Origin of the sequence: Streptomyces alboflavus (genome assembly GCF_000716675.1) — a bacterium.
GTDB classification, from domain to species: Bacteria; Actinomycetota; Actinomycetes; order Streptomycetales; family Streptomycetaceae; genus Streptomyces; species Streptomyces alboflavus.
Map to the genome: position 1 here is coordinate 1 of NZ_JNXT01000072.1, position 44,363 is coordinate 44,363.

Here is a 44,363-nt window from a genome sequence, read left to right on the forward strand (position 1 = left end):
GGGCGGGGGGTGTGGGGGACGCGGCGGGGGTGGTCGGCGCGGTCGGCGTGCGCCTCGGCTGGGTTGCGGGCATGGCGTGAGCCTATCCGAGAATCGTTGGACTTCCCCATGAGTTTGTGATTACCGTTGGCGCTCCCAACGATCCCCGGCGCTTCCCAGGGATCTCCGACCAGCGCGTGGAGGTACGGATGCGTCGCGTCCGGTACGAGCGGCAAGGCGGCCCCGAGGCCCTGTTCACCGAGGAGGCGCCGGTCCCCGAGCCCGGCCCCGGCGAGCTCCTCGTCAAGGTCGAGGCCGTCGGCGTGACCCTGCCCGTCGTCCGCAAGGTGCGCGAGTCCGCCGAGCCCGTCCCCCTCGGCGGCGAGGTCGCGGGCGAGGTGGTCCGCACGGGCGACGGCGCGACCGGCTTCGCGCACGGCGACCGGGTCACGGGCCTGGTCTTCGGCCACGGCTACGCGGACTACGCCCTGCTGCACACCGCGATGGCCTCCCCCGTGCCCGACGGCGCGAGCGCGGTCGACGCCGTGGCCCTGGTCCGCAGCGGACTCGTCGCCCGCGGCGCGCTGGAGGCCGCCCGCCCCGCCGCGGGCGAGACCGCGCTGATCACGGCGGCGGCGAGCGGCGTCGGCCACCTGGCGGTGCGGCTGGCGAAGCTGCGCGGCGCCGCGCGCGTCGTCGGCGCCGTCTCGGACCCCGCGAAGGCCGACTTCGTGCGCGGCCTCGGCGCCGACGAGGTCGTCCGCTACGACGCCCCGGACTGGGGCGAGCCCGCCGACTACTGCCTGGACGGCGTGGGCGGGGAGCTGCTCGGCCCGGCCGTGGCCGCGCTCGCGCCGCACGGCAGGCTGGTGGCGTACAGCTCGGGCGGTGGCACCCTGTCGGCCTACGATCTCCTCGTCGGAGCCAAGTCGGTGACGGGCTTTCAGATGGGCCTGATCGCGCGCGGGCGGCCGGAGCTGTACGAGGAGTGGCGCCTGGACCTGTGGCGGCTCTTCCACTCGGGTGAGCTGCGGCCCGCCGTGCACGCCCGGTTCGACCTGACGGACGCGGCCGCGGCACACGCGGCAATCGAGTCGCGCGTCAACACCGGAAAAGTCGTACTTACCCCGTAATCTTGCGACATCCGCGCCCGGCGCCCCGCCGGGATTCCGTTACGCGCACGCTTCTTGTGTTGCTCCAAGGCCCCCAAGTAGCTTCAGTGACGCGCACGTTGGACGTGGGATGTCCGAATGTCCGGTCGACATGAAGGGCCCGCACCATGCCGTCGAGACTCCGTGTACGCCTCAGACCTTCCTGGTCCCCCCGGTTGCCCCAGCTCCTGTTGTCCCCCAGGCGGCGTACCGTCGCCGCGCTGACCGCCACCGCGCTCGCCGCCCTCGCGCTGCCGCCCGCGCTCGGCGGCGCGGCCAGTGCGGCGGGTGCGACGAAGGCTCCGTTCGAGCAGCAGATCCTGTTCAAGGCTTCCCAGGATCCCGGTTACTCGTGCTTCCGGATACCAGCGATCGTGAAGACGACGAAGGGAACGCTGCTCGCCTTCGCCGAGGGACGCGTCAACGACTGCAGCGACGCCGGTGACATCGACCTGGTCCTCAAGCGCAGCCACGACGGCGGCCGGACCTGGGGACCGATGCGGGTCATCAACGAGGGCGGCGGGGACACGCACGGCAACCCCGCGCCCGTCGTCGACCGCGAGACGGGCCGTATCGTGCTCGCCGAGACGTACAACCCGGGCCGCACGGACGGCAAGAACTGCGAGGTGCCGTGCGAGCGCACGCCCCATCTGCAGTACAGCGACGACGACGGCGAGACCTGGTCGAAGCCGCGCGACCTGAGCGACGAGATCCTGCCCGAATCCTGGAACTCCTGGTACGCCACCGGTCCCGTGCACGGCATCCAGCTCAGCCGCGGCCGGCACAAGGGCCGCCTGGTCCTGACCGTCAACGCCGAGTCGTGGAACGGCAGCCGCGTCACCGAGAACCACGCCTCGCTGGTCGTCAGCGACGACGGCGGCGACAGCTGGCGGATCGGCGCGACGGACTCGTACCCGATCTCCGCGAGCGACGGAACCTTCCGGCAGAAGCCGTCGGAGATGACCCTCGCGGAGCGCGCGGACGGCACGATCTACGTGTCCGGGCGCGAGCAGGACGGCACCGACCTCGGGCACCGCGACCACGTCGTCAGCCGCGACGGCGGCGAGAGCTTCTCCGGCTCCTTCGAGGCGAGCCCCGACCTGTACACCCCGCAGGTGCAGGGCTCCACGCTGCGGTTCGGCGGCCGGCTCCTTCTCGCCGCCCCCGGCGACCCGGACCGGCGCCGCACCATGACGATCCGCTCCTCCTACGACGGCGGCCGCACCTGGGACAGCTTCGACCGCTCCACCGTCGTCACCACCGACTGGTCCGGCTACTCGGACATGGTGGCCGTCGACGACGAGCGGGTGGGCCTGATGTACGAGGGCGGCGCGGTCGACGCCCGCGACGAGATCCGCTTCGTCCGCTTCACCGAGGAGTGGCTGAAGCCGCGCCGCGGCCCCGATCCGCGCACCAGCGACTGGGCGCCGGGCGCGCCGGACGCGACCGTGCTCGGCGGCGCCCGTCCCACGGAGGGCGTGTTCGGCGGCCAGGCGCTCGCCTTCGACGGCGTCGACGACGCCGTGCGGCTGCCCTACAGCCCCCGGCTCCCGCTGCACAGCCGGGACTTCACGGCCACGCTGTGGTTCCGCTACTCGGCGACGAGCGGTGAGCAGCCGCTGCTCTGGATGGGCGGGGTCGGCACCGGCCAGCCGCAGGTGTGGCTGCGCGGGGAGCCCGCGAACAACCGCGTCACGGGCCTCATCACCACCCGCGACGGCGGCAGCCCGCCCCGCTCGGTGTCCCTGAGCACCGAGGGCGCGTACAACGACGGCCGGTGGCACCACATCGCGCTGCGCCGCGGGGACGGGGAGCTGTCCCTGTTCCTCGACGGCAACCGGCTCTCCCGGCCCGACGTCCCGGGCAGCGTCAGCCGCAACTCGCCGTTCGGCGTGCACATCGGCCAGCGCATGGACAGCCGGGCCCACTTCACCGGCGCCATCGACCAAGTGGGCGTGTTCGAGCGGGCGCTGAGCGACGAGGAGGTGACGCGGCTCGGCTCGGACCGGGCCCCGTCCTCCACTGTGAAGTGGAACACCGTGACCTGGCTGCCCATGGACCGGGTGCGTCCAGGGAACTAGCGTCCCCGGGGTGTCCGCAGCCACAGAGCCGTACGCGGCGCCGCCCACCACGGGCGGGCCGCCGCCGGGCCGGGGCGCGCGCAGGACCTGGATCGTCCTGCTGCTCGCCCTGGCCTGCGCCGCCGTGCTCCTGACCGCCCTCCCGGACGGCAAGGACGACCGGGAGGGCGGTCCGGCGTGCGCGGCCACCACCGTCGCCTCGGCCGCGCCCGAGCGGACCCTCACCCGCGCGTTCGCCTCGTACGGCGACGACGGCGCCCGCACCGACGACTGGACGGGCGGCGACGGCACGCACTCGGTGAAGCTGCCGGACGGTCGGGTGCTCTGGCTGTTCTCCGACACCTTCCTCGGGCAGGTGCACGCGCCGCCGAACCCGCAGGGGCAGCCGCACGTGTGGCGCGACACGAGCGCCCCGATGGTGCGCAACTCCGGTGTGGTGACGGACCGTTCGGGCGCCCTGGAGCGCACGCTCGGCACCCCGATGTTCGCCGATCCGGCGCCGGGGCAGTGGCGTTGGCCGGTCGCCGCGAAGGTCGAGCCGCGCTCACCGGGTGCCGACGAGGACGTCCTGCGGGTGCTCCTGTGGACCCGCGCGACGGGCACGGGCCCGTGGATCTACGGGGTGCCCGCCGCCACGGAGGTCGCCACGCTGTCCCTGCCGGACCTGCGGGTCGAGAACATCACGCAGATCTCCGACCAGCGGGGCGTCGCCGACCCCGAGAAGCGGGTCCTCTACGGCACGACGACCGTCGACGACGGCGAGTGGACGTATGTCTTCGGCGGCACCGACGCACAGGCAGCCGCCCGCCCCACCTCGCACGCCTACGTCGCCCGCGTCCCCCGCGGCGGCCTCGCCGACCCCACGGCCTGGGAGTACTGGGACGGCCGGGACTGGACCCGCACGGGCAAGCCTCGCCCGGTACTCGGCAACGGCGACCACAAGGGCGTGGGCAGCGCCTTCACCGTGGTCCGCACCCGGGGGACGTACGTCCTGCTCACCATGGCCGCGGGCACCGAGGGCCTCAGGCACGTCACGTCGTACTGGTCGTGCTCCCCCGCCGGACCCTGGCACGGACCCGCCAAGGCGTTCGCGCCGCCGCTGCCGAAGGACAGCGCGGGCGCCGGGGGCAGCGGAAGCGGCGCGGGCGCCCCTGACACGGCGGGCGCGGCGGCCGCCGCGCCCTACAACCCACAGGCCCACCCGGCCGTCAGCGGCGACGGGCGGCTCGTGCTGAGCTACGACGTCAACTGGCTGGACCCGGCCGCGGCGAACGCGCAGGCGCACATCAACCGGAACGTGGAGCTGTACCGGCCGCGGTTCGTGACGCTGCGCTTCCAGCGCGAGAGCTGACACCTTCGGTCCCGGGGTCCACCGCGCGCGCCTCGGCCGCCTCCGGGTCCCGCGAGCGGCGCTTGGCGATCACCGCGCAGACCATGAGCTGCATCTGGTGGAACAGCATCAGCGGCAGGACCGCGAGCGAGGCCTCGGCGCCGAACAGGACGCTCGCCATGGGCAGCCCGGCGGCCAGGGACTTCTTCGACCCGGCGAACTGGATCGCGACCCGGTCGGCCCGCCCGAACCCGAGCTTCTTCGCGCCGTACCAGGTCAGCGAGAGCATCACGGCGAGCAGCACCGCCTCGACGCCGAGCAGCGCGCCGAGCCGGGCCGGGGTGACCTGGTTCCAGACGCCCGCCACCATGCCCTGGCTGAACGCGGTGTAGACGACGAGCAGGATCGAGCCCCGGTCGACGAGGCCGAGCACCCTCTTGTTGCGGCTGAGGAAGCCGCCGACCCAACGCCGCAGGAACTGTCCCGCGAGGAACGGCACGAGCAGTTGCAGCACGATCTTCAGGAGCGAGTCCGCGGAGAACCCGCCCGCGCTGTGCCCGAGCAGGAAGGCCGCGAGCAGCGGGGTGAGCACGATGCCCGCGAGCGAGGAGAACGAGCCCGCGCAGATCGCCGCGGGGACGTTGCCGCGCGCCATCGACGTGAAGGCGATGGACGACTGGATCGTCGAGGGCACGAGCGTCAGGAACAGCAGGCCGCTGTAGAGCGCGGGCGTCAGGACGTACGGCACGAGCCCCTTGGCGGCGAGTCCGAGCAGCGGGAAGACCGCGAAGGTGCAGAGCAGCACAGTGAGGTGGAGCCGCCAGTGGCGCAGTCCGTCCATCGCCTCACGGGTGGACAGACGGGCGCCGTACAGGAAAAACAGCAGCGCTACGGCCGCCGTGGAGGCGCCGGACGCCACGTCGGCGGGCGTGCCGCGGGCGGGCAGGAGCGCCGCGAGTCCCACGGTGCCGAGCAGAGCCGCGATGTACGGGTCGATCGGCATCCAGGACGGCCAGGACGGGCGTTTCACAGTGCTCCATGGTGCAGAGGCGGTACGTGCCCTCTCCATGCTCCCCTGTTCGGCCGCGATCGGGAATCCCGTACACCGCTCTGACTGTCATCACGTTCCGCGATAACGTGGGGAGCGTGTACGACCCCGCTCAGCTCCGTACGTTCCTCGCGGTGGCCCAGACCTTGAGCTTCACGCAGGCCGCGCGCCGCCTCGGCCTGCGCCAGTCGACGGTGAGCCAGCACGTGCGGCGCCTGGAGGAGGCGACCGGGCGGGCGCTGTTCACGCGCGACACCCACAGCGTGGAGCTGACGGAGGCCGGTGAGGCGATGCTCGGCTTCGCCCGCCGCATCCTGGAGGTGCACGAGCAGGCCGCCGCGTACTTCACCGGGGCGCGCCCCGGCGGGCGGCTGCGCTTCGGTGCGTCGGAGGACTTCGTCCTGACCCGGCTCACCGACATCCTGGAGTCCTTCCGGCGCGGCCACCCGGAGGTCGACCTGGAGCTGACCGTCGAGCTGTCCGGCACGCTGCACGAGCGCCTCGACGCGGGCAAGCTCGACCTGGTCCTCGCCAAGCGCAGGCCCGAGGACCCGCGCGGCGAACTGGTCTGGCACGACGACCTGGTGTGGATCGGCGCGCCCCGCCTCCGCCTCGACCCGGACCTGCCGGTGCCCCTCATCGTGTACCCGCCGCCGGGCATCACCCGCGCCCTCGCCATGGAGGCCCTGGAGCAGAGCGGCCGCCCCTGGCGCGTGGCCTGCACCAGCGGCAGCCTCAACGGCCTGGTGGCCGCGGCCCGCGCGGGCCTCGGCGTGATGGCGCACTCGCGCGGCCTGATCCCCCCGGGCCTGGCCAGACTCCCGGACCGGGCGGGCCTGCCGGAGCTGGGTTCGGTGGACTTCGTGCTGCGGCACGGGGAGCGCGGGGCCGCGCGCGGTGACCGGCGCGGGCAGGGCGCCGCCAGCGCGGCGGGCGCGCTGGCGGCGGCGATTCTGGCCGGTGGGGACCGGCTGCAGCGCGGACCGGGGTGAGCGGCTGCGGGCGGCTGCGGGTGCGTCGTGGCCGGTCGCGCGGTTCCCCGCGCCTCTACGGGGCACCCCCGGACCGTATGCGTCGAGTCAACGCCCCGGGCGGTACGTCAACTGCTTGACCCGGCGCAGGAACGGCGCCGTCTCCACGTGCTGGACCCCGTCCAACTGCCCCAGCCTGCCGCTGATGTAGCCGTAGAGCCCGGCCGTGTCGCGGGCGACCGCCGTCGCGACGAGATTCGAGGGCCCCGCCGTCGCCGAGGCGAAGGCGATCTCGAAGTGACCGGCGAGCGCCTCCCCCACGGAGTGCAGTGCGCCCGGCGCGGCGGTGATCCACAGGATCGCGGCCGTGTGGAAGCCGAGCATCTCCGGGCTGTACTCGATGTCGACGAAGACACCTCCCGAGTCCAGGAGCGCCGCGAGCCGCCGCTTCACGACGGACTCGGACAGGCCGGTGGCGCGCCGGAGTTGGGGATAGGTGGCGCGCCCGTCCGCTTCGAGGGCCTTCACCAGGGCCTCGTCCTCGGGCGCGATCCGGGCCGGACCCCCACCGGCCCGCGGGTGGTCCGGGGTGAGCGCGGCGCGCTGCTCGTCGGTGAGCGGCGCGAGCTTGCCGAGCCAGCCGCGCGGGCCCCCGAAGAAGCTGTGCAGGAGCTGGTGCGCGCGGATCTCGACGATGCTCGGGGTGCGCGGCAGCTTGCCGAGCAGCAGGTCCTCGCGGTCGCCGGGGGTACGCGGCCGGGTCAGGCAGACCACCTCGGTGCCGCCGGAGGTGAGGCCCACCCAGAAGGTGTCGGGGCGCCGGGCCAGCGCGCCCGCGATGGTGGTGGCGCCGTCGGGGGCGCAGCGCAGCCGCAGGATCCAGTGGTCGCGGCCCAGGCGTTCGGCGTTGCGCATGCCGACCACGCGCAGGCCGCCGTCGGCGGTGAGCCGTCGGTAGCGGCGGGCGACGGTCTGGTCGGAGACGCCGAGGACCTTCGCGATCTTGCTGAAGGACGCCCGGCCGTCGGTCTCCAGGGCCTGGAGCAGCTTCATGTCCAGCTCGTCCGCGCCGTCCGGGGTGTGGCTTTCCATCGGCTGGGGCCTCCCTGATGTCGGATTCGGACGCCATCCGGCCGACGGCCACCGCGATCGTCCGGCTCTGACGGATCGTACGACGTCGAACGAAGCACCTCACAACATCGCTGGGAGAACGAAGATGCGCACATGGGGGCCGCTGACCGCGGTGTGCCTGGGCACATTCATGCTGTTGCTGGACGTGACGATCGTGGTGGTGGCGCTGCCCGACATGGCGCGGGCGCTGGACGCGTCGCTGAGCGATCTGCAGTGGGTGATCGACGGCTACGCGCTCGCCCTCGCCGCGCTGCTGCTCGGGGTCGGCGCCGCCGCCGACGTCCTGGGGCGGCGGCGGATACAGGTCGCGGGCACCGTCGTGTTCGCGCTCGCGTCGCTGGGCTGCGGGCTCGCGTCGAACGCGGAGATCCTGGTGGCGGCCCGCGCGGTGCAGGGGCTCGGCGCGGCGGCGATGTTCGCGACGACGCTGCCGCTGCTCGGGGCCGCCTACCAGGGCAAGCGGCGCTCGGTGGCGCTCGGCGTGTGGGGCGCGGTCAGCGGGGGTGCCGCCGCGCTCGGGCCGATCGTCGGCGGGCTGCTCACGGAGGGGCCCGGCTGGCGGTGGATCTTCTTCGTGAACCTGCCGGTGAGCGTGGCCGCGGTGTGGCTGACCCTGCGCTGGGTGCCCGAGCCGGCGCAGGGGGGACAGGCAGGACAGGCGGGGCAGGCGACGGGGGCCGCGGCGCGGCGCGTGGACTGGGCGGGCACGGTCACCTTCGCGCTGTTCGCGGGGGCGCTGACGTACGGGGCGGTGCGGGCGTCGGCCGAGGGCTGGACGTCGGCGCGCACCGGCGTGACCTTCGCCGTCGCGGCGCTCGCGCTGATCGCGTTCGTGGCCGTCGAACGCCGCGTCACGCACCCGCTGATCGACCTGCGGCTGCTGCGCAAGCCCGCGTTCACCGGCGTCCTGATCGGGGCGGTCGGCTACAACGCGGCCGCGTTCGGTGTCATCCCCTACCTGTCGATCTGGCTGCAGACGGTGCTCGGCATGAGCCCGGTGCGCGGCAGCCTCGTCCTGCTCCCGCTCGCGGCGACGTCGTTCGTGGTGGCCGCGATCGGCGGCCGGCTGCTGCACGGAGCGCCCGCGCGGTACGTCATCGGCGTCGGGCTGCTCCTGATCGGCGCGGGCGGCCTGGCGATGGCGGTGCTCGACGCCCGTTCGTCGTGGAGCGCCCTGGTGCCGGGGCTGACGCTGGCGGGCATCGGGACGGGCCTGGTCGCGCCGGGGCTCGCGGGGGCGGCGCTCGCCTCGGTGCCGCCGAAGGACGCGGGCATGGCGGGCGGTGCGGTCAACACGTTCCGGCAGCTCGGGTACGCCCTCGGCGTCGCGGTGTTCGGCACGGTCCTCACCTCCCGGATGCAGGACTCGATCGGGCAGGACGCGGCGCACACGGCCGCCGGGGGCGGGGCGTCCGCGCTCGCCGGGCAGGTGTCCGCGCACGACGTGCGGGAGGCCTTCGCCGCCGGGCTCAACGGGGCGTCCCTGACGGCCGGTGCGGTGGGGGTCGTGGCGGGTCTCGCGGTGCTCCTGATGGTCCGGACCAAACCCGGGTCCGGTGCAGGTCAGGCCCCGTCGACGACCCCGGAGCCGGCGCCCGTGAAGCAGCTTCAGGGGTAATCGCCCGGTACAGATTCGGTGGAGATTACGCCACCGAAACTTACTCAGCCGTAAGTAATCTGTCCCGCCCTTACCCTTGTGGCCGCATTTCACCGGCTGACCTGTGACGATCGTGCGCCTATGGGTGCTTCCCACCCCCCTCCCGCAAGGGATCGGGGTGGGGTACCGTCACCGGCGCTGTGCGGAGCGCCACAAGGAGCACCATTGCGCGAGTTCACGAACCCTCCCATGGCGTCGGCGCCACGGGTGGGCGGTCTTGCCGACGCCGTGTTCGACCATGCCCTTGAGGATCCGGTCCGCGTCGTCCTCGGCCGCAAGCTCGACGGGGTGTGGCAGGACGTGACGTCCGCGGAGTTCCGGGACGAGGTCCTCGCGCTCGCCAAGGGGCTGCTCGCGCAGGGCGTGCGGTTCGGCGACCGGGTCGCCATCATGTGCCGCACCCGCTACGAGTGGACGCTGTTCGACTTCGCCCTGTGGACCGTGGGCGCGCAGGTCGTGCCCGTGTATCCGACGTCGTCGGCCGAGCAGGTCTTCTGGATGCTGCACGACGCGCAGGTGTCGGCGGCGATGGTCGAGCACGAGGACCACGCCATGACCATCGGCTCGGTCGTCGACCGGCTGCCCCAGCTGCGCCGGCTGTGGCAGCTCGACGGCGACGCGGTACGGGAACTCTCCGAGGCCGGGCGGGACCTGGACGACGAGGTGGTGCACCGCCACCGCCGCGCGGTCACACCGGACTCCGTGGCCACCGTGATCTACACCTCCGGCACCACGGGCCGCCCCAAGGGCTGCGTCCTGACCCACGCGAACTTCATGTTCGAGGTGGACACGCTCGTCGAACGCTGGGAGCCGGTGTTCCGCGGCAGGCGCGGCGACGAGCCGTCCACCTTGCTGTTCCTGCCGCTCGCGCACGTCTTCGGCCGCATGGTGCAGGTCGCAGCGGTGCGCGCCCGCGTCAAGTTCGGCCACCAGCCGAGCCTGAACGCCGCCGCCCTGATCCCCGACTTCGCCGCGTTCCGGCCGACGTTCATCCTGGCCGTGCCGTACATCTTCGAGAAGGTCTTCAACGCCGCGCGCCGCAAGGCCGACCGGGAGGGCAAGGCGGGAGCGTTCGACAAGGCGGTGGAGGCGGCGGTGCGGTACGCCGACGCGACGGAGGCCAAGGCCTTCGGCACCGGGCCCGGCCCCTCGACGGCGCTCCGCATGCAGCACCAGGTCTTCGACAAGCTCGTCTACGCCAAGGTCCGTGACGCCATGGGCGGCCGGGTGCGGCACGCGATGTCCGGCGGCTCCGCGATGGACCGGCGTCTCGGCCTGTTCTTCGCGGGCGCGGGCGTGCAGGTCTTCGAGGGGTACGGCCTCACCGAGTCGACGGCCGCCGCGACCGCCAACCCGCCCGAGCGCACCCGCTACGGCACGGTCGGCCAGGCCATCCCCGGCACCACCGTGCACATCGCCGAGGACGGCGAGGTGTGGCTGCGCGGCGGCCATGTCTTCCAGGGCTACCTCAACGACCCCAAAGCCACCGACGCGACCCTGCACGACGGCTGGCTCGCCACCGGCGACCTGGGATCCCTAGACGACGACGGCTACCTCACCATCACCGGCCGCAAGAAGGAGATCCTGGTGACCTCCGGCGGCAAGAGCGTGTCGCCCGCGCAGCTGGAGGAACGCGTCCGCGACCACCCCCTGGTCGCCCAGTGCATCGTCGTCGGCAACGACCGCCCCTACATCGCCGCCCTCGTCACCCTCGACGCGGAAGCCGTCGAGCACTGGCTCTCCATGCGCAACAAACCCCCGATGCCCCCCGGTGACCTGGTCCGCGACCCCGACCTGGAGACCGAGGTGCGGCGCGCCGTGGTGGCCGCCAACACCCTGGTCTCCCAGGCCGAGTCGATCCGCACCTTCCGGATCCTCGCCCACCAGTTCACCGAGGAGCACGGCCTGCTGACGCCCTCGCTGAAGCTCAAGCGCAAGGCCATCGAGCAAGTATACGCGGACGAGGTCGAGGCGCTCTACCACACCTGACCCGTGCCGCACGGGGCGCGGGACGTCAGCCGCAGTCCTCGCTCGACCCGCTCTGGCTGATCCGCAGGGCGCCGCCGCCGGTGTCGGCGCTGTCGCGGACGCAGTAGCCCTGGGTCCGCTGGAAGACGAGGTCGGCGGGGCTCGACGAGCCGCGCTGTGCGGTGAAGGCGGTGAAGCGGATGCCTGTGCTCTCGTTGGCGATGACGGCGGGCCGTCCGTCGTTCGACGCGAAGCGGACCTCGCTGTCGACGAACGTGACGCGGTCGGCGCGGCGGATGTACCAGCCGTAGGCGGGCCGGGTGCCGATGCTCTTCGGGTTGTAGTCGGTGGACTTGTTGCTGGGGACGCCGGTGGACATGGTGCCGTTGCCGCCGGGCACGGTGAGGTCGACGTCGGTGAAGGTGACGTCCTTGATGCGGCTCTGCCCGGACTCGCCCCACAGGGTCGGCGAGAAGGACGGGCTCGCGCCGGTCGCCTTGATGTCGGTGTACGTGACGTCGCTGATCGAGCCGACGCCCGGGTTGTTGCCGCAGCGTCTGCGGTCGCCGATCTTCTGCATGATCGGTGAGCGCACGCCGGTCATGGTGATGTCCTTGTAGTGGACGTCGGAGATCTTCGAGCCGTCCATGGACACCATGCCGAGTCCGGACTTCTCCGAGCCCTCGATCCTGATCCGCTCGAAGCGGTAGTCGGTGAAATCTCCGCAGGTCTCCGAGCCGAACATGAGGGCGTTGCAGCACCCGGCGGAGAGGGAGGAGTCGCTCACGCGCACCCGGCCGTTGGACAGCTTCGCGCCGAGGGCGTAGTCGCTCTTGAAGGCGAGCGCGTCGTCGTTGGCGTCCAGGTGGGCGTTGGTGATGGTCACGTCGGTGGTGTTGATGACGTTCCAGCCGTCGCGGTCCATCGCGGTGTCGATGGTGAGCCGGTCGGAGACCACGTCGTCGCAGCCGTTGACGAGCGCCGCGAAGTGGCCGCCCTCGCGCAGCGTGAGGCCGTCGCCGAGGCGCAGGCCCTTGCACCGCGTCAGCGAGATGATCTTGTCGGCCTCGCCGGACTTCGGGTCGCCGGTGATCAGGGCTCCGTCGCCGTCGATGACGCCCTCGCCGACGAACGCAATGTTGCTGAGCCGGTCGCCGTGGATCATGGCGTTGTGGAAGTGGCTGTGGCCGTAGTCCTGGTAGTCGTCCCACTCGTTGGGCTCGGGCGGGTCGTAGTCGTCGGCGCCGTTGCCGGAGAGCGTGGCGCCCTTGTCGATCTGGAGGGTCACCTCGCTCTTCATGTGCAGGGTGTTCTTGGACTCGTACGTCGCCCTGCCGTCCCCGGGCAGGCGCACGGTGCCGCCGCCCGCGGCGGCGGCCGCGTCCACGGCCTTCTGCAGGGCGGGGGTGTCGTTGCTCGATCCGTCGCCCTTGGCACCGTAGTCACGGACGTTGAACTCGGCTGCGGGCGACGGCTGTTGCGGTACGGACGACCGGACCGTGCCGGTCGCTCCGTCGTGGAACCGCGTGGCCCCGGCGGGCTGCCCGTCGAAGACCGCGAGCACCGCGAGCGCGGCGAGGCCCGCCGCCAGGGCTCCGGTGCGTGTGCGTGATCTGCTCGTCGATCTGCTCATGTCCCGTCCCCTCGCTGTGCGTCGGCGGCCCGCGCCCGTGCGGCGCCGGGCCGTTCTCGCCCCGGCCGGGCCGACGGTGACCGCCCGCCCCCCACGGCGCGCGGCCACCGCCCGCCCGGCCGGTGGTCGTGCGGCTGGCCGGGGTCGCTCCGGCTAGCCGATGGTCACGCGGAAGATCTTGTCCGCGCCGTCCGGCTGCCCGCCGTTGCCGTCCGCGTTGGTCGTGGACAGCCACAGCGCCTTCGCGCCCGGCACGGTGGTCACCGAGCGCAGGCGGCCGTACTGGCCGACGTAGAAGGCCTTGGCCGTGCCGACGTTCTCGTTGTCGGCGTTGATCGGGATGCGCCACATGCGCTGGCCCTTGAGGGCCGCCATGTAGACCGCGCCGTCGACGATCGCCACCCCGCTCGGGGATGCCTCGGCGACCCCCCACGTCTTCTTCGGGTTGGTCATCCCGGAGACGTTGCAGTTGCCCTCGCAGGTGGGCCAGCCGTAGTTCTTGCCGGGCTTGATGAGGTTCAGCTCGTCCCTGGTGGCGTCGCCCAGCTCGGCCTCCCACAGGCGGCCCTGCGGGTCGAAGGCGATGCCTTGCGGGTTGCGGTGGCCGAGGCTGTAGACGTAGTTGTCGAAGGGGTTGCCGGGGGCGGGCTTGCCGTGCCGGGTCATCCGCAGGATCTTGCCGTTCAGCGAGTTCTTGTCCTGCGCGAGCGGCTTGGACTGGGCGTCGCCGGTGGTGGCGTACAGATAGCCGTCGGGGCCGAAGGCGAGGCGGCCGCCGTTGTGGTACCTGGCCTTCTTGATGCCCTTGAGCAGCACGGTGTAGCCGCTGAGGGTGGAGCCGTCGTACGTCATGCGCGCGACGCGGTTGCCCTCGGACGAGGTGTGCATGAAGTACACGTAGTGGTTCGTCGCCCACTGGGGGTCCACGGCGACGCCCATGAGGCCGCCCTCGCCGCCCGTCGTCTGGGACTCGGGCACCGTGCCGACCTGCTTCTTCGTCGCGCCGTCGGCCGAGATCGACCAGACCCGGAAGTCGTCGCGCTCGGTGACGAGCGCGGACTTGCCGTCGGGGAGCCAGGACGTGCCCCAGGGTATGGTCCAGCCGCTGGAGACGGTCTTGATGTCGGTGGGCTCGCCCGCGGGCGCGGCCGGGGCGGCCGACACCGACGGGACGTACACCACGAGTCCCGCCGCCAGTGCGGCCGTCGCGGCGAGCGCCGTCTTCCGGACGAGACGGCGCCTGCTCCTGATACTGCTCCTGCTGTCGTGCACGGGAACCTCCATGTGGGGATGTGGGCGTGGGGGTAAGAGCGTGGCGGTCAGGCTTGAGCCGACGAGACGAGTTGGTAGCCGCGCATGCCCGTCAGGAGCATGTACGTGTTCTGCAGCGAGCCCGAACTGTCGCCGAGGGAGCGGTAGATGCCCCACTTGGGCCGCACCCGGTCGGCGAGGTAGGTGTCGACGCCGGACCTCGACTTGTCGACGACGGTCGTGCCGCCGCTCTTGAGGATCCAGCGCACGGACCCCGACGAGCCGTCACCGATCTTGATCTGGAAGTCGACGTCGGTCCACTTGTCGTGCAGCGGCGCCAGGTCGGTGCGGCCGACGAGGATGTCCTGCTCGAAGATCTTCAGCTCGATGGTCTGCTTGCCGTCGACCCGGCGCAGCGACTGCACGACGATCGGCGCGCTGCCCGCGCCGGGCTGCTTCATCTGCATGATGTGCGTGAAGCTCGTCGTCGCCTTCAGCGTGCCGGGTAGGAACATGCGGTACGTGACCCGCCAGGTCTGGCCCTTCTGCCACTTCAGGAACGAGTCGCCGTTGCGCAGCCCCGTGACCTCGTGGCGCTGGCGGTCGGTGCTGGTGTCGCGGTCGACGGTGTGCATCTGGAAGCGGAAGTTGTCGCCCTCGGCGAAGATGTGCGGCTTCGCGGCGGGGTGGGAGTTCGCGCGGTCGTCCTCCAGGGTCTCGAAGGCGCGCAGGCCGACGTCGCGGGCGGACGGCGACCAGCGCAGCTGCCAGTCCGCGGCGGGCGCGGCGGCGGCCGGCGTGAGTCCCGCCGCGGCGGCGGCCGCGCCCGCGCCGGTGCCGATCGCCGCGGCAAGCAGGGCTCTGCGGGAGGGGGTCATGAGGGGCTCACCTCTTCTTCCTGAGTTGCTCGTTCATGATCAGAAAGGCCCCGAGACCGTGGAAGTCGTTGGTCTGCCGGGGCCGGGCGATGTAGAAGGCGTAGTCGCCGACGTTGGTGCCGATGGAGATGTCCGTGAGGTCGGTCAGACCGTCGGAGCCGAGCGAGATCTTCTTCAGGACGCCCGCGTGGCCGCGGCGCGCGACGCTCTCGTACGACGGCGACACGTAGCCCTTCTCGGCGGCGCGCGACAGGGCGAAGGTGAACATGCTGGAGCACGACGTCTCGGTCCAGTTGCCGCTCTCCGTCCCCTTGTTGACGACCTGGAACCAGCGGCCGGTCGCCGGGTCCTGGGCCCGCGCGATCCCCGCCGCCAACTTCCGTACGTGGCCCAGCAGTTCAGGTCGCCCGGGGTCGCTGCGCGGGGTGGCGTCCAGGACGTTCACCGCGGCCATGGAGTACCAGCCGATCGCCCGGCACCACTGCTCCGGCGCCCGCCCGGTGTCCTTGTCGGCCCAGGTCGCGGTGCGCGACTCGTCGTAGGCGTGCTGGAACAGGCCGTTGTCCGCCTGGAGGTGGCGCGCGTACACGTTCAGCTGCTCGACGGCCTCGCGGTCGGTGTACGTCTCGTCGTCGAACTCCTCGCCGTACTCCACCAGGAACGGCGTGACCATGTAGACGCCGTCCGACCAGAGTTGGTGCGCGCGACTCGCGGTGTCGGCGTGCCAGAAGCCGCCGTCCTCGGTGCGCGGGTAGGTCTTCAGGCGGTCGCGGATCTTGCGGGCGGCGACGCGGTAGCGGTCGTCGCCGGTCTCGCGGTGCAGGATCACCAGGAGCCGCCCGGCCTGGATGCTGTCGAGGTTGTTGAACTTCTGCCCGATGTTCCCCTCGCTGTCGACGAAGCGGTCGACGTAGCTCTTGATGTACGTCAAGTGGCGCTCGTCGTGGGTGCGTCGGTACGTCTGGTACTGGCCGAAGAGGTAGAGGCCGACGGGGTAGGACCAGCCGCCGATGGTGGCGGGCGTGAACCGGGTCGTCGTCGACTCGACCATCGCGACGGACCAGTCCGTGCCCTGGGGACCAGCGGTGGACGCCCGGTCGGCGGCGGGCGTGCCGTCGGCCGACGCGGGGGCCGTCTGCGCGGTCAGGGCGGCGCACCCGGCGAGCAGCGCGGCGAGGACGGCCCGGGCCGTCCTGCGGTGCGGCCTCGCGGGTGGTGTGCCGGGGCCGGGCGGAGCGGACGCGGCGGGCTCCGGTCGGGCCGGTATCGGTGAGGTGGGTGAGCCGGGGCGGCGCATCAGGTTCCTCCCTCGCGGTAGGCGTAGCCGGGGTGGTCCGGTGCGGGCCCGCGCGCCGCGTCGACCAGGGCGCGCACCACGCCGTGGTCGGGTGAGCGGTGGCAGGCGGGGTCGGTGCGGGCGGCGTCGCCGGTCAGGGCGTGGGCCTGGCAGCGGCAGCCGCCGAAGTCGACGGTGCGCAGCTCGCAGGAGCGGCAGGGCTCACGCATCCAGTCCTCGCCGCGATAGCGGGTGAACGCGGGCGAGGACCGCCAGATCCAGTCCAGCGTCCGATCCCGTACGTTCGGGGCGTCCGCGCCGAGCAGGTCCGCCGCGGCCGGGCAGGGCAGCACCGTGCCGTCCGGCGCGACGGTCAGGGACACCGCGCCCCAGCCGCCCATGCACGGCTTCGCGGTGGCGTCCACGTAGTCGGGCGCGACCCACACCAGCTCCATCCGGTTGCCGAGCCGGACCCGCCAGCGCTCCAGGGTCACCCGGGCGCGGGCCACCTGCTCCGGATCCGGAAGGAGCGCATCGCGGTTTCGCAGCGCCCAGCCGTAGAACTGGGTGTTCGCCAGCTCGATCCGGTCGGCGCCCCAGGCCAGGCCCAGCTCCACGAGGGCGTCCAGCGCGTCGAGGTTGGCGCGGTGCAGGACGGCGTTCAGGCCGAGCGGAAGGCCGGCCTCGCGGACGAGGCGGGCGGCGCGCTCCTTGGCGTTGGTGGCGCGGGCCCCGGCGATGAGGTCGGCGCGGGCGGGGTCGGCGTGCTGCACGGACAGCTGGACGCTGCGCAGGCCCGCGTCGACGAGCCCGGCGAGGCGCGCCTCGTGCAGGCCGACCCCGCTGGTCACGAGCTGGGTGTGGATGCCCGCCGCGTCCGCCGCTGCCACGATGTCGCGCAGATCGCGGCGCAGCAGCGGCTCGCCGCCCGACAGGTGTGTCTGGACGACGCCCAGGTCAGCGGCCTGCCGCAGCACGTCGGCCCACTCGCCGCCGGACAGTTCAGCTGACCGACTGTTCAGTTTGACCGGGTTGGAGCAATACGCGCAGCGGAGCGGGCAGCCGTGGGTCAGCTCGGCGAGGAGGGCCCAGGGCGGTTCGGGCGCGGGGCTCATCGCAACCACCTCTGCGCACGCAACCGGCCGAGGAACACCGGGACCTCGGCGCCGACCGGCGCGCCCGGGTGGCGCCGCTCGAGCTCCGCGACGATCCCGGCCACGTCCCGCTCCCCGTCGCACAGCGCCACGATGCTCGCGGCCGCGCCCCGCAGCACCACGACGCGCTCGGGCAGCAGGAGCAGGTCGGCGCCGCGCACCCGGTCGCGGCGCAGGACGACGGAGCGGGCGAGGACGGGCCGCCAGTCTGGGGGCACGGGCTCGGTCGCGACGCCGCCGGGGCCGTGGGCGACGGTCGGACCGCCCGCGCCCGAGCTGCCCGCATCCGAGCCGTGGTTGCCCGAGCCACCGGCACCCGAGCCACCGGCACCCGAGCTACCCGCACCCGGGCCGTCGGCGCCCCAGCCGTCAACGCCAGGCCCGTCACCCTCGCCCAGGCCGTCGGCGACCCACGCATCACCGTCCACGGAGACCTCACGCATCCCCGCCCCCCTCCTCCACACCCGCACCCGCACCCTCACCGAAAGCCCCGCAGGACGACCCCGCAGGCGCCCCGCCAGACACCGCGTCGAGCAGCGACCACAGCACATCGCACTTGAAGGCGAGCGCCGCCACGGCCCGCTCCTGCTCCTCGCGGGTGCGGGCCCAGGCGCGCACCAGGCCGAGGGCCTCCTGTCCGTCCCTGCCGCCCTGGCCGACCCGGCCCCGGAAGTAGGTGAGGCCCTCGGTGTCGATCCACGGGTAGTGGCGCTCGAACGCGGCGATGCGGGTGCGCATGAGGTCGGGCGCGGACAGCTCGGTGAGCGAGGCGGCGACGGCGTCGAGTGCGGGCCGCAGCCGGCAGAAGTTGACGTATCCGTCGACGGCGAGGCGCACCCCGGGCAGCACCCGGGAGGTGTCCCACAGCTCCGCGCGAGGGATCCCCGCGGCCTCGCCGAGCCGCAGCCACCGCTCGATGCCGCCCTCGCCGGGGCGCTCCCCGTCGTGGTCCCTGATCCGCCGCGACCAGCCGCGGCGCAGCGCGGGGTCGTCGAACTTGGCGAGGATCAGGGCGTCCTTGACGGGGATGTGCCGCTGGTAGTGGAAGCGGTTGGCGATCCAGCGGCGCAACTCGGCCCGGGTCAGGGTGCCTTCGTGCATGCGGACGTTGAAGGGGTGGCGGTCGTGGTAGCGGGCGGCGGAGACGGCGCGCAGCCGCTCGGTGAGTTCGTCGGGGGTCCAGGGCGCCCGTTCGGCCCCCGTCCCGGACTCCGCGTCGGTCTTGACGGTCGTGGTCACAGCTCGATCACCATCCGGTCCTGCGCGACTTCGAGCCCCCAGTCGGCGAGTTGCTTGTGCTGTTCGGCGCTCGGGTCGCCGAGCGGGTTGGTGTTGTTGAGGTGCGTGTACAGGCACCGTCCGGGCAGCCCGGCGAGCCGGTGGGCGGTGCCGCCGGGTCCGGCGACGGGCAGATGGCCCATGCCGGTGGCCGTGCGGTCGCTGAATCCGGCCCGTCGGGGTTCCTCCTCGTCCCAGAAGGTGCCGTCGACGAGGACGACGTCCGCCTCACGGGCGGCCTCCTCGAAGGCGTCGGTCCAGGCGGCGAGCGCCGGGGCGTACAGGACGGTGCGGCCCGTCCCGGTGTCGTGCAGGCGCAGGGCGACGGACCAGGCGGCGTCGTCCGGGCCGAGGCCCTCGGCGTAGCGCGGCCGCTTGGCCGAAACCCGCACCGCGGCGACCCGCACTGCTGACTGGTCGTTCAGTTGCCGCCCCGCCCCCGTGAGCTCGTGCCAGCGCGTCGAGGCGTACGGGCCGAGCACGGCGCCGAGTCCGAGGCGGTCCCGGACGGCGCCGAGCACGGGCGCGGTGGCGAGCACCTCGACGCCGTCGCGGGCCTCCCGCAGCCGGGCGATGCCGAGGGTGTGGTCGAGTTCGGCGTCGGTGAGGACGACGCCGGCGAGCGGGGAGAGCCGGGTGTCGGCGTCCTGGCCCGCCTCGGGGAGCAGGCCGGGGCAGGCCTCGATCTGCTCGCCGATATCGGGGGTGGCGTTGATGACGTACCAGCGGCCGGGGCTCGCGCGCAGGGCGAGCGAGGCGTGCAGGCGGCGGCGTTCCGGGTGGGCGCGTGCCCCGGCACAGCCGGGGCACGCGCAGTTCCACTGGGGGAGTCCGCCGCCCGCCGCGGTGCCGAGCACCTGGAGCAGCATCGGGCGGGTCTACCGGTCGGCGAGGCGGTACGCCGTGACCTCGAGCGAGGTCTCCACGACCGTGTACTCGGGGGTCTGCCAGCCGGTGGGCCCGGTCTCGGGAGAGCCCGAGGTGACCTCCGACGTCTCCATCTCGTGAGTGTTCATGTGCGTGTGCCTACCCTTCCTGAAAAGTGGGGGTTCAGGAGTCGCTGGGACGACATGCCACGCATGTGCCTAGGGTGTTCACATGGATGGCCTGCGTTCAGCGACGTGCAACAGAGTTGCGTCATGGCGGGACGCGGTCAATGGTTCGGACCGATAAGGTCGGAGCTATATCTAGCCATTCTCAGGGCGCCGGACAGCGGGAACGCCACGCCAGGAATGCGGTCCGGGTCCTGATCGTTGACCATGGATGTACCACCCGACGACGTATAAGGATCGAGAGCTCGTGAGCAAGGTCCCCCCGATCATCCTGAACAACGGCATCGAGATGCCGCAGCTGGGCTTCGGTGTCTGGCAGGTGCCGGACGACGAGGCGGAGCGGGCCGTGGCGACGGCCCTGGAGTCCGGGTACCGCAGCATCGACACGGCGGCCGTCTACGAGAACGAAGTGGGCACCGGAAAGGGCATCGCCGCCTCCGGAATCGACCGCGACAAGCTCTTCGTCACGACGAAGCTCTGGAACGACAGCCAGGGGTACGACTCGACGCTGCGCGCGTTCGACGCCTCCCTGGAGAAGCTGGGCCTGGACTACGTCGATCTGTATCTGATCCACTGGCCGATGCCGTCCGCGGACACCTACATCGACACGTACAAGGCCTTCGAGAAGATCCTCGCCGACGGCCGCGCCAAGTCCATCGGCGTCTCCAACTTCCTTCCGGAGCACCTGGACCGCCTCATCGACGCCACGTCGGTGATCCCCGTCGTGAACCAGATCGAGCTGCACCCGCACCTCCAGCAGCGCGCATCCCGCGCGTACCACGGCGAGCAGGGCATCGCCACGGAGGCCTGGTCACCGCTCGGCCAGGGCAAGGGCCTCCTGGAGGTCCCGGCGATCATCGCCATCGCCCAGAAGCACGGGCGCACGCCGGCGCAGATCGTGCTCCGCTGGCACATCCAGCTCGGGAATGTGGTCATCCCCAAGTCGGTGACCCCCTCCCGCATCAAGGAGAACATCGACGTGTTCGGCTTCGAGCTCGACCCGGAGGACATGGCGGCGATCAGCGCCCTGAACGAGGACCGGCGGCTCGGCCCCGACCCGGCGGAGATGTAGTCCTGGTCGTCCTCACGGACAGGTGAGCCCAGTGGACCATCTGCGCCGGCCGTTCAGCGGCGGCGCAGGTGGTCCAGCTCTTCCCGGACCCTCGACGCCTGTCCCGTTCCCTTCCTCCCACCACCCCTCAACACGTCCGCCGATACTCCAGCGTGGGCAAATACGTCCGCCATTCGTCGCGGTCGAGACCGCCTCCGGCACGTTCGCAGGCCCGGTCGGCGGCGCGTTCCGGGGAGAGGGGGAGGGCGCGGACGGGGGTGCGGGGGGTGGTGACGCGCAGTTCGTCGCGGGTGAAGCCGAGGGCGAGGACGGGTCCTTCGGCGCCGGGGTAGGTGGCTCCGGAGAGGCGGGGGGTGTCGGTCTCCCAGAGGCGTACGGTGCCGTCTTCGCGCCCCACGGCCAGGTGCCGGCCGTCGGGCGAGAAGGCGAGGACCGGGGTGGCGCCGGTGCCCGGGCCGGCGGCGGACTCCGCGAGGACACCGAGCCTGCGGGTGCCGGACGCGTTCCACAGGGTGAGCCTGCCGTTGCCCCCGGCCACGGCGAGATGGCGGCCGTCGGGGCTGAAGGCCACGGCCGTGATCGAGATCTCGCCGCGCAGGACCCGGGTCGACGCCCCGGATCCGATGGCGATGCGTTCCCCGTTCCGGGCCAGGACGGTGCGGCCGTTCGGGGACAGGGCGCTCGGTTCGTCGCCCGCCCGCCGGTGCAGTTGCCGGGTCTGGATGCGCTCGCCGACGCTCCACGCGTCGACGTAATGGCGGTCGTTGTCGCGGTGTCCGGCCGGTGTCCCTGAGGTGACGACCGGTCCGCCGCCGTCGGGCACCAGCAGGCTCGCCACGTAGGAGGGGATGACGGCGCGTGCCGTCTCCCGGCGCCGGTCGACGCTCCATCGCCGCAGCTCGGTACCGCCGTCCGACTCGGCTGTGTACGCGAGGGTCCCGCCGTCCCGGGAGAAGGCGAAGAGCCCTGGTCGGCACTGCGCGCACGTGCGTCCGGAAAGGGACGACGTGACGGCGCCGTCCCGGGCGTCGCGCAGTTGGAACACCGTTGTCCCGCCCCGGCGCTGGGCGGCCGCGAGGCTTCGGCCGTCCTGGCTGAACGCGGCCCGCTCCAGCGGTTCGCGCAGCCGGTCGCCGCGCAGCGCGTCGCGCACGTCGAGGCTGCGCACCACTCCCCCGACCAGGTACCGGACCACGCCGTCCTTCATGTCGAGCCGGGCATCGACCGCGTCGCCCTCGACGGCGTACCGCATCAGCGGAGTGCCGGGCCGCGACGTGCGCCAGAGCGCGATCACACCGTCGCCGGTGGTCACCGCCGTGGCGCCGTCCGCGCTGAAGTCGGCCTCCCATTCGCCGTGTCCGGGCAGGTCCAACCGGGGGCGCTCCCGGGCGGGCGACAACTCCCAGGTGCGGATGCCGTCCGGGGTGTCGAAGGCGAGAGCCCGGCTGTCCGGCGTGACGGTCCACTTGCCGGCGCGGCAGGCCTGCCGCCGCACCTGCCGCGGCCACGTCACCCGGTGGCCGCGGCCGTCGGCGAGGGTGCGCACCTCCAGGGCCTCGCCGCCCGGCAGGCAGGTGAGGAGGGACCGGCCGTCGGGGGTCAGTGCCGGTAGCAGGCCGCGGTCGCTGACGGCGGCCTCGGGCCGGGCCAGGAGCCGGTGCCGCGGCACGTCCCAGACCTGGACCAGGGCCCGGTCCCGCGCTCGCAGCCTGATGACGAAGGTCCGCCCGTCCGGGCCGAGTTCGCCCTCCACATCGCCCCGGTCCCGCGGCCCGAAGGGCCTGCCGACGGCGCGGTCGCGCCGGATGTCCCACGCGAGATAGCCGCGCCCGCTGTGGAACACGGCCAGGTTTCCGTCGTCGCTGACGTCCACCAGATCCCCGAGCTTCCCGGACTCGTAGGTGGCGACGCGCCGGTCGCTCCGTGTGTCCCACACCGACACCCGCTCCTGGTCGACGGCGACGACGACCCGGCCGTCACCGCTCAGGACCGTCGGGGTGTTCAAGGAACGCCCGACGGTGGCACCCGACGCGGCGCCCCGCTCCCGCTGCACGCCCGCCGTCCGCACCGCCTCCCGCGTCTCCGGCAGGTCCGCGATCCGCCACGCCGCCACGCTCAGCCTCATCGCGGCCCTCGGGTCCGAGATCCGCAGCGTCTGCGCGATGTCCGCGACACGCCGGGCCTGCGCCTCCGCGTCCCGCCGCGCGCTGTCGCGGTTCTGCTGCCACGCGGCGACCCCCGCGACGGCCGCGAGGCACAGCAGCACGGCGAGCGCCGAGAGCAGCACGCGGGTGCGGCGCGCCGCACGTGCCTTCGTCCGTACGCCGTGCTCGTGGGCGTCGATCGCGGCGGCGAGGAACTCCCGCTCCAGGCCGGTGAGTTCACGGTCGTCGGCGAAGGCCTCGCGGGCGGCCGTGAGCCTGGTCCCCCGGTACAGCGCACCGGGATCCCGTTCCAGCTCCACCCACGCGAGCGCCGCCTCGGTCAGCGCCCGGTGCACCCGAAGGCGCTCCCGCCCCACCTCCACCCATCCGAACAGCCGCGGCCACGCGCTGATCAGCGCCTCGTGGGCGAGGTCGACCCGGGAGCCGTCGACGGTCAGCAGCCGGGCGGCGACGAGGCGTTCGAGCACGTCGCCGCAGTCAGCGGGCAGCTCCGCGCGGTCGACCGTGCGCCGGGTGTCCTGCGTGCCGTCGCCCGGCGCGACCATCCGCAGGAGCAGCGCCCGCGCCGTCGCGGCCTCGGCGGCGCCGAAACGCCCGAAGACGTCCTCGGCGGTGTGCGCGATGGCGCCGCGGACACCGCCGATCGCCTCGTACGCCGACAACGTGAGCGTCTTGCCGCTGCGCCGCCGCCAGACCTCGCGCAGCGCGTGCGCCATGAGCGGCAGGCCACCCGGCTCGTCGCCGACGTCGGCGACCATGCGCGCGGTCAACGCCCGCTCCACGACGAGGCGTTCGGCGAGAGCGGGCCGGACGATGGCCTCGCGCAGGCGTTGCGGCGGCATGGGGCCGACGAGGAGCGTGGCGTCGCGCAGGACGTCGGCGAGGGCGCCGTGCTCGGCGCACCGGCCGTAGAAGTCGGCGCGGACGGCGAGGACGACGCGCAGCCGGCTGCCCGGGTCGCGGGCGGCGAGCAACTGGCCGAGGAACCGGTCGCGTTCGGCCCGGTCGTGGCAGAGCGAGAAGACCTCCTCGAACTGGTCGACGACGAGGAGGGTGTCGCCCACGCCGACGGCGGGCTCGAAGAGGGCACGGTGGGTGTGGGCGGGCCGCTCGCCAGGGGTGAGGACGCGGATCGCGGCGAGCGGCAGCGGGGGTGAGGGCGGGGCGGACTCAGGGCTCTCGTCCGGCGCCCTCGCAGGCTCCCGCAGCGCCGGAATCAGCCCCGCCCGCAGCAGCGACGACTTGCCGCTGCCGGACGCGCCGACGACCGCCGTGACGCGGTGGCGCCCGGCGAGGTCGAGGAGTTCGCCGACGAGGTCGTCGCGGCCGTGGAAGCGGGACCGGTCGTCGGGGCCGAAGCGGGCGAGGCCGGGGTAGGGGGACTCGCCGTCCTCCGGGTCGGGTTCGGCGTCGGCGGCCAGCGCCTCGTACCACCGCCGCTCCCACTTCTCCTTCTCCTCCGCGTCGCCGCCGCACGCCTCCACGTAGGCGAGCAGCACCGGCAGGGACGGAAGCCGGTCGCCCGAGGCGGCGGCCGACAGGGTGGGCGCGGAGTACGGGACGCGCTCGGCGAGGGCGCGGTAGGTGGGGCGGCCCGCCTCCGCGCGGAGCTCGCGCAGCTCGTGCGCGAACCGTTGGACGGGGCCCGCCGCGGGCTCCAGCGGCTTCTCACGACGCCCCATCGGGCCCCCTTCGCCTCCCCGTGGCACCGGCCCCCCACCGGCCGCACGCCCGTCACGCTAGCAATTGATGGGCGGCCCGGAACAGGGCTGACCATCAATCGGCAGGCGGCTGAACTCGGGCTTTCCACCCGTTGGTTCAGGTCCGGGAGCCCACCATCACCGCCGTCACCGCCGTCACCGCCACCGCCGCCGTCGAGACCACGCACCGCCGCCCACCGCCCCGCCTGCCCCCTGGACGACCACGGTCCGCGCGCCGATGGACCGTGGTCCTGCCGGGCGCCCTGCTGTCCCTCGCCCTGGGACTGTGGGGCGTCCGGCGCGGAGGATCACTGTGGCGCGACGAGGCGGTGACGTACGACATGGCGCACCGCGGACTCGGCTCCCTGTGGGGGACGCTGGGGACGGCCGACGCGGTGCACGGGCTGTACTACATGGCGATGAAGGCGCTGTTCGCCCTCTGCTCGGCCTTCGGCGACCCCGACCCGCTGCTTGTGCTGCGGCTGCCGTCGGTCCTGGCGATGGCAGCGGCGGCGGCCGGGGTCGCCCTCGTCGGGCACCGGCTCGGGGGGCCGCGTGCCGGGCTGCTGGCCGGGGTCGCCCTCGCCCTGTTGCCGTCGGCGCAGCGCTACGCGCAGGAGGGGCGTTCGTACGCGCTGGTGTGTGCGCTCGTCGTCTGGGCGACGTACGCGTGGGTGCGGGCGGCCGGTTCGGGGCGGCGCGGGCCGTGGGTCGCCTACACGGCGCTGATGCTGACGGCATGTCTGCTGCACGAGTTCGCGATCCTGGCGCTGCCCGCGCACGGCCTGGCCGTGGCCCGGACGGCCCGGCGCCCGTGGATCCTGGCCGCTTCGGTCGTGGTCGCGGGAACCGCCCCGCTGGCCTTCGTGAGCCAGGGGCAGTCGGCGCAGGTGAGTTGGCTGGAGGGTTCCTCGCTCACGGCGGGCGGCGCGGGTCTGATCGCTCTCGGGATCGTCTGCGCGGGGGCTCTGGCCCGCGTGCGCCCGCCCGCGGGGGACGGCACAGATGTCCGTTTGCTCACCGTCTCCGTCGGGCTGCTCGTCCTGCCCACCCTGCTCCTGCTCCTCGCCTCCGTGGTCAAGCCGCTCTACGTGGACCGCTACGTGCTGTACGGCAACGCCGGGCTCGCGCTGCTCGTGGGGGCCGCGCTGGACCGGGCCGCGCGCGGCACCCGCCCCCGTGTCGTCGCCGTCGCCGTGACGGCCGCCGCCGTGGTGCTCGCGCTGCTGCCCGCGTCGGCCGCCCTGCGGACACCGCAGAGCCGCATCGACGACGCGGCGGCCATCGCACGGGCGGTGCGCGAGGCCGGGGCGTCCGGCGACGGCCTGCTGTACGCACCGCTGCGGCGCAGGGCCTGGACGCTGCCGTACGCCGGGGCCACCGCCGGCCTGGGCGACCTGGCTCTCGCGCGCGGCCCGGCGGCGTCGCGCACGCTCTACGGCACCGAGGTGTCCGTCGGCGTCCTGCGCGCGCGGATGCTGGAACGGACCCGCATCGTGGTGGCGGGCGACCCGAATGATCCTCCCGAAGGGTCGGCGGACGCCACCGGGCACGAAGCGGTGAAGCGGGAGGTCCTGGACGCCGCCTTCGAGGTCTGCCGCACCTGGCACCCCCGAGGCGCCCGGGTGACCCTCTACGCCCGCCCCGGCCACTGCTGAGACCCGGCCACCCGGACATCACCCCTCACTACACCCACTCCGCCCACTCCGCCCACTCCCCCCACTCCCCCCACTCCCCCTATTCAACTTTGACTAGACTGGCCCGCATGGCTGAGAAAACCATCCCCCTGCTGCCCTGCGTCACCGTCCAGCCGATCGTCGACTTCTACACCGCCCTGGGGTTCGAGACGACCTACCTCCAGAAGAGCCCGTACGCGTACGCCGTCGTCGAACGCGGCACCGTGGAGCTGCAGTTCTTCGGCATGAAGCAGTACGACCCGGCCGAGTCGATCTCCGGCTGCTACATCCTCACGGACGACGTGGACTCCCTGCACACCGCGTTCCGCGCGGGGCTCAAGGCCGCGTACGGGAAGATCCCGAGCCGGGGCCTTCCGCGCATCGGGCCGCTCAAGGACATGTCGTACGGAGTGCGGCAGTTCCTGATGACCGACCCGGCGGGGAACAGCATCCGCGTCGGCCAGCAGATCAGCGAGGACCAGGCGCACCGGCCCGCGCCGAAGGAGACCTTCGCGCGGGCCCTGCACCTCGCGGACCTCTTCGTCGACTCCAAGGAGGATCTCGCGGGCGCCGCCAAGGTCATCGACCGCGCCCTCGCCCTGACCGACGAACGGCCCACGCCCACGCAGCACCTGCGGCTCCTGGTGCTGCGCGGGGACATCGCCCAGCGGCTCGGCGAGGACGCGCTCGCGGGGCAGCTCCTGGAGCGGGCCGCCGGGGTCGAGCTGACGGCGGCGGAGCGGTCGGAGGTGCGGGACGCGTTGGTGCGGTTGGAGGAGTTGCGGGGGTGACCCCCGGAGGGTGAGGGGGCGAGGGGTGCCTCCGGTACCCCTCGCCCGCCCCAGGGTCACCCGCCCCCGGAGGGCCTCACACCTCCCGGACCGCCACGTGCACCGTGTGCGCCGTCAGCAGGAACAGGTCGGCGCGGCGGTGCAGGCTCTCGGGGTCCGCCGGGTCGAGGAGGCGGTCGAGGGTGGCGCGGTCGTCGGCGTCGAGGATCGGGTTCTCGGCGTCGGCGGCGAAGTCGCGGTAGCGGCCGAACGTGGTGATGACGTGGTCCCGGGCCGCGTCCGGCAGCGGCGCGGGCAGGTCGACGAGGAAGCTGCGCGTCGCCACATGGCGCAGGCCGGCCGCCGTCAGCAGCGCGGCCCAGTCCTCCGTCGCCTCCTTCGCGCCCGGCAGGTCGGCCCGCATCCGCGCGAACCACTCCTCGTTGGCCGCGTCCAGGCGGGCCTGGAGGCCGGGGCGGCCGATGCCGAAGTCGCGCGGGAGGCTGCGCGGCGCGAGGCCCCCTTCGAGGATCGCGAGCGTGCCGCCCGGCGCGAGCCGGTCCGCGAGCGCCGTCAGAGCGGCCACCTGGTCGCCCACGTGGTGCACGGAACGGGCCGCCCAGATGAGGTCGGCGGGCGGCAACTCGCCCAGGCCGCCCGGGAGTTCCGCGCGGTGCGTGCGCACCCGGTCCGCGAGGCCGAGCCGCGCCGCGCGCTCCACCGTGCGCGCGAGCAGGGCCTCCTCGGGGTCCGCCGCGATGACCTGCGCCGCCGGGAACACCTCGGCGAACAGGCAGGTGACGACGCCCGGGCCGCTGCCCGCGTCGACGATCAGGGACGGGTCGCCGACGGCCGGACCCCCGTCGGCCGAACCCTCGTCGGCGGAGGCCGCGTCGGCAGGACCTCCGTCGGCAGCGGGGCGGCCGCCCTCGCGTCCCGCGCGCAGGTCGCGCAGCCAGGCCGCAACCTCACGGTAGACGGGGGCCGTGACCTCCGCGTTCTGCTCGAGCACGGGCGCCATGACGGCCCAGTCGATGTCGGTGTGCCCGTGGCTGTGCCCATGACCATGGCCATGCCCGCCCCCGTGGCCATGCCCCTCGCCGTGCCCGTGACCGCCACCGTGGCCGCCACCGCGTTCGACCCCGCGCCCCTGCTCCGCGTCCGCCCCGTGCGCCGCACCCTCGTGCTCCGCCACCGTCATCGCCGCCTCTCCTGCGCTCTCGCCGCTACCGCACCCGTTCGTGGTCACGTCGCCAGCCTGCGCCCTCCCCTCCGGATACGGCCAGCCGTGTTGCCGTTCCGGCAAAGAGGGGCCTGGGTGGCGGCCCGACCCCGGGGGGCCTGTGCCGCCGACCGCGGAGCGAAGGTGCGCGGGCGTTGTCGGCGCCCGCCCCTCAGCTCAGCGGCTTGCGGAACGCCTGGAGTGCGAACTCCGGGTCGGGGCGCCGGACTTCCTGGTCCGGGAGCTCCGCGAGGCGGCGCGCGAAGCGGTCCGCCAGGGCGCTGTCCGGCGGGACACTCGTGAACCAGCCCCGGCGCAGGTCCTCGACCGTGCTGCGGGGGCTGCGGCCCTGGCCGTGGCCCCGGAAGCGGGCCCCGCCCGCCCGGGTGAGGCCGTACGCGGCCGCGTACTGCCCGACGCGGGCGGCCCCGTCCACCGGCGACCGGACCGGGCGGCCCGCGAGCGCCGCGTCGATGTCGCTGCCCACGTTGTGCGAGGCGGCCTTGTCCACGGTGGTGACGAGGACCCCGCCGGGCCGGAGCACCCGCGCGCACTCCCCGACGACGGCCGCCGCCTCGTCCGGGTCGGACAGCAGGTGCAGCAGCCACACCGCGGTCGCCGCGTCGAACGCGCCGTCGCGGAACGGCAGCCGGCGGCTGTCCCCGAGCACGACGGCGCCGGGAACCCGGTCGGCCGCCATCCGGGCCATGCCGTACGCCGCGTCCACGCCCACCACCCGCAGCCCCGGCTCCGCCGCGAGGCGCCGCGTCACCAGGCCCGTGCCACAGGCCACGTCGAGCAGCGTGCCCGTCCCCGGCGGCAGCAGCGAGAGCACCGCGTCGGCGGCGGCCACGGCCCGTGGCTCACCCCCGCGCGACGCGTCGTACCGCACCGCCTCCTTGCCGTAGTCGAGCATCAGGCACCCGCTCCGCACCTCGCGCGGCCCCTGCCGGGCCCCGGGCCCGGCGGACGGCTTCCCGCCGGCCGCGAACCGGGTGGGCGCCGCATGGCCGTGACGGCCCCGGGCGCCACGGTCCGGGCCGTCCCGGGCGCCACGGCCCAGGCCGCCCCCGGCCCCACGGCCCCGACCGACCCGGCAGCCCGCGCCGTCCCGCCCCGCCCCGTCGCGTCCCGCACCGTTCCGCTCATTCCGCTCCGTGGCCCGTCGCCAGCGCCTCGACCCTGCGGGCCAGTTCGAAGTCGAGGTCGGTGAGGGCGCCGCCCGCGCTGTGGGTGTTCACGGCGAGGTTCACGGTGTTGTAGCCGAGGGTCAGCTCGGCGTGGTGGCCGAGCTCCTCCTGGACCTGGGAGACGTGCACGACGAACGCGGTCGCCGCGAAGTGCGAGGGGAGGCCGTAGGCGCGGGTGAGCTTCACCTCGGCGGCGGAGTCGCCGGCCGCGGTGGGGGCCGACGTGAGCGACCAGCCGGGAAGCTCCGCGAGCCGGTCCTCGATCTCCTTCTGCGACAGCGGTTCGAGAGCCATGGCCGCGCTCCTTCCTGCGTTTGTGCGGGTGTGGACCCTGTCGTGCCAGCGTGCCACAGGACCTGCCGCGCGGAGCGCCGACGGCGCGCCTCTTCGGACCGCCGCCGCGCACATCCGGCCGCGCCGACACCGCCCCCGCCGCGCACATCCGGCCGCGACGACACCACCCCCGCCCCGCCCGGCGGCCCCTCACCGCCGGGCGCACTCCCCCGCCAGGTCGTCCGCCACCGCCGCGATCACCGCGCGTCCCTCGGTCAACCGCACCCACTCCTCCGGCAGTTCGTGGTCGCCGCGCAGCGCCCCGAGAAGGTTGCCGCAGACGGATCCGGTGGAGTCGCTGTCGCCCGAGTGGTTCACGGCGAGGAGCAGCGCGTCCTCGACGCCGGGGCAGGCGAGGGCGGCGTACACGCCGATGGCCAGGGCCTCCTCGGCGACCCAGCCCTCGCCCAGGGACGCGACGCGCTCCGCGCTCGGCTCGCCCGCGGCGGCCAGGTCGACGGCGGCGGTCAGGGCCGTGGACGTCTCCTCGTGCCCGGGGTAGCGGGCGAGCAGCCGCAGGGTGCGCAGGACGGCGCCCTCCAGGGAGTCGCCCTCGACGAGGCGCGCGACGATCGCGGCGAGCGCGCCCGCCGCGTAGTAGCCCGTCGGGTGGCCGTGGGTGATCTGGGCGCAGCGCGCGGCGAGTTCGAAGGCGCGGTCGGCGGGTGCGCGGGTGAGGCCGAAGGGCGCCGAGCGCATCACGGTGCCGCACCCCTTGGACTCGGGGTTGACGCGGCCGTGCGGGCCGAGCTCCAGGGCGGGGTCGGGCGCGTACCCCTGCGCCACTCCGCTCAGGCAGGCGTTGCCGGGGGCCCGCTGGGCGTACAGCCAGGCCTGGGAGCTGAGGTCGGCGGGGTGCGGGGGTTCCTGCGGGGTGTCCGAAGGGGCGGCGCCCGGCTTCGGCCGGGGCTCCGGGCCCGGCTTGTGCTGGGTGTCCAGCCAGCGCAGATACGCCTGCTGCACCAGCCTCGGCGCCGCGCCCCCGATGCCCTTGCGGCGCTCGCGGGCGTGCGCGGTCCGCAGGGCCTCGGCGGTGAACAGCGTCATCTGGGTGTCGTCGCTGATCCGGCTGACACCCGCCGCGTCGACCACCGGTGCCCGCAGTCCGCGCGGGCCGTGCGCGGCGCGGATGGCGTCGAGGGAGCTGAACTCGACCGTGTACCCGAGCGCGTCACCGACCGCGCCGCCGAGCAGACAGCCCCGCACCCGGGCCCGGTACGCGGCGGTCGCCTCCCACGACAGCGGGTCCCACGGATTCGTCATGCGCTCCTCCTCGATTACCGTCTTTGCCATGCCAACTGTCGCGCCTCGCCCCCGGAACAGTGAAGTCGGCCCCCAGAACGCCCGGCCCGCCCGCGCCAAGGGCCCACGCTCCGCCGCGCCGTCCGGTGCGGCCGAGCCGTCCGAGGTGGGCGCGCTGCTGCGCGCCTGGCGCGAGGAGCGGCGCGTCAGCCAGCTGGATCTGGCCCTGCGCGCGGACTCCTCCGCGCGCCACATCAGCTTCGTGGAGACGGGCCGCGCCAAGCCCAGCGAGGACTTCGTCCTGAAGCTCGCCGAGCACCTGGACGTGCCCGTGCGCGAACGCAACGCGCTGCTGCTCGCCGCCGGGTACGCGCCCCGCTTCAAGCAGACGCCCCTGGACGACCCGTCGATGGCCACGCTGCGCGCCGGTCTCGAACAGCTCCTTCAGGGCTACGAGCCGTATCCGGCGCTGGTCGTCGACGCCACGTACCAGGTGGTCGCCGCGAACAGCGGCATCGCGATGCTCCTCGACAGCATCCCCGAGGATCTGCTCGAAGAGCCTCCGAACGCGATGCGGCTCGTCCTGCACCCGCGCGGCCTCGCCCCGCGGATCCGCAATCTGCGGGAGTGGCGCGAGCACCTGCTGCACCAGATGGGGCGGCAGATCGCCCTGCACCGGTCGGCGGAGCTGAAGGCGCTGTACGACGAGGTGGCGGCGTACCCCGTGGCCGATCCCGGCGAGGACGCGGCCGCCGACGGGCAGGTGGCGCCCTTCGCGCTGCCGCTCAGGATCGAGCACGAGGGCCGGACGCTGTCCTTCGTGTCGTCGATCTCCACGTTCAACACGCCGATGGACGTGACCGTCGCCGAGCTGGCCATCGAGACCCTGCTCCCGGCCGACCCGGCGACGGTCAAGTACCTCCAGTCGAAGGCGTAGCCCGGGGGCGCCGGGCACCCCCGGGCATCCCGGCCGCCCGGTGCCGGTCGCCGTCAGGTCCGGGGCGGCGGCTGCTCGTCCGTGCCGCCGCCCTGCCCCGGGCCACCGGCCCGGCCGGGACCACTGCTCTGTCCCGTGCCGTCGCCCACCCGCTGCCCGCCCTCCGGTTCGTCCTCCACGATCTCCGCCTCGACGACGCCCTCGTCGGCGCCGCCCCGGGCCCCGGCCCCGGCGTCCCCCGGCCCGGCGGCGTCGCCCTGCGGCGGGGCGTCCTGCGCTCCGCCGCCGCTCTGCGGACCGGCCTGAGCGCCCTGGTTCGCCTGCGCGGCCGCGTACATGGCCTGCCCCATCCGCTGGCTGACGGCGGCGAGCTTCTCCGCCGCCGCCCGGATGGCGAGGGTGTCGTCGCCGGTGAGCAGGGGCCTCAACTCGGCCGCCGCGGCCTCCACTTCGGCCTTGGTGTCGGCGGGGATGCGCCCGTCCTCGCCGCCGTTGTCCCGCAGGAACCGCTCGGTCTGGTAGAGGAGCTGCTCGGCCTGGTTGCGGGTCTCGGCGGCCTCCCGGCGCTTCCTGTCCTCCTCGGCGTGCGCCTCCGCCTCCCGGACCATGCGGTCGATGTCGTCCTTGGGCAGCGCCGAGCCGCCGGTGACGGTCATGCGCTGCTCGCGCCCGGTGGCCTCGTCCTTCGCGGAGACGTGCATGATGCCGTTGGCGTCGATGTCGAAGGTGACCTCGATCTTCGGCACGCCCCGGGGCGCGGGCGGCAGGCCCGTGAGGTCGAAGACGCCGAGCTTCTTGTTGTACGCGGCGATCTCGCGCTCGCCCTGGAAGACCTGGATGCCGACCGAGGGCTGGTTGTCCTCGGCGGTGGAGAAGGTCTCCGAACGCCGGGTGGGGATGGTGGTGTTGCGCTCGATGAGCTTGGTCATGATGCCGCCCTTGGTCTCGATGCCGAGGGACAGCGGCGTCACGTCGAGCAGCAGGACGTCCTTCACGTCGCCGCGGATCACACCCGCCTGGAGGGTCGCGCCGAGGGCCACGACCTCGTCGGGGTTGACGCCCTTGTGCGGGTCCCTGCCGGTGAGTTCCCTGACCAGGTCGCCGACGGCGGGCATCCGCGTGGAGCCGCCGACGAGGATGACGTGGTCGACGGCGGCGAGCTCGACGCCCGCGTCCTTGACGGCCTGGTCGAAGGGGCGCTTGCAGCGGTCGAGGAGGTCGGCGGTCAGCTCCTGGAACTGGGCCCGGGTGAGCTTCTCGGCGAGGTGCAGGGGGCCGTCCGCGGACGCGGTGACGTAGGGCAGGTTGATGTCGGTCTCGCTGGACGAGGACAGCTCGATCTTCGCCTTCTCGGCGCCCTCGCGCAGGCGCTGCAGGGCCATCTTGTCCTTGCCGAGGTCGATGCCGTGCGCGTTCTTGAACTGCCGTACGAGGTGCTCGACGATCCGCTGGTCCCAGTCGTCGCCGCCGAGCTGGGTGTCGCCGTTGGTGGCCTTGACCTCGATGACGCCGTCGCCCATCTCCAGGAGCGACACGTCGAAGGTGCCGCCGCCGAGGTCGAAGACGAGGACGGTCTGGTCGTCGCCCTTGTCGAGGCCGTAGGCGAGGGCGGCGGCCGTCGGCTCGTTGATGATCCGCAGGACCTTCAGGCCGGCGATCTCCCCGGCCTCCTTGGTGGCCTGGCGCTGGGCGTCGTCGAAGTATGCGGGCACGGTGATCACCGCGTCGGTGACGTCCTCGCCGAGGTAGGACTCGGCGTCCCGCTTGAGTTTCTGCAGCACGCGGGCGGAGAGTTCCTGGGCGGTGTAGCGGGTGCCGTCGATCGTGGCGCCGGAGCCGCTCTCCGGGAAGCGCCAGCTCCCGTCGCCCATGTGGCGTTTGACGGAGCGGGCGGTGCGCTCCACGTTGGTGACCGCCTGGCGCTTGGCGACCTCGCCGACGAGGACGTCGCCGCTCTTGGCGAAGGCGACGACCGACGGAGTGGTGCGGGCTCCCTCCGCGTTCGCGATGACGGTTGGCTCGCCGCCCTCCAGGACGGCCACCACCGAGTTCGTCGTACCGAGATCGATCCCGACCGCACGTGCCATGTCCAACAACCCCTTCCGACGCGGCGCTACTTCACCCTCCAGCACAAAACTTGAGCGGGCCATTGTCAATGCCGCGTACGGGGGCGGGGTGTGCGGGTGGGCCGCTGCGCGCGGCGCCGGGGGCCGGACAGGGCGAAGCCGCCGACCGATGGTCCGGTCGGCGGCTTCGCCGCGGTGGTGCGGGGCTCAGGCCAGCTTGGCGTCGAGCGTGATCGTCGTACCCGTGAGCGCCGCGCTGACCGGGCAGTTCTTCTTGGCGTCCTCGGCCGCCGCGACGAACGCGGCCTCGTCGAGCCCGGGCACCTCGCCCTCGACGGTGAGGTGGATGCCGGTGATGCCGGTGCCCGGCTGGAAGGTCACGTCGGCGGACGTGACGAGCTTGGTGGGCGGGGTGCCCGCGCCGGTGAGGCCGTGGGAGAGAGCCATGGAGAAGCAGCTCGAGTGCGCGGCGGCGATGAGCTCCTCGGGGCTGGTCTTGCCGTTCGCCTGCTCGGCGCGGGACGGCCAGGAGACGGCCTGCTGCCCGATGCCCGAGGAGTCGAAGGTCACGGTGCCGGAGCCCTCGGTCAGGCTGCCTTCCCAGACCGTGTGTGCGGAGCGCGTGGTAGCCACGATGCCAAATCCCTTCGGTGAAGTTCCTTGGGGTCCATCCGATCACACTCCGGGGCCCGTCCGCGCGTCGGGCGGCCGCGCGCGGCCGAAGGGGGGAGGGGCCGGTCCGGGGCCGCCCCGGTCGCCCCGGCCGCGCCATGCAACGCGATGGCCTCAACCGTGCGTCTGAAGAGGTGAGTTGGGGCGCACGACCGAGCGCCTCGGCCAGGACGCGACGATCGCGAGGGACACGTTGCACCATCACACCGAGGGAACGACGGCAACACGAGGGGCGGGCGGGACGCCCCGGCGGCGAAGAGCGTACGCGGCGGCCGTCGCCGCGGCGGCGGCCGTGGCGCTGGCGGCGGGCCTGACCGGCCCGGCGACGGCGGACGCGGGCCCCGCGCCGGACGGCCGGGTCACCGGCACGGCCGCCACCGACCGGGGCCAGGGCCCGACCGCCGTGCAGCCGGGCCCGGGGCACCGCCTCACCCTGGTCACCGGCGACCGCGTCACCGTGGACGCCGCGGGGCGGCTCACCGGCTTCCGGCCCGCGAAGGGGCGCGAGCACATCCCCGTGCGCACCCGCGCCTTCGCCGGGCACACCCTGGTCCTGCCGTACGACGCGCAGCGGCTCATCACCGCGGGCAAGGTCGACCAGCGCCTGTTCGACGTCACGGAGCTGAGCCGGAAGGTGAACCGCGAGGCCCAGCGGAACGGCCTGAAGCTCATCGTCGGCTATCGGGGCACCGCGGCCCGCGACGCCCGCGCCGGGGTGCGCGCGGCCGGTGACACCACGGTCCGCCGCTCCTTCACCTCGCTGAACGCGGACGCCGTGACGACGCCGGAGCGGGACGCGGCGGCGCTGTGGACGGCGCTCACCGACGAGCGGGGCGGAGCGGCCTCCGGGGTCGACCGGCTGTGGCTGGACGGCACCCGCCGGGTGAGCCTGGACAAGTCCGTGCGGCAGATCGGCGCCCCGAAGGCGTGGGAGGCCGGGTACGACGGCAAGGGTGTGAAGATCGCCGTCCTGGACACGGGCGTCGACGCCACCCACCCCGACCTGAAGGAACAGGTCGTCGGGGCCAAGAACTTCACGCCGTCGCCGGACAGCAAGGACCGGTACGGGCACGGCACGCACGTCGCGTCGGTCGCGGCGGGCACGGGCGCCAAGAACGCCGCGTACAAGGGCGTGGCGCCCGGCGCCAAGATCCTCAACGGCAAGGTGCTCGGGGACGACGGCAGGGGCAGCGACTCCGAGATCATCGCGGGCATCGACTGGGCCGTCGCGCAGGGCGCCGACGTGGTGAACATGAGCCTCGGCGGGGGCGACACGCCCGGCGTCGACCCGATGGAGGCCGCGATCAACAAGGTCTCCGCCGAGAAGGGCGTCCTGTTCGCCGTCGCGGCGGGCAACGCCGGCGATCCGGGGTCCGTCAACTCTCCGGGCAGCGCGGAGGCGGCGCTGACCGTGGGCGCGGTCGACGACAACGACAAGCTCGCGGACTTCTCCAGCCAGGGCCCGCGCGTCGGCGACGGCGCGATCAAGCCCGACGTGACCGCGCCCGGCGTCGACATCACGGCGGCCGCCGCGCCCGGCAGCGAGATCGAGAAGGAGGTCGGCCAGAAGCCCGAGGGCTATCTGACGATCTCCGGTACGTCGATGGCGACCCCGCACGCCGCGGGCGCCGCCGCCCTCCTCAAGCAGCAGCACCCCGTCCCCGCGGGCGGGACGGCCGCCGTCGACCTGACCACCGACACGCGCCTCGGCGGGACGGTCGACGGCGCCTACTCCGCGTACGTGGTGGCGAGCGGCGGCGGCCAGAGCGTCCGCACGGCCGCCGCGGTGCAGCGCGAGGTCGAGTCGTACGACGTGACGCTGAAGTCGATCGGCCGTGACGGGCGGCCCGCGCGGCACCACGAGACGATGCTGGCGGCGATCACCGGCGCCGACACCGGCACGAACCTCTTCCCGTACGACCCGTCCGGGACGGTCAAGGTCCGTGTGGCCAAGGGGAGTTACCTTCTGGACTCCGCGGTCTACGTCGATCCGCAGAACGGGGACAAGGGCGTCGACTGGCTGGTCCAGCCCAAGCTGACCGTCGACAAGACGACGACGGTCACGCTCGACGCCCGCAAGGCCAAGGCGGTCGACATCACCGTCCCGGACCGGAGCGCGAAGCTCGCCTTCATGGACGCGCGCTACATGTACGAGGGCTACGAGATGGGCGCCCTGCGCGTCAGCGCCTTCCAGAGCATGCGCACCGCGCACCTCGGCCCGGCGGTGCCCAGTGGCCTCGCGCAGCAGTGGCTCGGCACCTGGCAGAAGGGCGCCGACACCGCGTACGAGACGCTCCTCGGCGGCAAGGTGACCAAGCTCGCCACCGGCTACGTCAAGCACCTCAAGCCCGCCGACTTCGCGACCGTGAAGGTGCGGATGGGGGCGTCGTCGGCGAACAAGACGGGCGGCCTGAGCGCGGCGGGATATCTCCCGGAGGCGGGCGGCATCTCCATGATCCCGCCGGTGCAGAAGCTGCCGCGCACCAAGACGCTGCACCTGTCGGCGCTCGGCAAGGTGACCTGGGACCTCGGCTTCGAGCAGTACGGCGGCGTGGACGAGGAGGGCAACCCGCTCATCGAGAGCTACTACCGGTTCCCGGAGCCGCGCGCCTTCACGGCGGGGCGCAGCTATCAGGAGTCGTTCGGCGTCGGCGTGTTCGGCCCGCGCGTCGGCTCGGGCGCGGGGGTGTTCCGCGACGGCTCGAAGCTGTACGGCGACCTGCCGCTGTTCGCCGACGGGAAGGGCAACGTCGGCTGGACCGATCTGACGTCGGCGAAGACGGAGCTGTACCGCGACGGCACGAGGATCGGCGCCAACGAGGACCCGCTCTCGGGCGAGGACGGGGCCTTCGAGGTTCCGGACACGGACGCCGAATACCGGCTGACCACTTCCGTGAAGCGCTCGGCGTCCCTCTCGGCGGCGTCCACCCGCGTCGACGCCTCCTGGACGTTCCGCTCCCGGCGGGGCGGCCCGAGGGAACTCCCGGTGTCCACCGCCCGGTTCGCGCCCGTGCTCGACCTGACCAGCCGGGCACCCGCGGGCGAGAAGCAGCGGATGCCGGTGACCGTGCAGGGCGCGGCGGCCGGGGCGAACCTGAAGTCGCTGCACGTCTACGCCAGTTACGACAGCGGCAGGACCTGGAAGGAGCTGAAGGTCACCGACGGCCGCGTCACCGTGAAGAACCCCGCCGCGGGCAAGGCCGTCTCCTTCCGCGCCAAGATCGCCGACAGGAAGGGCAACAAGTCGACCTTGTCGGTCCACCACGCGTACTACGGCAAGTAGCACCAAGGGTGTTCGAGAGGGCCGCGCTGGTGCGCGGGGTGCGGTACGAACAGTGAGGCACCGTCGCGCGTTCCGTGCCGGGCGCCGACCCCCCTCGGACACCCGGCGCTGTACCACCCCACGCGCCCCCGCCACCGGGGCGCGTGGGGCCCGCGGCATGGGCGGTACGCGGTACCTATGGCCGGAATGGCAACTGGGCAAGGCCCCCGCCCGGTGACACTTTTAGGCCCCCTCGACCGTGCGGACTCAGCCACGTGACGGCTGCGCGGCGCAGGCGCCGGGGCACATCGGGGAGATCACTCAGGGGGTTAGGCATGCGCATGATCTACACGGACCGCGGTCCGTCGCCGCTCGAGCCCGACAAGCCCGGCGCCGCCGGAGACCGGGACTCGACGTTCCACTGGTGGGGCGCGTTCAGCATCGAGAAGTTCGCCACCGCGTCGCCGCTGTTCTACACCCACGAGGACGCCACCGGCTGGCTGGCGTACCTCCAGCAGTTCTACGACCGGAACTTCTGGTTCGCCGACGGGGGCGTGCAGGTCTGGGCGTACGAGGAGACGTACGACAACTGGCAGGACCGCTACGGGATGGACGCGGTGTGCGCCGTGTACCACTCGGGCCACGGCGACATGGACGGCAACGGCGTCTTCCACGCGCCCATGGGCGCGGCCTGGGACGGGCGCACCACGGCGACCTCCAACCGGATGGCGCTCGGCAACGAGAAGGTCCGGTACATCTTCTGGTCGACCTGCTTCTCGCTGCGGGTCCTCGCCGGGCACTCCCCGATCCGCACCTGGGCCGGGCCGAACCTCGGCTTCCGGATGCTCTTCGGCTTCGAGACCACCAGCATCGACCACCCGGACTACGGCCGGAAGTTCTGGGACAAGTGGCGGTCCGGGCAGACGTACTGCGACGCCTGGCTGAACGCGAGCTGGGACATCCACAAGGGCCAGGCCCCGTCCGTGTGCGCGGTCGGCGCCACCCAGGCCGAGGCCGTGAACCGGCTCAACACGGAGCGGAACTTCTACCGCGACGCCGTGCCGGACAACTGGTACGCGTGGCGCTGGTACAACGCCCGCGAGTCGCTCGCCGAGCAGCTCACCGCCGCCCCGGACAACCCGCAGGTGATCCAGCTCGCGCCGCGCGACCCCAGCTCCGAGCTGGCCGAGGCGGGACGGATCGCGAGCTTCCCGACGGCGGCCCTCGAAGAGGTGCAGGTCGAGCGGCAGGGCGTGCTCAGCGCCACCTCCGGCGACCGCGTCGCGTCCACGGGCCCGCACGCGGTGCGCTGGGTGCGGCTCGCCGAGCCCAACCACCGCAACACCACGGCGCTGCCCACCGACCGCGCCGTCGAGCTGGCGCGCGCCTTCGCCGAGCAGCACGCCGACGGCACCGAACTGGTCGTCGACAGCGTGCACGACCTGATGCAGAACTCCGGCACCAAGGACGGCTCGGAGATCGGTGCGCCGGTGTCGCTGCAGACCCACGTCACGTTCCGGCAGGCCTTCGACGGCGTCCCGGTCATCACTCCGGACCGCGGTGTGATCCGGGTCGGCCTCGACAACGACGGCACAGTCGTGCAGGCGCAGCTGTCCACGCGCACGGCCACGGGTACGACGCGCGAGGCCGGCGCCCTCGTGACGCCTCCCGGGGCCGGGGGCGCCGAGGCACCGGCCGTGCGGGATCCGCAGGAGGCGCTCGCCGCGGCCCAGGAGCGGCTGCTCGCCGAGCTGGCGGTCCGGGGCACGCCCGAGGACGGCGACTACCCGGCGGCGGTCGGACGCGCACAGCGGCCCGAGATCAGGGACGTGCCCGGCACGCTCCAGGTCGGCTACGAGGTCGAGGGCAACGAGGCCTACCTCGCGGCCCGCAAGCTCGTCGAGATCGGTCCGCGGGACAGCGGCTACCGGACGCAGCGCTGGGTGATCGCGCCGCTGGCGAGGTAGCGGGGAGCGTGCGCTAACGGGTGGCGGTCCGCTGCTTGCGGGCCGCCATCCACGCGTACACGAGGACCCCCACGAAGAGGAACAGCACGCCCTGGTAGACGGCCGCGTACCCGGCGCCCGCGACCAGCCACATCGAGAAGCCGAACGCGAGCGCGGCGAGGACCGCGTCGCGCACGAGGCGGCCCCGGTGCACGCGCTCGCCCTGCCCGGAGGCGAGGAAGTAGATCTGCGCGGCGGTGGCGAGGAGGTACGGCACGGTGGCGGTGAACGTGGTGACGAGCACGAGGACTTCGAAGACGCCCGCCGAACCGGCCGTGTAGTTGTAGACCGTGAGCAGCGAGGCGAGGACGACGGTGACGAGGACGCCGACGGTCGGCACACCGCGCCGCTTGCGGGCGAACGCGCTCGGGAAGAGGCCGTCGCGCGCGGCGGCGTACGGCGTCTGGGCGCTCAGGAGCGTCCACCCGTTGAGGGCGCCGACCATCGACACGAGCGCGGCGAGCGCCACGGCCGTGCCGCCCCAGGAGCCGCCGAACATGACGTTCACGGCGTCCGAGAACGGCGCCGTGGACGCCACCAGCTTGTCGTGCGCGACGGTCCCGAACACGGCGAGGGTGCCGAGGAGGTAGACGAGGGCGGCGCCGAGGGTGCCGAGGACGGTGGCGCGCCCGACGTTGCGCCGGGGGTCGCGCACCTCACCGGCGCTGACGGCGGCGGACTCCACGCCGAGGTACGAGAAGAGCAGGATCGCGGCGGACGCCGACACCGCGCCGACGGGGCTCTCGTCGCCCGCCTGGAAAGGCCCGAGGTTCGCGCTGTCGAAGAAGAACAGACCGCCGAAGGCGACGAGCAGCAGCGGCAGGAACTTCAGGACGGTGGCGACCAGTTGGACGGCGCCGACATAGCGGGTCCCGGCGAAGTTGGCGAGCGCGGGAAACAGTTGCAGCGTCAGCGCGGCGAGGCACGCGGACCACTTGTGGTCCGCGACCGGTATCAGCACGTCGAGATAGCCGACGGCGGCGACGGCGAGCGCCGCGTTCGACACCCACGTCGTGATCCAGTACGACCAGGCGGCGAGGAACCCCGCGAAGTCGCCGAACGCGGCACGCGCGTACACATACGGCCCGCCGGTGCGCGGGTCACGGCTCGCGAGCCGCCCGAAGACCAGCGCCAGACAGATCGCGCCCGCCGTGAGGACGGCGAACGCGACGAGGCTGATGGTGCCGAACGGCGCGACGGAGGCGGGCAGCAGGAAGATGCCGCCGCCGATGATGTTCCCCATGACGAGGCAGGTGGCGACGGGAAGCCCGAAGCGGCGGGCGTGCCTGTCACTGCCGTGGGTGTCGCCGCCGCGCGGGGACGGCGCCCCGTCCTGGCCCTGCGCGGCCGGAAGTTCCCCCAGGTCAGGGGCCGGAGCCGACGAGGAAACGGTTCCGGTGTCGTGCATGGGGTGGTGCGCCTCTCGTTGTGCCGTGCGCCCGGGATCGCCGGGGGCCCGCCCATGGTCGGGCACGGCACACGCTCCGCAAAATCAAGAGGTTTTGTCCTGTACGGCGTGGTCGGCGGCCGGAAAAGCTGTGGGAGGCGGGGCCTGGCGGAGGCAATCGTCCGCAGCGGCGACGGGGGCGCTGAGCTGGGAGGCGTCGGCTTCGGCCGCCGTGGCCCGCACCCGCGCCCCGTGCCCGCACTCCTCCTCCCGCCAGCGCCGCAGCACAGCGTGCACGGCCTCCGCGCCGACGAGTTCACCGCCGTCCGGGGCGGCCGGGGACAGCGCGAGCGGGGACAGCAGAAACGGGCGGGACTGGGCGCCGCCGAGCCCGCCGTGGGAGCCGATCTGCTCCTCGAAGGCGAGGACTTCGCCGTCCTCGGGGTCGTACCAGGAGTTGACCATGATGTCGGCGGTGTGCGGGAAGGAGTCGGTGCGGCGCACCGCGTCGGCGGCGCCGGGCCCGAAGTCGTCGAGGGGGCCGAGCCTTTCGGGATCGTCGTGGCCGTCGAGGTCGTCGAGGTCGTCCAGGCGAACCTCTGCGCCGCGCGCCCCAAGCACCAGCGGCCCGTGCTCCTCACTCCGGACCAGGACGAAGCCGACGCCAGGATGGTTGGCGAGGGTCGGCAGGAGCGCCGGGTGGCGGCGGTCGATCTCCTCGCGGGTCATGCGGTGGGGCACGTCGGGGAAGGACACGAGGCCGAGGTTGCCGGAGGCGAGGACGATCGGCTCGGCGCGGCGGCCGGGACGGTGCTCGCCCGCGCCCTCCTCGACGGGGCGGCGCAGCGCGGCGCGGACCGCCGAACGGGCCTCGGCACCGCTGTGCGTACGCCCCGCCCTGCGGGGCACGGGCAGCCCGCACCCGGCCCGCACCAGGTCGGCGAGGGACAGGCCGTAGCGGGCGCGGAAGGTCTCGCCCGGGCTCTGGCCGTGGTCGGACAGCAGCACGATGCGGTAGAGCCGGGGCGCGTGGTCGGCGACCTGCTCGATCAGGGCGAGGGAGCGGTCCAGGCGGCGCAGGACCCGCTCGGCGTCGCCGCTGGTGGGGCCCGAGTGGTGGGCGACCTCGTCGTACGCGACGAGGTCGGCGTAGACGGCGGCGCGCCCGGCGAGCATGTCGCCGATGACGGCGGCGACGACCACGTCGCGCTCCACGACGGTGGCGAAGGCCCGGATGAAGGGGTAGAGCCCGCCGCGGCTCACCCGGGGCCGTCGTCTGCACAGCCGGGCCCGGGTGGACTCGCCGATCTCACGGCCGACCTCGGCGACGAAGGAGAGGGCGGTGCGGACCGCGTTCGCGGGGTCGGAGAAGTACGCGAAGTACCCGGCGCGGGAGCGGTTCCGCTTGCCGCGCCGCGCGGCCATCGACAGGACGAGGGCGAGCTGGTCGGCGCCCCCGCTGAACAGGTTCCCGCGGCTCGCCCCGTCCTCGGCGAGCAGCCCCGGGTCACCGGTGCGGGCGACGGCACGGCGCTGCAGCTCCACGGCGGAGGCCGGGCGGTTGGACACCATGACCTCGCCGGTGTCCTTCTCGTACCAGCGGAAGGCGGGAACGTCGAAGTTGCTGCCGTGCAGGATGGCGAGCTGGCTGGCCCCGGTCTGACTGGACCAGTCGGTGCGCCAGGGGGTGAGGCGGTGGGTGGGGGGTGGGGCGGCGGTGGGGGTGCGGTCGCGGGGCGGGCGGGTGCCGGTGAGACTCCCGGAGCCGGAGCCGGAGCCGGAGCCGGAGCCAGTGCCGGAGCCGGAGCCGGTGCCGGTGCCAGTTCCGCTCTCGCTCTCGCTCCCTCTCCCGGCTTTCGCTGCGCTCTCGCCGAGCCAGCGGGCGACGGTGGGCATGAGGCCCTTGCGGACGGCGTCCTGGAGGACGTCGTGGCCGACGCCGTCGAGCTGGAGGAAGAGGATGCCCGGGGTACTGGGGCCGTGGGCGCCGTGGGCGCGGCGGCGTCTTCGGTCGGCGAGACGGTACAGGCGGCGGCGGTAGGCGTCGTCGTCGCGGACCGCGAGGGCGCCGCCGGTCGCGGAGGCGACGGCCGACATCACGGCGGCGACGACCACGGCCGTCTCGGCGTTCGCGTCGCCGCGGCCGTCGGGGATGAGGCGCAGGGCGAGCAGGAGCAGGGAGCCGTTGAGGAAGAAGTTGAGCAGGCCGAGGACCAGGGCGGGTACGAGGAGCAGCGCGCGCACGAGCAGCGGCCACACCAGGGCCGACAGGAGGCCGAAGGCGCCCGCGCCGAGGGCCGCGGTGATCGCGATGCGGGTGGCGCTGTCGCCGTCGTCCGACTGGAGCTTGAAGTCCGGGAGGATGCCGGCGAGGGCGAGCATCGTGACCGTGCTCACCGCCCACACGGCGATCACGCGCCACAGTGCGCGTCCCACTGCCCGCCATCGCCCATCGCGCACCGCGTCTGCCCACCCTCACGTGCGTTGACCTTGCCCCCAGCGTGTCACAGGCCGTGGGCCTCGACCGGACTCACCGCCCGCGCCCCGACGCGCCCGCCCGCGCCCCGGGCGGCCGCACTCCCCCCGTGCCGCCCCGCGCCTCCCCACATCCCGGGCATCCGCACTCCCGAGCCGCCGCCCTACATCCCAGGTGTCCGGACGCCCCTGTGCCGACCCACACCTCCCCACACCCTGGCGGCCGGACTCCCGCATGGCACCCACGCCTCCCCGCACCCCCGACGGCCGGACTCCCCCGTGGTGACCGCCACCCCCGAGTCCACTCCCGGCGGCAGCCCTCCCCGCCGCTGCGCGGCGTCTCCCCCACC

The 44,363-nt window shown here is 73.6% G+C and carries 32 protein-coding genes; 12 read left to right on the top strand and 20 right to left on the bottom strand.

Annotated features, from left to right (window positions below):
- Positions 1 to 188: 188 nt before the first annotated feature.
- From OO63_RS36040 to OO63_RS36050, 3 genes are all read left to right on the top strand, one after another.
- A complete protein-coding gene (locus tag OO63_RS36040; RefSeq protein ID WP_030362956.1) occupies positions 189 to 1,112 on the top strand; it encodes a quinone oxidoreductase family protein in 924 nt (307 codons plus the stop codon).
- Between the two features lie 146 nt (positions 1,113 to 1,258).
- A complete protein-coding gene (locus tag OO63_RS36045; protein ID WP_078619577.1) occupies positions 1,259 to 3,211 on the top strand; it encodes a sialidase family protein in 1,953 nt (650 codons plus the stop codon).
- Positions 3,212 to 3,221: 10 nt separating this feature from the next.
- Positions 3,222 to 4,562: a DUF4185 domain-containing protein gene (locus tag OO63_RS36050; protein WP_397622164.1), complete on the top strand. Its 1,341-nt coding sequence runs from the start codon at positions 3,222 to 3,224 to the stop codon at positions 4,560 to 4,562.
- On the opposite strand, the gene OO63_RS36055 is transcribed toward OO63_RS36050, so the two are convergent.
- Entirely contained in the window at positions 4,498 to 5,571 is a 1,074-nt protein-coding gene (locus OO63_RS36055; RefSeq protein WP_030362959.1) for a bile acid:sodium symporter family protein, read from the bottom strand. The two genes, OO63_RS36050 and OO63_RS36055, sit on opposite strands and share 65 nt — an antisense overlap.
- Positions 5,572 to 5,687: 116 nt before the next feature.
- Here OO63_RS36055 and OO63_RS36060 point away from each other — a divergent pair, with 116 nt between their 5' ends.
- Complete coding sequence (locus OO63_RS36060; RefSeq protein ID WP_030362960.1) at positions 5,688 to 6,581, top strand: LysR substrate-binding domain-containing protein; 894 nt, start codon at positions 5,688 to 5,690, stop codon at positions 6,579 to 6,581.
- Positions 6,582 to 6,668: 87 nt separating this feature from the next.
- Here the strand turns inward: OO63_RS36060 and OO63_RS36065 are convergent, their stop codons facing one another.
- Positions 6,669 to 7,652 carry an Lrp/AsnC family transcriptional regulator gene (locus tag OO63_RS36065; RefSeq protein WP_030362961.1) on the bottom strand — a complete coding sequence of 328 codons (984 nt, stop codon included), beginning with the start codon at positions 7,650 to 7,652 and terminating at the stop codon, positions 6,669 to 6,671.
- Positions 7,653 to 7,776: 124 nt separating this feature from the next.
- On the opposite strand from OO63_RS36065, the gene OO63_RS36070 reads away from it, so the two are divergent.
- Together OO63_RS36070 and OO63_RS36075 are read left to right on the top strand one after the other, a co-directional pair.
- Entirely contained in the window at positions 7,777 to 9,309 is a 1,533-nt protein-coding gene (locus OO63_RS36070) for an MFS transporter (protein WP_030362962.1), read from the top strand.
- A 228-nt stretch (positions 9,310 to 9,537) separates the two neighbouring features.
- Positions 9,538 to 11,337: an AMP-dependent synthetase/ligase gene (locus OO63_RS36075; protein WP_234311423.1), complete on the top strand. Its 1,800-nt coding sequence runs from the start codon at positions 9,538 to 9,540 to the stop codon at positions 11,335 to 11,337.
- 25 nt (positions 11,338 to 11,362) lie between these two features.
- Here the strand turns inward: OO63_RS36075 and OO63_RS36080 are convergent, their stop codons facing one another.
- From OO63_RS36080 to pqqA, 9 genes are all read right to left on the bottom strand, one after another.
- Positions 11,363 to 12,949 (bottom strand): glycoside hydrolase family 28 protein, encoded by a 1,587-nt coding sequence (locus OO63_RS36080; protein ID WP_106983519.1) that lies wholly within the window; start codon positions 12,947 to 12,949, stop codon positions 11,363 to 11,365.
- 153 nt (positions 12,950 to 13,102) lie between these two features.
- Positions 13,103 to 14,233 (bottom strand): PQQ-dependent sugar dehydrogenase, encoded by a 1,131-nt coding sequence (locus tag OO63_RS36085; RefSeq protein ID WP_199819554.1) that lies wholly within the window; start codon positions 14,231 to 14,233, stop codon positions 13,103 to 13,105.
- A gap of 35 nt (positions 14,234 to 14,268) precedes the next feature.
- Entirely contained in the window at positions 14,269 to 15,078 is an 810-nt protein-coding gene (locus tag OO63_RS36090; protein ID WP_030362966.1) for a polysaccharide lyase family protein, read from the bottom strand.
- 7 nt (positions 15,079 to 15,085) lie between these two features.
- Positions 15,086 to 16,375 carry a glycoside hydrolase family 88/105 protein gene (locus OO63_RS36095; protein WP_234311425.1) on the bottom strand — a complete coding sequence of 430 codons (1,290 nt, stop codon included), beginning with the start codon at positions 16,373 to 16,375 and terminating at the stop codon, positions 15,086 to 15,088.
- Positions 16,375 to 17,469 carry a pyrroloquinoline quinone biosynthesis protein PqqE gene (gene pqqE, locus OO63_RS36100; protein WP_033264786.1) on the bottom strand — a complete coding sequence of 365 codons (1,095 nt, stop codon included), beginning with the start codon at positions 17,467 to 17,469 and terminating at the stop codon, positions 16,375 to 16,377. The genes OO63_RS36095 and pqqE overlap by 1 nt, the downstream gene beginning before the upstream one ends.
- Entirely contained in the window at positions 17,466 to 17,951 is a 486-nt protein-coding gene (pqqD, locus tag OO63_RS47190; RefSeq protein ID WP_078619578.1) for a pyrroloquinoline quinone biosynthesis peptide chaperone PqqD, read from the bottom strand. The genes pqqE and pqqD overlap by 4 nt, the downstream gene beginning before the upstream one ends.
- Positions 17,944 to 18,747, bottom strand: coding sequence for a pyrroloquinoline-quinone synthase PqqC (gene pqqC, locus OO63_RS36110; protein WP_051811519.1), 804 nt, complete (start codon positions 18,745 to 18,747; stop codon positions 17,944 to 17,946). The genes pqqD and pqqC overlap by 8 nt, the downstream gene beginning before the upstream one ends.
- A complete protein-coding gene (gene pqqB, locus OO63_RS36115) occupies positions 18,744 to 19,655 on the bottom strand; it encodes a pyrroloquinoline quinone biosynthesis protein PqqB (protein ID WP_030362971.1) in 912 nt (303 codons plus the stop codon). Before pqqB ends, pqqC begins: the two co-directional genes overlap by 4 nt.
- Positions 19,656 to 19,664: 9 nt before the next feature.
- Positions 19,665 to 19,802, bottom strand: coding sequence for a pyrroloquinoline quinone precursor peptide PqqA (pqqA, locus tag OO63_RS42990; protein ID WP_063750500.1), 138 nt, complete (start codon positions 19,800 to 19,802; stop codon positions 19,665 to 19,667).
- A gap of 325 nt (positions 19,803 to 20,127) precedes the next feature.
- On the opposite strand from pqqA, the gene OO63_RS36120 reads away from it, so the two are divergent.
- Positions 20,128 to 20,910 (top strand): aldo/keto reductase, encoded by a 783-nt coding sequence (locus OO63_RS36120; RefSeq protein WP_380833484.1) that lies wholly within the window; start codon positions 20,128 to 20,130, stop codon positions 20,908 to 20,910.
- Between the two features lie 127 nt (positions 20,911 to 21,037).
- Here the strand turns inward: OO63_RS36120 and OO63_RS47460 are convergent, their stop codons facing one another.
- Entirely contained in the window at positions 21,038 to 24,757 is a 3,720-nt protein-coding gene (locus tag OO63_RS47460; RefSeq protein WP_030362973.1) for an nSTAND1 domain-containing NTPase, read from the bottom strand.
- Positions 24,758 to 24,888: 131 nt separating this feature from the next.
- Between OO63_RS47460 and OO63_RS36130 the strand changes: the two genes are divergently transcribed.
- Positions 24,889 to 26,433, top strand: a complete 1,545-nt coding sequence (locus OO63_RS36130) for a glycosyltransferase family 39 protein (RefSeq protein WP_234311426.1) — start codon at positions 24,889 to 24,891, stop codon at positions 26,431 to 26,433.
- Between the two features lie 107 nt (positions 26,434 to 26,540).
- Positions 26,541 to 27,242: a bleomycin resistance protein gene (locus OO63_RS36135; RefSeq protein ID WP_030362975.1), complete on the top strand. Its 702-nt coding sequence runs from the start codon at positions 26,541 to 26,543 to the stop codon at positions 27,240 to 27,242.
- Between the two features lie 76 nt (positions 27,243 to 27,318).
- Here OO63_RS36135 and OO63_RS36140 read toward each other — a convergent pair whose 3' ends face one another.
- The 4 genes from OO63_RS36140 to OO63_RS36155 all read right to left on the bottom strand — a co-directional run bounded on the left by OO63_RS36140 (position 27,319) and on the right by OO63_RS36155 (position 31,229).
- Entirely contained in the window at positions 27,319 to 28,470 is a 1,152-nt protein-coding gene (locus tag OO63_RS36140; protein WP_234311427.1) for a class I SAM-dependent methyltransferase, read from the bottom strand.
- Positions 28,471 to 28,615: 145 nt separating this feature from the next.
- Positions 28,616 to 29,359 carry a class I SAM-dependent methyltransferase gene (locus tag OO63_RS36145; protein WP_030362977.1) on the bottom strand — a complete coding sequence of 248 codons (744 nt, stop codon included), beginning with the start codon at positions 29,357 to 29,359 and terminating at the stop codon, positions 28,616 to 28,618.
- Positions 29,360 to 29,588: 229 nt separating this feature from the next.
- Positions 29,589 to 29,927, bottom strand: coding sequence for a 4a-hydroxytetrahydrobiopterin dehydratase (locus tag OO63_RS36150; RefSeq protein WP_030362978.1), 339 nt, complete (start codon positions 29,925 to 29,927; stop codon positions 29,589 to 29,591).
- 189 nt (positions 29,928 to 30,116) lie between these two features.
- Complete coding sequence (locus OO63_RS36155; RefSeq protein WP_030362979.1) at positions 30,117 to 31,229, bottom strand: ADP-ribosylglycohydrolase family protein; 1,113 nt, start codon at positions 31,227 to 31,229, stop codon at positions 30,117 to 30,119.
- A gap of 28 nt (positions 31,230 to 31,257) precedes the next feature.
- Between OO63_RS36155 and OO63_RS36160 the strand changes: the two genes are divergently transcribed.
- Positions 31,258 to 32,145: a helix-turn-helix domain-containing protein gene (locus OO63_RS36160; RefSeq protein ID WP_030362980.1), complete on the top strand. Its 888-nt coding sequence runs from the start codon at positions 31,258 to 31,260 to the stop codon at positions 32,143 to 32,145.
- 53 nt (positions 32,146 to 32,198) lie between these two features.
- On the opposite strand, the gene dnaK is transcribed toward OO63_RS36160, so the two are convergent.
- Positions 32,199 to 34,232 carry a molecular chaperone DnaK gene (gene dnaK, locus OO63_RS36165; protein WP_078619579.1) on the bottom strand — a complete coding sequence of 678 codons (2,034 nt, stop codon included), beginning with the start codon at positions 34,230 to 34,232 and terminating at the stop codon, positions 32,199 to 32,201.
- Between the two features lie 186 nt (positions 34,233 to 34,418).
- Entirely contained in the window at positions 34,419 to 34,844 is a 426-nt protein-coding gene (locus OO63_RS36170) for an OsmC family peroxiredoxin (RefSeq protein ID WP_030362982.1), read from the bottom strand.
- A 331-nt stretch (positions 34,845 to 35,175) separates the two neighbouring features.
- Here OO63_RS36170 and OO63_RS36175 point away from each other — a divergent pair, with 331 nt between their 5' ends.
- The gene (locus OO63_RS36175) at positions 35,176 to 38,166 is read left to right on the top strand and encodes a S8 family peptidase (protein WP_033264789.1); all 2,991 of its coding nucleotides are present in this window, start codon (positions 35,176 to 35,178) and stop codon (positions 38,164 to 38,166) included.
- Between the two features lie 314 nt (positions 38,167 to 38,480).
- Complete coding sequence (locus OO63_RS36180; RefSeq protein ID WP_030362984.1) at positions 38,481 to 40,112, top strand: DUF6345 domain-containing protein; 1,632 nt, start codon at positions 38,481 to 38,483, stop codon at positions 40,110 to 40,112.
- Positions 40,113 to 40,125: 13 nt separating this feature from the next.
- On the opposite strand, the gene OO63_RS36185 is transcribed toward OO63_RS36180, so the two are convergent.
- Together OO63_RS36185 and OO63_RS41795 are read right to left on the bottom strand one after the other, a co-directional pair.
- Positions 40,126 to 41,559, bottom strand: a complete 1,434-nt coding sequence (locus tag OO63_RS36185; RefSeq protein WP_030362985.1) for an amino acid permease — start codon at positions 41,557 to 41,559, stop codon at positions 40,126 to 40,128.
- 84 nt (positions 41,560 to 41,643) lie between these two features.
- A complete protein-coding gene (locus tag OO63_RS41795; protein ID WP_234311428.1) occupies positions 41,644 to 43,920 on the bottom strand; it encodes a phage holin family protein in 2,277 nt (758 codons plus the stop codon).
- Between the last annotated feature and the right edge of the window lie 443 nt (positions 43,921 to 44,363).

Coding starts and splice junctions, on each gene's coding strand:
- OO63_RS36040 (WP_030362956.1), top strand. CDS start 189: ATGCGTCGCGTCCGGTACGAGCGGCAAGGCGGCCCCGAGGCCCTGTTC.
- OO63_RS36045 (WP_078619577.1), top strand. CDS start 1,259: ATGCCGTCGAGACTCCGTGTACGCCTCAGACCTTCCTGGTCCCCCCGG.
- OO63_RS36065 (WP_030362961.1), bottom strand. CDS start 7,652: ATGGAAAGCCACACCCCGGACGGCGCGGACGAGCTGGACATGAAGCTG.
- OO63_RS36070 (WP_030362962.1), top strand. CDS start 7,777: ATGCGCACATGGGGGCCGCTGACCGCGGTGTGCCTGGGCACATTCATG.
- OO63_RS36075 (WP_234311423.1), top strand. CDS start 9,538: ATGGCGTCGGCGCCACGGGTGGGCGGTCTTGCCGACGCCGTGTTCGAC.
- OO63_RS36080 (WP_106983519.1), bottom strand. CDS start 12,949: ATGAGCAGATCGACGAGCAGATCACGCACACGCACCGGAGCCCTGGCG.
- OO63_RS36085 (WP_199819554.1), bottom strand. CDS start 14,233: ATGGAGGTTCCCGTGCACGACAGCAGGAGCAGTATCAGGAGCAGGCGC.
- OO63_RS36090 (WP_030362966.1), bottom strand. CDS start 15,078: ATGACCCCCTCCCGCAGAGCCCTGCTTGCCGCGGCGATCGGCACCGGC.
- OO63_RS36095 (WP_234311425.1), bottom strand. CDS start 16,375: ATGCGCCGCCCCGGCTCACCCACCTCACCGATACCGGCCCGACCGGAG.
- pqqE (WP_033264786.1), bottom strand. CDS start 17,469: ATGAGCCCCGCGCCCGAACCGCCCTGGGCCCTCCTCGCCGAGCTGACC.
- pqqD (WP_078619578.1), bottom strand. CDS start 17,951: ATGCGTGAGGTCTCCGTGGACGGTGATGCGTGGGTCGCCGACGGCCTG.
- pqqB (WP_030362971.1), bottom strand. CDS start 19,655: ATGCTGCTCCAGGTGCTCGGCACCGCGGCGGGCGGCGGACTCCCCCAG.
- pqqA (WP_063750500.1), bottom strand. CDS start 19,802: ATGAACACTCACGAGATGGAGACGTCGGAGGTCACCTCGGGCTCTCCC.
- OO63_RS36120 (WP_380833484.1), top strand. CDS start 20,128: ATGCCGCAGCTGGGCTTCGGTGTCTGGCAGGTGCCGGACGACGAGGCG.
- OO63_RS47460 (WP_030362973.1), bottom strand. CDS start 24,757: ATGGGGCGTCGTGAGAAGCCGCTGGAGCCCGCGGCGGGCCCCGTCCAA.
- OO63_RS36135 (WP_030362975.1), top strand. CDS start 26,541: ATGGCTGAGAAAACCATCCCCCTGCTGCCCTGCGTCACCGTCCAGCCG.
- OO63_RS36145 (WP_030362977.1), bottom strand. CDS start 29,359: ATGCTCGACTACGGCAAGGAGGCGGTGCGGTACGACGCGTCGCGCGGG.
- OO63_RS36150 (WP_030362978.1), bottom strand. CDS start 29,927: ATGGCTCTCGAACCGCTGTCGCAGAAGGAGATCGAGGACCGGCTCGCG.
- OO63_RS36155 (WP_030362979.1), bottom strand. CDS start 31,229: ATGACGAATCCGTGGGACCCGCTGTCGTGGGAGGCGACCGCCGCGTAC.
- OO63_RS36160 (WP_030362980.1), top strand. CDS start 31,258: ATGCCAACTGTCGCGCCTCGCCCCCGGAACAGTGAAGTCGGCCCCCAG.
- dnaK (WP_078619579.1), bottom strand. CDS start 34,232: ATGGCACGTGCGGTCGGGATCGATCTCGGTACGACGAACTCGGTGGTG.
- OO63_RS36180 (WP_030362984.1), top strand. CDS start 38,481: ATGCGCATGATCTACACGGACCGCGGTCCGTCGCCGCTCGAGCCCGAC.
- OO63_RS36185 (WP_030362985.1), bottom strand. CDS start 41,559: ATGCACGACACCGGAACCGTTTCCTCGTCGGCTCCGGCCCCTGACCTG.
- OO63_RS41795 (WP_234311428.1), bottom strand. CDS start 43,920: ATGCTCGCCCTCGCCGGCATCCTCCCGGACTTCAAGCTCCAGTCGGAC.